Annotated in this window: 57 protein-coding genes (2 of these 57 cut by a window edge); 30 read left to right on the plus strand and 27 right to left on the minus strand. The window is 64.1% G+C overall.

The window, feature by feature from the left end; all coding sequences use genetic code 11:
• On the minus strand, window positions 1-916 hold the 5' portion of the coding sequence (locus ACHIRB_RS04185; RefSeq protein ID WP_395123339.1) for an ABC-F family ATP-binding cassette domain-containing protein. Its footprint begins 716 nt before the window's first position; 916 of the gene's 1632 nt are visible here — the first part of the coding sequence; its start codon is at window positions 914-916; its stop codon lies off the left edge, out of view.
• Window positions 917-1162: 246 nt separating this feature from the next.
• Here ACHIRB_RS04185 and ACHIRB_RS04190 point away from each other — a divergent pair, with 246 nt between their 5' ends.
• The 3 genes from ACHIRB_RS04190 to ku are packed head-to-tail and all read left to right on the plus strand — an operon-like array spanning window position 1163 to window position 3944.
• On the plus strand, window positions 1163-1867 hold the full coding sequence (locus ACHIRB_RS04190) for a DUF2071 domain-containing protein (RefSeq protein WP_395123338.1): 705 nt from the start codon (window positions 1163-1165) through the stop codon (window positions 1865-1867).
• A 5-nt stretch (window positions 1868-1872) separates the two neighbouring features.
• Window positions 1873-3054: a lycopene cyclase family protein gene (locus ACHIRB_RS04195; protein WP_395123337.1), complete on the plus strand. Its 1182-nt coding sequence runs from the start codon at window positions 1873-1875 to the stop codon at window positions 3052-3054.
• Window positions 3051-3944 (plus strand): non-homologous end joining protein Ku, encoded by an 894-nt coding sequence (ku, locus tag ACHIRB_RS04200; RefSeq protein WP_395123336.1) that lies wholly within the window; start codon window positions 3051-3053, stop codon window positions 3942-3944. The genes ACHIRB_RS04195 and ku overlap by 4 nt, the downstream gene beginning before the upstream one ends.
• Before the next feature lie 4 nt (window positions 3945-3948).
• Here the strand turns inward: ku and ACHIRB_RS04205 are convergent, their stop codons facing one another.
• The 3 genes from ACHIRB_RS04205 to ACHIRB_RS04215 all read right to left on the minus strand — a co-directional run bounded on the left by ACHIRB_RS04205 (window position 3949) and on the right by ACHIRB_RS04215 (window position 5560).
• The gene (locus tag ACHIRB_RS04205) at window positions 3949-4197 is read right to left on the minus strand and encodes an anti-sigma factor family protein (RefSeq protein WP_395123335.1); all 249 of its coding nucleotides are present in this window, start codon (window positions 4195-4197) and stop codon (window positions 3949-3951) included.
• On the minus strand, window positions 4194-4865 hold the full coding sequence (locus tag ACHIRB_RS04210) for an RNA polymerase sigma factor (protein ID WP_395123334.1): 672 nt from the start codon (window positions 4863-4865) through the stop codon (window positions 4194-4196). The genes ACHIRB_RS04205 and ACHIRB_RS04210 overlap by 4 nt, the downstream gene beginning before the upstream one ends.
• Before the next feature lie 80 nt (window positions 4866-4945).
• Complete coding sequence (locus ACHIRB_RS04215; protein ID WP_395123333.1) at window positions 4946-5560, minus strand: hypothetical protein; 615 nt, start codon at window positions 5558-5560, stop codon at window positions 4946-4948.
• A 201-nt stretch (window positions 5561-5761) separates the two neighbouring features.
• Between ACHIRB_RS04215 and ACHIRB_RS04220 the strand changes: the two genes are divergently transcribed.
• Genes ACHIRB_RS04220 through ACHIRB_RS04255 form a run of 8 tightly spaced genes read left to right on the plus strand, consistent with a single transcriptional unit; the run spans window position 5762 to window position 16626 of the window.
• Complete coding sequence (locus tag ACHIRB_RS04220; RefSeq protein ID WP_395123332.1) at window positions 5762-8482, plus strand: phosphoenolpyruvate synthase; 2721 nt, start codon at window positions 5762-5764, stop codon at window positions 8480-8482.
• Entirely contained in the window at window positions 8479-11838 is a 3360-nt protein-coding gene (locus ACHIRB_RS04225) for an AMP-binding protein (RefSeq protein ID WP_395115907.1), read from the plus strand. Before ACHIRB_RS04220 ends, ACHIRB_RS04225 begins: the two co-directional genes overlap by 4 nt.
• The gene (locus ACHIRB_RS04230; protein WP_395115906.1) at window positions 11835-12083 is read left to right on the plus strand and encodes an acyl carrier protein; all 249 of its coding nucleotides are present in this window, start codon (window positions 11835-11837) and stop codon (window positions 12081-12083) included. Before ACHIRB_RS04225 ends, ACHIRB_RS04230 begins: the two co-directional genes overlap by 4 nt.
• Window positions 12080-13168 (plus strand): SDR family oxidoreductase, encoded by a 1089-nt coding sequence (locus ACHIRB_RS04235; protein WP_395115905.1) that lies wholly within the window; start codon window positions 12080-12082, stop codon window positions 13166-13168. The genes ACHIRB_RS04230 and ACHIRB_RS04235 overlap by 4 nt, the downstream gene beginning before the upstream one ends.
• A gap of 44 nt (window positions 13169-13212) precedes the next feature.
• A complete protein-coding gene (locus tag ACHIRB_RS04240) occupies window positions 13213-14127 on the plus strand; it encodes a nucleoside-diphosphate kinase (protein WP_395123331.1) in 915 nt (304 codons plus the stop codon).
• Entirely contained in the window at window positions 14124-15104 is a 981-nt protein-coding gene (locus ACHIRB_RS04245) for a ScbA/BarX family gamma-butyrolactone biosynthesis protein (protein WP_395123330.1), read from the plus strand. Before ACHIRB_RS04240 ends, ACHIRB_RS04245 begins: the two co-directional genes overlap by 4 nt.
• 26 nt (window positions 15105-15130) lie before the next feature.
• A complete protein-coding gene (locus ACHIRB_RS04250) occupies window positions 15131-15724 on the plus strand; it encodes a nitroreductase family protein (RefSeq protein WP_395123329.1) in 594 nt (197 codons plus the stop codon).
• Window positions 15721-16626, plus strand: a complete 906-nt coding sequence (locus tag ACHIRB_RS04255) for a UbiA prenyltransferase family protein (protein ID WP_395123328.1) — start codon at window positions 15721-15723, stop codon at window positions 16624-16626. Before ACHIRB_RS04250 ends, ACHIRB_RS04255 begins: the two co-directional genes overlap by 4 nt.
• Here the strand turns inward: ACHIRB_RS04255 and ACHIRB_RS04260 are convergent.
• The 3 genes from ACHIRB_RS04260 to ACHIRB_RS04270 are packed head-to-tail and all read right to left on the minus strand — an operon-like array spanning window position 16616 to window position 18710.
• Window positions 16616-17863, minus strand: coding sequence for a glycosyltransferase 87 family protein (locus ACHIRB_RS04260; RefSeq protein WP_395123327.1), 1248 nt, complete (start codon window positions 17861-17863; stop codon window positions 16616-16618). The two genes, ACHIRB_RS04255 and ACHIRB_RS04260, sit on opposite strands and share 11 nt — an antisense overlap.
• A gap of 25 nt (window positions 17864-17888) precedes the next feature.
• Window positions 17889-18194 (minus strand): hypothetical protein, encoded by a 306-nt coding sequence (locus ACHIRB_RS04265; RefSeq protein ID WP_199701198.1) that lies wholly within the window; start codon window positions 18192-18194, stop codon window positions 17889-17891.
• Window positions 18195-18233: 39 nt separating this feature from the next.
• Complete coding sequence (locus ACHIRB_RS04270; RefSeq protein ID WP_395123326.1) at window positions 18234-18710, minus strand: hypothetical protein; 477 nt, start codon at window positions 18708-18710, stop codon at window positions 18234-18236.
• Window positions 18711-18918: 208 nt separating this feature from the next.
• On the opposite strand from ACHIRB_RS04270, the gene ACHIRB_RS04275 reads away from it, so the two are divergent.
• Window positions 18919-19446 (plus strand): MarR family winged helix-turn-helix transcriptional regulator, encoded by a 528-nt coding sequence (locus tag ACHIRB_RS04275; RefSeq protein WP_395123325.1) that lies wholly within the window; start codon window positions 18919-18921, stop codon window positions 19444-19446.
• A complete protein-coding gene (locus ACHIRB_RS04280; protein WP_395123324.1) occupies window positions 19439-20656 on the plus strand; it encodes an MFS transporter in 1218 nt (405 codons plus the stop codon). The genes ACHIRB_RS04275 and ACHIRB_RS04280 overlap by 8 nt, the downstream gene beginning before the upstream one ends.
• Before the next feature lies 1 nt (window position 20657).
• Here ACHIRB_RS04280 and ACHIRB_RS04285 read toward each other — a convergent pair whose 3' ends face one another.
• The 3 genes from ACHIRB_RS04285 to ACHIRB_RS04295 all read right to left on the minus strand — a co-directional run bounded on the left by ACHIRB_RS04285 (window position 20658) and on the right by ACHIRB_RS04295 (window position 23062).
• Window positions 20658-22088, minus strand: a complete 1431-nt coding sequence (locus ACHIRB_RS04285) for a DUF6297 family protein (protein WP_395123323.1) — start codon at window positions 22086-22088, stop codon at window positions 20658-20660.
• Complete coding sequence (locus ACHIRB_RS04290) at window positions 22079-22717, minus strand: ABC transporter ATP-binding protein (RefSeq protein WP_395123322.1); 639 nt, start codon at window positions 22715-22717, stop codon at window positions 22079-22081. Before ACHIRB_RS04290 ends, ACHIRB_RS04285 begins: the two co-directional genes overlap by 10 nt.
• A gap of 72 nt (window positions 22718-22789) precedes the next feature.
• A complete protein-coding gene (locus tag ACHIRB_RS04295) occupies window positions 22790-23062 on the minus strand; it encodes a DUF6412 domain-containing protein (RefSeq protein ID WP_395123321.1) in 273 nt (90 codons plus the stop codon).
• A gap of 251 nt (window positions 23063-23313) precedes the next feature.
• On the opposite strand from ACHIRB_RS04295, the gene ACHIRB_RS04300 reads away from it, so the two are divergent.
• Window positions 23314-23904 (plus strand): hypothetical protein, encoded by a 591-nt coding sequence (locus ACHIRB_RS04300; protein ID WP_395123320.1) that lies wholly within the window; start codon window positions 23314-23316, stop codon window positions 23902-23904.
• A gap of 71 nt (window positions 23905-23975) precedes the next feature.
• Here ACHIRB_RS04300 and ACHIRB_RS04305 read toward each other — a convergent pair whose 3' ends face one another.
• The 8 genes from ACHIRB_RS04305 to ACHIRB_RS04340 form a co-directional block, all read right to left on the minus strand.
• Window positions 23976-24311, minus strand: a complete 336-nt coding sequence (locus ACHIRB_RS04305) for a transglycosylase family protein (protein ID WP_395123319.1) — start codon at window positions 24309-24311, stop codon at window positions 23976-23978.
• A gap of 439 nt (window positions 24312-24750) precedes the next feature.
• The gene (locus ACHIRB_RS04310; RefSeq protein WP_395115891.1) at window positions 24751-25125 is read right to left on the minus strand and encodes a metal-sulfur cluster assembly factor; all 375 of its coding nucleotides are present in this window, start codon (window positions 25123-25125) and stop codon (window positions 24751-24753) included.
• Entirely contained in the window at window positions 25122-25571 is a 450-nt protein-coding gene (sufU, locus tag ACHIRB_RS04315) for a Fe-S cluster assembly sulfur transfer protein SufU (protein WP_395115890.1), read from the minus strand. The genes ACHIRB_RS04310 and sufU overlap by 4 nt, the downstream gene beginning before the upstream one ends.
• A 3-nt stretch (window positions 25572-25574) precedes the next feature.
• A complete protein-coding gene (locus ACHIRB_RS04320; RefSeq protein ID WP_395115889.1) occupies window positions 25575-26828 on the minus strand; it encodes a cysteine desulfurase in 1254 nt (417 codons plus the stop codon).
• A gap of 4 nt (window positions 26829-26832) precedes the next feature.
• Window positions 26833-27615: a Fe-S cluster assembly ATPase SufC gene (gene sufC, locus ACHIRB_RS04325; protein ID WP_199701173.1), complete on the minus strand. Its 783-nt coding sequence runs from the start codon at window positions 27613-27615 to the stop codon at window positions 26833-26835.
• 28 nt (window positions 27616-27643) lie between these two features.
• Window positions 27644-28873, minus strand: a complete 1230-nt coding sequence (gene sufD / locus ACHIRB_RS04330) for a Fe-S cluster assembly protein SufD (RefSeq protein WP_395115888.1) — start codon at window positions 28871-28873, stop codon at window positions 27644-27646.
• On the minus strand, window positions 28870-30312 hold the full coding sequence (gene sufB / locus ACHIRB_RS04335; protein WP_199701171.1) for a Fe-S cluster assembly protein SufB: 1443 nt from the start codon (window positions 30310-30312) through the stop codon (window positions 28870-28872). Before sufB ends, sufD begins: the two co-directional genes overlap by 4 nt.
• Window positions 30313-30378: 66 nt before the next feature.
• Window positions 30379-31158, minus strand: a complete 780-nt coding sequence (locus tag ACHIRB_RS04340; protein ID WP_395115887.1) for a helix-turn-helix transcriptional regulator — start codon at window positions 31156-31158, stop codon at window positions 30379-30381.
• Window positions 31159-31311: 153 nt separating this feature from the next.
• Here ACHIRB_RS04340 and mptB point away from each other — a divergent pair, with 153 nt between their 5' ends.
• From mptB to ACHIRB_RS04360, 4 genes are read left to right on the plus strand one after another with little or no spacing between them, the layout of a single operon-like run.
• Window positions 31312-33012, plus strand: a complete 1701-nt coding sequence (gene mptB / locus ACHIRB_RS04345) for a polyprenol phosphomannose-dependent alpha 1,6 mannosyltransferase MptB (RefSeq protein WP_395123318.1) — start codon at window positions 31312-31314, stop codon at window positions 33010-33012.
• The gene (locus ACHIRB_RS04350) at window positions 33003-33935 is read left to right on the plus strand and encodes an ABC transporter ATP-binding protein (RefSeq protein ID WP_395116187.1); all 933 of its coding nucleotides are present in this window, start codon (window positions 33003-33005) and stop codon (window positions 33933-33935) included. The genes mptB and ACHIRB_RS04350 overlap by 10 nt, the downstream gene beginning before the upstream one ends.
• The gene (locus ACHIRB_RS04355; RefSeq protein ID WP_395115885.1) at window positions 33932-34705 is read left to right on the plus strand and encodes an ABC transporter permease; all 774 of its coding nucleotides are present in this window, start codon (window positions 33932-33934) and stop codon (window positions 34703-34705) included. The genes ACHIRB_RS04350 and ACHIRB_RS04355 overlap by 4 nt, the downstream gene beginning before the upstream one ends.
• Before the next feature lie 27 nt (window positions 34706-34732).
• Window positions 34733-35716, plus strand: a complete 984-nt coding sequence (locus tag ACHIRB_RS04360) for a COX15/CtaA family protein (RefSeq protein WP_395115884.1) — start codon at window positions 34733-34735, stop codon at window positions 35714-35716.
• On the opposite strand, the gene ACHIRB_RS04365 is transcribed toward ACHIRB_RS04360, so the two are convergent.
• Together ACHIRB_RS04365 and ACHIRB_RS04370 are read right to left on the minus strand one after the other, a co-directional pair.
• Window positions 35669-36616 carry an endonuclease/exonuclease/phosphatase family protein gene (locus ACHIRB_RS04365; RefSeq protein ID WP_395123317.1) on the minus strand — a complete coding sequence of 316 codons (948 nt, stop codon included), beginning with the start codon at window positions 36614-36616 and terminating at the stop codon, window positions 35669-35671. The genes ACHIRB_RS04360 and ACHIRB_RS04365 overlap by 48 nt on opposite strands.
• A 10-nt stretch (window positions 36617-36626) precedes the next feature.
• The gene (locus ACHIRB_RS04370; protein WP_395115882.1) at window positions 36627-36974 is read right to left on the minus strand and encodes a hypothetical protein; all 348 of its coding nucleotides are present in this window, start codon (window positions 36972-36974) and stop codon (window positions 36627-36629) included.
• 46 nt (window positions 36975-37020) lie between these two features.
• Between ACHIRB_RS04370 and ACHIRB_RS04375 the strand changes: the two genes are divergently transcribed.
• Window positions 37021-37986, plus strand: coding sequence for a quinone oxidoreductase family protein (locus ACHIRB_RS04375; protein WP_395123316.1), 966 nt, complete (start codon window positions 37021-37023; stop codon window positions 37984-37986).
• Window positions 37987-38022: 36 nt separating this feature from the next.
• On the opposite strand, the gene ACHIRB_RS04380 is transcribed toward ACHIRB_RS04375, so the two are convergent.
• Window positions 38023-39024: a heme o synthase gene (locus tag ACHIRB_RS04380; RefSeq protein WP_395115880.1), complete on the minus strand. Its 1002-nt coding sequence runs from the start codon at window positions 39022-39024 to the stop codon at window positions 38023-38025.
• Window positions 39025-39354: 330 nt separating this feature from the next.
• Between ACHIRB_RS04380 and tkt the strand changes: the two genes are divergently transcribed.
• The 6 genes from tkt to ACHIRB_RS04410 all read left to right on the plus strand — a co-directional run bounded on the left by tkt (window position 39355) and on the right by ACHIRB_RS04410 (window position 46604).
• Complete coding sequence (gene tkt, locus ACHIRB_RS04385; RefSeq protein ID WP_395123315.1) at window positions 39355-41454, plus strand: transketolase; 2100 nt, start codon at window positions 39355-39357, stop codon at window positions 41452-41454.
• A 4-nt stretch (window positions 41455-41458) separates the two neighbouring features.
• Window positions 41459-42580 carry a transaldolase gene (gene tal, locus ACHIRB_RS04390; protein ID WP_395123314.1) on the plus strand — a complete coding sequence of 374 codons (1122 nt, stop codon included), beginning with the start codon at window positions 41459-41461 and terminating at the stop codon, window positions 42578-42580.
• Window positions 42581-42583: 3 nt separating this feature from the next.
• Entirely contained in the window at window positions 42584-44128 is a 1545-nt protein-coding gene (gene zwf, locus ACHIRB_RS04395) for a glucose-6-phosphate dehydrogenase (RefSeq protein WP_199701155.1), read from the plus strand.
• Complete coding sequence (gene opcA / locus ACHIRB_RS04400) at window positions 44125-45033, plus strand: glucose-6-phosphate dehydrogenase assembly protein OpcA (RefSeq protein ID WP_395127613.1); 909 nt, start codon at window positions 44125-44127, stop codon at window positions 45031-45033. Before zwf ends, opcA begins: the two co-directional genes overlap by 4 nt.
• Complete coding sequence (gene pgl / locus ACHIRB_RS04405) at window positions 45026-45763, plus strand: 6-phosphogluconolactonase (protein WP_395123312.1); 738 nt, start codon at window positions 45026-45028, stop codon at window positions 45761-45763. Before opcA ends, pgl begins: the two co-directional genes overlap by 8 nt.
• Before the next feature lie 358 nt (window positions 45764-46121).
• Window positions 46122-46604 carry an SRPBCC domain-containing protein gene (locus ACHIRB_RS04410; RefSeq protein WP_395123311.1) on the plus strand — a complete coding sequence of 161 codons (483 nt, stop codon included), beginning with the start codon at window positions 46122-46124 and terminating at the stop codon, window positions 46602-46604.
• A 42-nt stretch (window positions 46605-46646) separates the two neighbouring features.
• Here the strand turns inward: ACHIRB_RS04410 and ACHIRB_RS04415 are convergent, their stop codons facing one another.
• A complete protein-coding gene (locus ACHIRB_RS04415) occupies window positions 46647-48266 on the minus strand; it encodes a cutinase family protein (protein ID WP_395123310.1) in 1620 nt (539 codons plus the stop codon).
• A gap of 142 nt (window positions 48267-48408) precedes the next feature.
• Window positions 48409-49119 (minus strand): MerR family transcriptional regulator, encoded by a 711-nt coding sequence (locus tag ACHIRB_RS04420; protein WP_395116185.1) that lies wholly within the window; start codon window positions 49117-49119, stop codon window positions 48409-48411.
• A 51-nt stretch (window positions 49120-49170) separates the two neighbouring features.
• Between ACHIRB_RS04420 and ACHIRB_RS04425 the strand changes: the two genes are divergently transcribed.
• The gene (locus ACHIRB_RS04425; protein WP_395123309.1) at window positions 49171-50412 is read left to right on the plus strand and encodes an erythromycin esterase family protein; all 1242 of its coding nucleotides are present in this window, start codon (window positions 49171-49173) and stop codon (window positions 50410-50412) included.
• 13 nt (window positions 50413-50425) lie between these two features.
• On the opposite strand, the gene ppc is transcribed toward ACHIRB_RS04425, so the two are convergent.
• Together ppc and secG are read right to left on the minus strand one after the other, a co-directional pair.
• Window positions 50426-53185 carry a phosphoenolpyruvate carboxylase gene (ppc, locus tag ACHIRB_RS04430; protein ID WP_395115875.1) on the minus strand — a complete coding sequence of 920 codons (2760 nt, stop codon included), beginning with the start codon at window positions 53183-53185 and terminating at the stop codon, window positions 50426-50428.
• Window positions 53186-53255: 70 nt separating this feature from the next.
• Complete coding sequence (gene secG / locus ACHIRB_RS04435; protein WP_395115874.1) at window positions 53256-53489, minus strand: preprotein translocase subunit SecG; 234 nt, start codon at window positions 53487-53489, stop codon at window positions 53256-53258.
• 149 nt (window positions 53490-53638) lie between these two features.
• On the opposite strand from secG, the gene ACHIRB_RS04440 reads away from it, so the two are divergent.
• The 4 genes from ACHIRB_RS04440 to ACHIRB_RS04455 are packed head-to-tail and all read left to right on the plus strand — an operon-like array spanning window position 53639 to window position 55723.
• Window positions 53639-54145, plus strand: coding sequence for an RNA polymerase sigma factor (locus ACHIRB_RS04440; RefSeq protein WP_395115873.1), 507 nt, complete (start codon window positions 53639-53641; stop codon window positions 54143-54145).
• Window positions 54142-54726, plus strand: a complete 585-nt coding sequence (locus ACHIRB_RS04445) for a hypothetical protein (protein WP_395123308.1) — start codon at window positions 54142-54144, stop codon at window positions 54724-54726. The genes ACHIRB_RS04440 and ACHIRB_RS04445 overlap by 4 nt, the downstream gene beginning before the upstream one ends.
• Window positions 54727-54728: 2 nt before the next feature.
• Window positions 54729-55190: a hypothetical protein gene (locus ACHIRB_RS04450; protein ID WP_395123307.1), complete on the plus strand. Its 462-nt coding sequence runs from the start codon at window positions 54729-54731 to the stop codon at window positions 55188-55190.
• On the plus strand, window positions 55187-55723 hold the full coding sequence (locus ACHIRB_RS04455) for a carboxymuconolactone decarboxylase family protein (protein ID WP_395123306.1): 537 nt from the start codon (window positions 55187-55189) through the stop codon (window positions 55721-55723). Before ACHIRB_RS04450 ends, ACHIRB_RS04455 begins: the two co-directional genes overlap by 4 nt.
• Window positions 55724-55793: 70 nt before the next feature.
• Here the strand turns inward: ACHIRB_RS04455 and tpiA are convergent, their stop codons facing one another.
• Both tpiA and ACHIRB_RS04465 read right to left on the minus strand, forming a co-directional pair.
• The gene (gene tpiA, locus ACHIRB_RS04460; RefSeq protein WP_395123305.1) at window positions 55794-56579 is read right to left on the minus strand and encodes a triose-phosphate isomerase; all 786 of its coding nucleotides are present in this window, start codon (window positions 56577-56579) and stop codon (window positions 55794-55796) included.
• A protein-coding gene (locus ACHIRB_RS04465) for a phosphoglycerate kinase (RefSeq protein WP_395123304.1) crosses the window boundary here: on the minus strand, window positions 56576-56961 show its final stretch. Its footprint extends 832 nt past the window's final position; 386 of the gene's 1218 nt are visible here — the last part of the coding sequence; its start codon lies beyond the right edge, outside the window — the gene reads right to left on this strand; it ends in the stop codon at window positions 56576-56578. Before ACHIRB_RS04465 ends, tpiA begins: the two co-directional genes overlap by 4 nt.

Raw genomic sequence — 56961 nt, forward strand, 5'->3', positions numbered from 1 at the left:
CGGCGCGCTTCGCCATGTTCTGTGCAGCAACAGCTTTGGTTGCCTTTGCACCCATCTTTGCGGCCTGCACCCGAAGCGCACCGGCCTTCTTCTCCGCATTGGCGCGTTCGCGGCGCCTGCGCTGCTCGTCTGTCGCACGCGCGTCGAGGTACTTCTGCCACGTCATGTTGTAGATGTCGGCCTCGCTGCGAACTGCGTCGAGGAACCACACCCGATTGACGACGTCGGCGAGCAGTTCGACATCGTGACTGATCACGATCAGCCCACCGTCGTGGCTCTGCAGGAAACTGCGCAGCCAGGTGATGGAGTCGGCGTCGAGGTGGTTGGTCGGCTCGTCGAGCAGCAGGACCGTGTCCGACCGACCGCCGCTACCGTCGGAGGCAGCGAACAGGATTCGGGCGAGCTCGATACGTCTACGCTGACCACCGGACAGCGTGCGCAGCGACTGTGCAAGCACGCGGTCCGGCAGTCCGAGACTGTTGCAGATGCGAGCTGCTTCGCTCTCGGCGACGTAGCCACCGAGCGAGGAGAACCGCTCTTCCAGTTGCCCGTACTTACGGACCGCGCGGTCGCGTTCGGTCTCGTCGACCACCTCTGCCATCAGCAGTTGCTGCTTCTCGAGGTCGCGAAGGATCTGATCGAGCCCTCGTGCCGAGAGCACTCGGTCCTTCGCAAGAACGTCGAGATCGCCTTCGCGCGGATCCTGCGGCAGATAGCCGACGTCGCCCGAGCGAATCACCGCACCCGCGTACGGCTCGCCTTCGCCGGCGAGAATGCGCAGTGTGGTCGTCTTACCTGCACCGTTACGACCGACGAGGCCGATCCGATCGCCGGACTGAACGCGTAGAGCCGGACCCGGGGCCGAAAGGAGAGTGCGCACACCGGCACGGACCTCAAGGTCGGTGGCGGTAATCACAGGGTTCTCCTTGGGTTGGCTGAGCGTCACGGCTGGGTCGAAGCTGGGTCGATGCCCGGTTCCGAGCACAAGAACCACCCATTTTACCGCTTCCGGACAAGGCCGCCTGCCACCTTCGTGGTGACTCCGCTAACGTTGCCGACCATGACGAGGGACCAGGTTCTGTCGGGCACACGCGCGCGGGTGAGCGGCGGTCTCCTGCCCACCGACAGGCTCTGAGCACACATGGGTTCACGCCTTCCCTCGGTGAGCGCGCGAATGCACGAGCGGTTCATCGTCAATCTCAGGGTGCCACCGCAGGTGTTGCGCGACCGACTGCCCGCCTGCGTCACACCGCAGGTCGTCAACGGCTACGCGGTGGTGTCGTTCTGCATGCTCGACCTCCGCGGAGTGACGTTGGCACCACTCCCCCCGATCGTCGGTCCACGCAGCATCTCCTGCGCTCAGCGGTATGCCATCCTCGCCGAGTCGGGTGAACCGGCCGTATTCGTTCCGGAACGCCAGACGAACTTTGCGGTCGGCGCACGGTTGTCCGCACTCGGGTTCGCGGCACCGCACCGCCTCGTCGACATCGCGATCGAGCGCGAATCGCCCGCAACCGAACTGCGGGTGCAGGACGGCACCGACATCATGTTCGAGGCCGCACTGCGACCGAGCGGCGAATTCTCGTCCGCCGTCTTCGCAACGCTCGACGATTTCGCCGCATTCATGGCGGCAGGGGTTCGCAGCTACGGTCGCTCCCGCCACGAAGGCCGCCTCACAGTGCTCGACCTGCACAAGGACGACGGCTCCTATGAGCCGCTGTTCATCGAGTGGATCGGTGGCACCTTCGTCGACGACTGGCTCGCCGTCGGCGCTCAGGTCGACAGCGCCTTGCGGACGACCGATGCGCACTACGTCTGGAAGTACCACGGCCTGATCGCGGACGCCGTCGGTTCGACCAGGTCCTGAGTCCGATGGCACTTCTGGACACGACGCCGACCGACGTTCTCGTCGTCGGTCTCGGTCCTGCCGGTCTCGCACTGAGCCATCGCTGCGCGGAAGCGGGTTTGTCGGTTCGCGCCGTCGAGACACATCCACATCGAACGTGGACGCCGACCTACGCCATCTGGGACGACGAACTCCCACCCTGGTTGGATCGCTCGGTCATTGCAACTACGACGGACGAGCCGGACGTCTGGACGACGAGGCGGCAGACGATTCCGCGGGCCTACTCGGTGCTGAATTCTCGGCGTCTGCAGGATTCGTTGTCGTTCGACTACAACTTCGTCGTGACAGGAACGGCGATCGACGTCGCCGAGGACTCGGTGACGCTGACCGACGGCACCACCCTGCGTGCGGGGACCGTGATCGACGCGCGCGGGACGACACGCACAACCGCGACAGCCGAGCAGACCGCGTTCGGCGTCGTCGTCGATGGCGAGACGGGGCGGCTAGCGCTGGAAGGCGCCACCGCGTGGTTCATGGACTGGCGACGCGACAACGGCACCTCGCCGACGGATCCGCCGTCGTTCCTCTATGCGGTGCCGCTCGGCAACGACGAAATCCTGCTGGAGGAAACCTGCCTCGTCGGTCGCCCCGGTCTGCATCTGCGCGAGTTGCGCGCCCGCCTCGAGGTTCGTTTGCGCTCGCGAGGGGTGCGCATCGACGGAACCGAACGGTTGGAACGTGTTCGGTTTCCCGTGGAACCAGGACCACGCAGGCTGTTCACGAGCACCGCAACAGCTTTCGGCTCACGCGGCGGATTTATGCACCCGGGAACCGGCTACAGCGTCGCGATGGGACTCGGCCTTGCCGACCCGGTCGCGAAAGCCATCGCCGTCGGCGACGATCTCCGAGAACTGTTGTGGCCGTTGCCTGCTCGCGGGGTCCGCAAGCTGCGGCGCGCGGGCCTCAAGATGTTGCTCGGCATGGACGCGGGGCAGGTGGCGCCGTTCTTCGCCACGTTCTTCGACCTGCCGATCGAACTACAGCGGGCCTATCTTTCCGATCGCAACGACCTTGCGGGGACCGCCGTTGCGATGCGAAAGTTGTTCGCACATTTCCCGCCGGGACTGCGAAGTATCGCTGTGAAGTCGACGATCTTGCCGGGCAATCGCTCGCCTAAACGGTCGGATTCGACCATCATGGACACATGAGGTCGATCTGGAAGGGCTCAATCGCGTTCGGACTCGTGAACGTTCCGGTGAAGGTGTACACCGCTACCGACGATCACGACATCAAGTTTCACCAGGTACATGCCAAGGACGGCGGTCGAATCAAGTACGACCGAGTCTGCTCGGTGTGCGGAAACTCGGTGCAGTACGCCGACATCGACAAGGCGTGGGAATCCCCCGAAGGTGATCGGGTGATCTTGACCGACGTCGAATTCAACAAGTTGCCCGCAGCCGAGAAGCACGAGATTCCGGTGTTGCAGTTCGTACCGTCCGAACAGTTGGATCCGATCCTGCTCGACAAGAGCTACTACCTCGAACCCGACTCGGCGACGCCGAAAGCGTATGTGCTGCTTGCGAAGACGCTCGAGAAGATCGACCAGACCGCGCTCGTGCATTTCACGCTTCGCCAGAAGACCCGTCTTGCAGCACTACGCGTACGCGACGGCGTGCTCGTGTTGCAGACCCTCCTGTGGCCGGATGAGGTTCGTGCAGCGGAGTTTTCGTCGCTGGACGACGTCTCCGAACCGCGCCCGCAGGAATTGAAGATGGCCGAGACGCTTGTCGAGAGCATGTCCGGCGACTTCGATCCGTCGGAGTACACCGACGACTATCAAATCGAACTCCGCAAGATGCTCGAGGACGCCGTCGCGGCAGGAGGCAAGGCTGTCATCCCCGCGGCCGAAGCCGAGGAGGAAACCGAGGACGCCGAGGTCGTCGACCTGGTCGCTGCATTGCAGCGCAGTGTGGACGCGGCAGCCGGCAAGAAGTCGACCACCACACGCGAACCTGCGAAGAAGGCACCGGCCAAGAAGGCTGCCGCGAAGAAGGCACCGGCGAAAGCCACCGCCACAAGGGCGCGAAAAGGCGCCTGAGCGGTTACTTCCAGTCGCGAAATGCGCCGAGGAGTCGCAGCGTGAAGTCGGGGTTCAACTGCTGCGGCTCATCGGTGTTCAGCGAAGCCAGACTGCCGACCGTCGTCTTGAACTGTTCGACGTAGGCGACGCAGGGGTCGCACTCGGCCAGGTGCTCGTCGAATCGCCGCCGCGTCGGCTCGTCCAACGCATCGTCGAGATAGGCGGTGATCAGTTCGACCAGGTCCTGGCAGTCCATCGGCGTAGCGATCACGAGTGGACTCCTAGATAGTCGGCCAGACTCGCTCTGATGCGGGTCCGACCTCGGTGCAGCAGCACCCGTTGGTTCGCGGGCGTCAAGGACAGCAAGGCGCACACCTCCTGCGCGTCGAAGCCGAGGACATCGCGCAGCGCGACCACCTGCCGTTGCTGCTCGGGTAAGCGATCGAGTTCACGCCGGGTGATGTCGCGCATCTCCGCCTCCAGTACCGATCCCTCCGGGGTCGGGAGCCACGACGGCGGCGGCGTCACCCAATGCCGAGGCCACGGATCATTTTCCGTCCGAAACAGAACCGGATCGACCGACGCGTCTCCCGGGTACGGTGCCCGCTCCGCGACAGCGACGTTGTGGTCGCGGACGCCTCTTGTCTTCGCGATGTTGACGAGAACTCGGAACAGCCACGTCCGCAGACTCGACCGCCCTTCGAACTTGTCGACGCCTTTGACCAGCGCGATCCACGTCTCCTGGACAACTTCCTCGGCAGTTTCGTGGCTGGCTACGTAGCCGCGCGCGACGCGCAGCATCATCGGTGTGTGGGCCTCGACAAGTTCGACGAACGCCCGCTCGTCGCCCGCTCGAAGACGTTCGACAAGTAGCCGCTCGCGTCGGACCTGATCGTCGGAGTCGAGGTGAGCTGTCATCGGGGCAAACGCTACCGGCATGGAACCTCCTCACGTCGGATGTCGAAGTCGATGCAACCGGACCCGTTCATACCGCACAGTGCGAAGAGCACCCGTAAGCGTTACACGGCCGCCTCGTGCCGGCCCTGTTCGAAGAACTCCACGATCGATTCCGCGGTCGGCAGCTCCCCGACCGCCCGTTGGGCACCGAAGGACGCATTCCAGAACGGTCCGGTCCGAGGAGTGTGTGGACCGACGTACGCGTAGGGGTCCGGGTGTGCGTCGTCGCCGGGCGAGATGCCGTAGTTGACGTCGTCGACGACGATGCCGAGGTCGAAATGCTCCGGCCACAGCACCGGGTCCTGCGTCGGCGCGAAGGCGCGCAACGCGCTGTCGCCGAGTTTGAACCAGCCGAGCACGAGGCTCATCGCAGCAGGGTCGATCTGCAGTTCCTCGTCGGCAGAGACGCCGGAGGTATCGGCATACAGCCCATCGGGTCCGTCCGGCTCCACTCCGGCGACGGCAGCCAGTGCCCGGTAGCTGCCGGTCAGCGGGTATCGCCCCTGTGGGGTCACGAGCTCGGAGGCCTCGATCGCGATCGGCATCTTCGCACCGGCGATCCCCTGCGGTGTGACGGTGAGGCGGATCGTCTCGTACAGGCGATACTGGGGTCCGGCGATCAGGAGTTCGATGATTCCGTGCAGTGACCTGCGGGTCGCGGCGAGCGTGTCGTTCATCCGATACCTCCTCCAGGCCGGTCGCGACGACCGACAGGTTCCTCCATTGTGCGCGTTGCGCCGACTCGCCGTACGGGTGTCGGTGATGACAATGTTGCGTTTATGCGATTAGCTGCGATATCGAACATAGAAATCGTTCTTTCGGCGCTGTGCCCATAGAAATAGGGGCATCGTCGCCAAAAGCCGCGGGGAGGGTGACTTTTGCAGATTTTGGTGGCCGCATCGAAGGCCGAATTGGTAGGCGAACTCGCTGGAGGCAAGGCCCGTGGCCTGCATACGTTGACCTCCAACGGGTTTCGCGTGCCGAATTGGGCTGTGCTCGGCGTCGACGTGTTCGGCGCGTTCATGACCGCGAACGGCCTGAACGCCGACCTCGAAAATCTATGCACTGCAACCGATGTGGACGAGGCGCAAAAACTCGCAACAGCGCTGCGGCAAAGGATCACGGATGCCGAACTGCCGGAAGCGATCCGCGCGCTTATCGATCGCGCCTACACCGAGGTCGGCGGCGGGGCCGTCGCGGTCCGATCGTCCGGCGCTGCCGAAGACGGCGCAGCGTTGTCGCACGCGGGTCAATTCGATTCTTATTTGAATGTCAACGATTTCGCTGCTGTGCAACGTGGCGTGCAGCGTTGTTGGGCATCGGCTTATTCGAACCGTTCGGTCCGGTATTTGTTCACACACGGCGCCCCGATATCGAATGTCGGTATTGCGGTAATCGTTCAGCAACTCGTATCGGCCAAGGCCAGCGGTGTCGTCTTCACCGCCGATCCGATCTCGGGCGCACGCGACGTGGTCGCAGTCAGTTCGGTCTACGGCCTCGGCGAAGGGCTGGTTTCCGGTGCCGTCGATGCCGACTACGTCCGCGTGGACAGAGCCACGGGCGCGATCCTCGACCGGGTCGTCGGCGACAAGACCGAGCAGTACCTGCCCGCGACGGACGACGGCTGCACCGTGACGCCCGTTCCCGAGCAACTGCGCAACGAGCCGTCGTTGTCGGACGTCGAAATCGCCGAACTGGTCCAGCTGGGTATCGCGATCGAATCGTTCGATACCCGCCCCCTCGACATCGAGTGGGTGAGTGACGGCGCGGCCGTCTGGGTCGTCCAGGCTCGCCCGATCACGACCCTGCACGATGTCGTTTCCCCCGAGTCCGGTGTCGTACGCGGTGCCGCCGAGACAGTGACCGACGACGCGATGCGAATCTGGGACAACTCCAACATCATCGAGAGCTTCAGCGGTATCAGCTCGCCGCTCACCTTCACAACGGCGTCTGATGTCTACGGACGTGTCTATCGCAGCTACGCGCGCTCGCTTCGGGTGTCGCGCAACGAGCTTCGCCAGCTCGACGAGTGGACGCCTGCGATGCTCGGCTACTTCCACGGTCGCGTGTACTACAACCTCCTGCACTGGTATCGGATGGTCGGGATCGCTCCCGGCTATCCGTTGAATCGCCGGGTCCTGGAAGTTGCTCTCGGCGTCGACGAGAACCTCGACAACGACATCGCGAAAACATTGCGGCCGTTCGTGTTCGACTCCGCTGCCCGCCGTGTGGTCGCGCGGACCGTCACCACCGCGACCTACCTCAAGCGGTTCGCAGAGATCGACCGCAAAACCGAGCGGTTCATGACCGAGTTCTACCGCGTATACGACGAGTACGAGGCGATCGACTACAGCACCCTGTCCGGCGACGAGGTCTACGCACGGTACCGGCGCTGTGAGCGCGACCTCGTCGACCGCTGGGGACCGATGATGGTGCTCGACGCGATCTTGCTGACGTCGTCGGGAATGTTGTTCGCGCTCACCAAACTTTTCCTGCGTGACACGCCGGAATGGTTCACCTACGCCGTCGTCAGTCCGGGTTCCGACGTCGAATCCGCCGAACCCGCGCGGGTGATGGCGGAGTTGGCCCGGTTCGTCCGCACGGATCCAACGTTGACGGAGTTCATCAACACAACTCCCCCCGACAACGCGTACGGAGCACTGCAGGAAGCGAAGTCGTCGAGCCAGGTGTGGCAGGACTTCGCAGAACAGGTGGACGACTACATCACCCGCTTCGGCTACCGCAGCCTCGACGAGCTCAAGCTCGAAACACCCGATCTGCGTGAGGATCCGGCGAGCCTGTTCGTGATGCTGCGCAGCGCCATGCCGGATGCGCCACTGAGTCGTCGCAACGATGCCGACACCTATCTCGACGAGCGGCTCGGTGGGGTTCGCCGCCGGATCTACGAGGCACTACGCGGCAAGACAAGCCGTGCGCTTGCCAACCGGGAACGGTTGCGCTTCTGCAGAACTCGCGCCTTCGGCATGGTCAAGCGCATGATCCGCGCGATGGGCCGCGACCTCACCGCTCGCGGTGTCCTCGACGAGTTCTCCGATGTGTTCTACCTCCGGCTCGACGAGTTGCACGGCTGCTACGAGGGAACGACCGACGTGACCGAGCTCGCCGGGCTGGTTGCGGCACGCAAAGCTCAGCGCCTCGTGGACGCCGAACTGGTTGCGCCGTCGCGATTCACGACGTATGGCCCCGCGCTGACCGACGCCGAGCTGACGGCACAGGGCTGGATCCCCGTGCACGACAAAGAATCCGCGAAGACCGGCTCGGTCCTGCGTGGCACACCGTCGGCGGCAGGCGTCGTACGAGGACCCGCGGTGGTCGTCACCGAGCCGCGCGACGTTGCCGGCGGAATCCTGATCGCCTATCGGACCGATCCAGGTTGGGTAGCGGCTCTGCCGTCCGCGTCTGCGCTGGTGATCGAACGCGGCAGTCCGTTGACCCACGTCGCAATCGTTGCACGCGAGCTCGGGATTCCGACCGTCGTTCAGGTCAAGGACGTCACGACCCTCGTTCGAACGGGCATGACGATCGAGATCGACGGCGCCGGTGGCACGGTGCGCATCATCACCGGAGAAGCGGAATGACAGCCGAGACGTCCCGCTCCGAAACGGCGCTGCGCCACTGGCTCACAGCACCTGCGGACGGGCACGGTGTGTACCTCGCCGACGAGTCGGACGGGTGGGAGTTCCATTCCTATGCCGAGCTGGCCGACAGGTCACGCCGAGTGGCGTCGCTGCTGCGGGCGCGTGGTTTCGTTGCAGGTGACAGCGCCTGTGTCGTGCTACCGACGAATGCGCTGTGCATCGCCGCGTTCTACGGAACCTGGTCCGCCGGTGGCGCGTTCACGCCGATCTCGCCGCCGATGTTCGAGGATCTCGAACGCTATTCCGAGCACCTGTCCGGCATCCTGGCGCAGGCGACCCCTCGGGTCGTGGTGACCTGCCCCGATTTCGTCGATCTGGTTGCGGCCGCAATGGCGGCGGCGGGCAGGACCGACGCTGCGCTGGTGCTCGACGCCGCAACGGTCACCGCGGCCGAGCCCGTTGCAGCGATCGCACCGGCGGGCGAGCACTGCCTCGTGCAATTCACCTCCGGCTCGACGGCGACGCCACGTGGCGTGCTGGTCGGGTGGGACAATCTCGACGCCAACATCGACATGATCTGCGACGTGATCGGTTGGCGCGAAGGCGATGCCATCGCATCCTGGCTGCCGCTCTATCACGACATGGGCTTGATCGGCGCACTGCTGACGGCCGTCGCACGGCAGGGCGACCTCTATCTCATGCGACCGGACCAGTTCGTACGCGACCCCGCACGCTGGCTGAAAGCGATGCAATACGCCCAACATTCGCCGTCTCCCGCTTTCGCGCTCGGCTACATCGGACGCAGGGTCGACCCCGAACAGCTGCGTGGCATCGATCTCTCGGGCTGGCGATCGTTGGTCATCGGCTCCGAGCCAGTTCCCGCGGCCGACGCCGTTGCCTTCTCGGCACTGCTCGGCGGCAACGGTTTCCGCCTGTCGACGTTCACGATGGCGTACGGACTCGCGGAGGCGACGTTGCTGGTCACGTCGTCGTCGCGGTCGGCGCCTCTGCAGGCGGTTCGTATCGATTCGTCGACGCTCCGCTTCGGTTCCGCCGTAGACGTTGTCGAACGTCGCGAGTTGTCGGACGGCGACGAGATCGAGGGCAGCGGGTGGACGACCGGCCTCGGCTCCGCCACAGCCGCGTCTACGGTCAGCATCGTCGACGCCGACGGAAAGCCGCTTCCAGATGGCCACCTCGGCGAAGTTGTCGTCGAGGGTGCGTCGGTTGCCCGCGGCTACGCCGGTGCCGCAGCTACCGCGACGACGCGGTTCGTGGACGGTCGACTGCACACCGGAGATGCCGGTTTCCTCTGCGCCGGTGAACTGTTCGTTTTCGGTCGAATGGGTACGAGCACCAAGGTCATGGGGCGGTCGGTGTACATGGAAGACGTGGAGGCTCGCGTCGCCGACAGCCTCGGCATCCCCCGTGGAAACATTGCGGCAGTTGCGATCCCCGACGTAGCCGAGATCGTCGTATTCATCGAACGTCGGTCCGAACATCACGATGCCGAGTTCATCGACCAGGCACGCCACGCTGCGAATGCGGCCAGCGGTGGGAGCAGGGTCAGGGTTGTCACCGGCCGGCGCGGACTGATCCGTCGCACGTCGAGTGGCAAGCCGCGGCGTCGACACATGTGGCAACTGCTCACCGCCGGGGTGCTGGAGACCGACGACAACCTGATCCTGTCGATCGACTACATCCACGAAATGCTAGACCGCGCAGCCGAACTGGTGTCGGTACCGCCGAACTGCACGGTCCTGCTCGAAGGCTCCATCGCCGAAGGCTTCGGCAACGACGGGTCCGACATCGATTTTCTTATCGTCTCCCCCGGCGACGAGCCGATGCCGACCATGCCAACGGTGTTGTTCATCGACGGCAGGCGCGTCGAAATCCGCACTCGGTCACTGGCACAGCTGCGTGGGCAAGTCGTACGCCTGGCAGCGGGGCAACTCGACGAAGACACCCTCAATCGGGTGCAGCGTTTTCACCGTGCCCGAATCGTGCAGGCCACCGACGTCGACATCGACGCTGTCCGGAACATCCTCCCGTACAACGAGTTCACCGCCGCGATCAGCGGCTGGTGGACCGAACGTGCCACACAGGCGCTCCGGTATGCAGTGGCGCTCGATGCACTCGGTGCGCGGGAGGAGGCCGACGACTGGGCTCGTGACGGACTCACTCAACAGCTGAAGGCCTGGGCAGCGACGCGTGGCGAAGGCTATCTGGAATCGAAGTGGCTTCCGCATCAGCTCGACCGAATCGGTGCCGACCCGCTGATCGACGCGTATCGGGACCTGATGTCCGACGGCTCCACCGCCGAGTCCTATCTCGATCGTGTACTCCACGTCGCTGTCGCCGCCGGTGCTCCCGTTGTGCCGAACGACCCGGACTTGGTGCGGCTACGTCGAATTCCGGACGTCACAACCTGGCCGATCGGCTCACGACTGCACGTGGTGCGGGATCGACGTGACGTATTCGGTCTGTCCGACCGGGCGGCTGCCGCGTGGCGATCGGTTGTCTTCGGCCAGTCCCTCGCAGCCGTGATCGCCCGATCGCCCATCGATATTCGAAGCGAACTCGCAGAGTTCCTACGACTCGGTTTCGTCGGGCTACGGTGGCACGGAGCAGGTTCGATCGAACCTGCATTGGCGATGTGCGACCGCGTCGCGCCGTACACACCTCCACCCGGCACGGCTGTCCCCGCACTCGGGATCGCAGGCGCCGCACGGACTCCTGGCGAGCACGCAACGCTTTCGCCACTGCCTGCACAGCGATTCGCAGAAGCGGCGCTCACCCTTATCTGGTCGAACGTCGTAGCCGAGAACGCCCGCGAAGACCTCACGGGAGCGATCAAGAACTCCCAACGGCAGGTCGCAGGTATCGCAGCGCATCGCCTGATCGCCATGTGCACACGGGTTGTGTTGTCCGCGTTCGGTATACATCCGCTGCCCGCCGATGTTGCACCGAGCACAACGATTCGACGGCTGCTTCCGGCCGGTCCGCAACGCGACGAATTGCTCGAACGCCTCGACCGGGCGCAGCGACTGCGCTTTGCACCTGAGTCGACCGCACCGGAGTCGACAGCAGCCGATTCGGCGGGAGCCGACTTCGCAGTCCTCGACGAGTTGCTCGACTCCGTCCGTGAGATCGCTAACGGCAGCGACTTCCCTTCGTCCTTCGCCTCACGTGAGCAATGGCGCGCGACACTCGACATCTGCTACGACTGGCTCCGCCTCGGCGGCTACCTGAACAGCCGTCTGCCGATCGACGAGGCGCGAGACCTGCTGGAGTCCGGCGGCATACAGCCGCACACCGTTTCCGAAAACACCACCGCTGCGAAGGAAAGCCGATGACCGCCGACACCGTACGCAGCCTGGTCGCATCGATGGCACCGAGCCGTCCGACGACCGTCACCGACGATCAGCGCCTCGTCGAAGACCTGGGATACGACTCGCTTCGACTTATGGAGCTGACGGTTGTACTGGAGCGCGCCTTTTCGCTGCCCTCGTTTCGGCCGGAGCAACTTGCCGGGGTGCGTACAGCAGGCGCAGTTGTGACGTTGATCGACAACAACATCGCAAAGGAGGTCGAACAGTGACGCCGGGCAAGGTACTGCTCACGGGCGCAAGCGGTCTGGTCGGCGTCGAGGTCCTTGCTCGCCTCGTCGCTGCGGGCACCGCGGTAACCGCTGCGGTGCACAGCAACACTATGTTCGTCGCAAACGACGGCAGTACCGTCGATTCGAGTCGATTCGACACCGTCGACGCAAACGTCCGCCGACCGTCGTTCGGTTTCTCGGACGACGTTCGCCGTGAACTCGGCGAGTCGACGACCTGCCTCGTGCACTGTGCCGCAACGACCGATTTCGGAGCGCCTACAGCCGAATACGACGAACTCAATGTCGCGGGCACTGCCAACGCAATCGCGCTGGCACTCGAGTGGGACATCCCGCTCGTCTACGTCAGTACCGCGTACGTGTGCGGCCTCCGCAACGGGGCGATCCGCGAGAGCGAGCTCGACACCGGTCAACGCTTCGGCAACGACTACGAGAACAGCAAGTTCCGCGCGGAACTGCTTGTCCACGAGGCGATCACCCAGGGTCTGCGAGCAACCGTCGTCCGCCCGTCGATCGTCACCGGGCTGGCGAGCGACGGCGCGATCCGCGACCACAAGAATCTGTATCCGGTCGTGAAACTGATCGTCGAAGCCAAATTGCGTTCGCTGCCAGGACGTTACGACGCGACGCTGGCGCTTGTCCCGGTCGATCACGTCGCGGACGTGATCGCCGCAGTCGTCCATAACATCGACGACGTCATCGGCACGACATTCCATGCTGTCGGGCGCGATGCGCTCTCGCTTCGGGACGTGTCCGACGTCTTTGCCGAGTACCCGTCGTTCGCGGTCGCGAAATTTGTTCCACCGTCTACTTTTTCGGTCGACGACCTCGGTCGTGACGAGCGCGAGTACTTCACGCGGATCGGTTCGCTGTACACAACGTACTTCGATCGTCGACCGACTTTCGAGTACACCAATACGGCCGACATTCTCGGCATCAAAGCGCCGTCGACGGGTCAGGAGTATCTGCGACTCCTGCTCGACAACTGCCTCGAAACCGGATACCTCGGTGACACGCTGCCCTCGATCGAACAGATCCTCGCCCAACACGGGTTGGGTGAGAAATGACCGTGACCGCCGACCACAGAACAGCCTTGGACACTCTCACGACCATGCCCGAGAAGTCCGCCGCATACGCCCACGACACCTACTACCTCGAGACGGCCGACCAGCTCGCGACGCTGGACGTCGATGCGAACACGTTCGCGCATCGCCACGGTCTGCTGTTCCTCAAACCCGATGCAATCGCGGCCCGCGCCGTCGAGCCGACATTGGAGTGGTTGCAGGCGAACAGTTTTCGTATCGTGAGTGCACGGAAGGTCGTCGCGGACCGACATCTGGTGAGGGCGCTGTGGTACTTCCAGTGGAATATCGCATCACCGGAACGTCGGCGGCTTGCCGAGCTCTTGGTCGGCATTTCGTCCGCGCTGCTGCTCGTGGTCACCGATACTGCTGACGAGGTACCGACGTCGGTCCGGCTGACCGACCGCAAGGGACCGACCGCTCCGTCGAAACGACGTCCCGGCGAGCTACGGCACCTGCTCGGCGGCAGCAGCTACCTGTTGAACATGGTGCACACCGCCGACGAGCCTGCGGATGTTCTGCGGGAGCTCGGGGTCTACCTCACCGAATCCGACCGTGCCGCCGTCATTTCCGAGGCCGTCCGGGGTGCCGACCGTAGCGGCGACGCGCGGCAGCTCGGCTCGGAAATCTACACCGATTGTCCCCCTCGTAGTTTCGATCGCGCCGCGGCCGAAGCGGTGCTTCGTGAACAGCTCCGGATCGCGGATCTGCCCGCAGCGGTCCGGGATTCGGCAGACGGGGTGCAGATCGCCACCACGACGTCGGACGCCGGCTGGGCTGCTGTGATCCTGGCTTGCTGGCAGCACGGTGTTCGGCTCGACCCGTGGGCCACGCTTGTCGTCGGCTCCGCAGTACTTCCGATGCGAACTCCGACCGGGACACAAACCCTCGGACCCGTCGGGCCCGCACAATGGCACACCAACCGATACGGAGGCACCACATGACCACGACGATCTCGCGCCCGTCGGGTGTGCACACCATCCCACGAGAGTTGGTGCACCGTATCGCCATTGCCGAGGTGTTCGTCACCTCGATCGCCGCGCGCAGCGAAGCCGAATTCGTCACGACCGCACAGTTGCCGCGCTCGCACGCCTACTTCGGCGACCACACCGGTGGTCTCGAATTCCGGTACGACCCGATGATGGTGATGGAGGCCGCACGCCAATCCGGTATGGCGGTGGTGCACAGCTACTTCGGCATTCCCTTCGACCGCGCCTTTCTCCTGCGCACCTTCAACGGAACAGCGTCCTCGGGTCCGGTATGGGAAATCGAGGCGCAGCCTGCCGAATTGGAGCTCGTCACCCGCGTCACGCGACTGTACAAAACGGACGACGCACTGACCGGCCTGAGCGTCGAGGTCGACGTAGCGCGACGCGGCGTGCCGATGCTGAGCGTCGACAGCAAGTTCTCCTGGATCGAGCGCAAGCAATGGGACCTGTTGCGACGCAACGTCCGCAAGGCTGCTGGACTGAGCGAGGAGTTCACCGAGGCACTCCCCCTCGGCACCCGCGCAACGCCGGCCGAAGTCGGCCGACAGTTGGCGTCGAACGTCGTCATCTCGTCGCCTCGGACTGTCGGTGACGCGACCATTGCAACACTCGTCTCGGACACGACCCACGCAACGATGTTCGATCATCCCGTCGATCATGTGCCGGGTTCGTTGCAGATCGAAGCGTGCCGACAGCTAGGAGTGTCCGCGCTGAACAGTCGAACCGGTTGCGGAACAGCCGCACTCGACCGCGTACGGAGCAACTTCACGGGCTTCCTCGAACTGGACCGACCGAGTGAGATCACAGCCACGGTCGTCACCGTCGACGACGGCCACGCCACGATAAGTGCCACGATCGATCAGTTCGGCCGCACAGCAGCGCATTTCGAACTCGGCTTCACGCTGCCGTTCGGCGCTCGAAGCGACCGTTGAACGTGGGCGATCTCTCGGTGGCAGACGTGTTGACGACAACACGAACGTTCCGCCGAAAGCTGGACCTCACGCGCCCCGTACCCCGCGAGGTGATCATGGGGTGCCTCGACCTCGCCGTGCATGCGCCGAGCGGATCCAACAGGCAGGGTTGGCGATTCGTCGTCATCGACGAGCCCGACCTTCGCTCGGCGATCGCTCACTACTACAGGCTCGGTTCCGCGGCGAATCTGTCCGGCAGAGTTCCGACGCCGGAGCAACTCGCGGACTTCGAATCAGCCACCTACCTGGCCGATCATCTGCACGAGGTGCCAGCTCTGGTACTTGCGTGCCAGAGCGGCCGACCACCGACGTCGCCTGCGAAGTCGGCGAGCTTCTACGGATCGATCTTTCCTGCGGTCTGGAGTTTTATGCTCGCGTTGCGCTCGCAGGGCTTGGGAACAAGTCTGACGACGGCCCATCTGGCACACGAGCGTGAAGTCGCCGATGTAGTCGGAATTCCGTTCGACTCGGTCACGCAGGTTGCTCTGCTCCCCGTCGCCTATCTACGGGCGGGCAGCGTCTCCCCCGGCGCTCGGATACCTGCGGAGCGGGTGACGTCGTGGAACGGGTGGACAGCATGAACGGTTCGTCCGTCGGGCGGATCGTGGACTTCGTCAGGGTCATGTATCGACCGCACTACGCGCTGTACGGGTTGCTGTGGGTACTCGCTCTGGAGGGCACGGCAGCGCTGGTATCCGGTGCGCCCGGGCGCTGGCATCCCACCTGGGAGACAGCGGTTCGGCTGCTGGTCGTACTCGTTGTTCTGCTGTATCTGCGGATGGTCGACGAGCAGAAGGACCTCGAGTACGACAGGATCAACAATCCGGATCGACCGTTGGTCACCGGCGCGATAAGCGCCACCGAACTGCGCGTGTCGATGGCGTTGATCGGAATTGTCTCCGTCGCAGCAAGTCTCACGTTGTCCATCGCTTCGGCTGTGACGATCACGGCTGCGCTGGCATACGGATTGTTCCTGTGGGCGGCGGAGGAAACCGTGCCTGCGGTGCGGCGCAACATCATGGTCAACCTCGTCATCACCTATCCGGTTCAGCTCCTGGTCACGGCGTACGTCGTCGTGTCGGCGATCGATACCGGCCAGGTAGAGCAGTATTGGCAGGCCTACGCGACAGCGATCATCTTCGCGGGCGCGTTCCTCCAGTTCGAATTCGCGCGCAAGACCACGAAAGTGGTTGCACCGGAGCAGTTGCTGTACTCGAACACGCTCGGCGCGACCGGCAGCGCGGTCACGACAGTGCTGTTCGCCGCGGCTGCAGTGGCTGCGGACCTGCTGCTCGCGCAGCCATGGCAACTCGGTGGCGCGGCAGCGGTCATCGGCTGGATTCCGTTGGTGCTGATCGTGATCCCACTCGTTGGTCTGCGCGAGTTCCTGCGCACACCACGCGAGACGTTTCCACTCGGTCCGCCGGTGGTCTTCATCATCGCCCTGTACGCGACGTTGATCGCACAGGCTGCTACCGCGTGAGTTCGTCCTCGCTCGAGGGCGCCAACGTCGGCAGCCATACGGGCAGCGACACCAAAGCTACGACAGTGACGACCAGGTAGCCCGTCACTGCAAGCACCACCTGCTCGGAGATGGCGAACGAGCGACCCTCCGCCGTCCACTCCTTGGGCACCGCAACCACGAACAGCGGCACGTAGAACCAGACGGCCGTCGCAATTGTCAGCACACGGGCCACCCGCGATCCGCTCTGCCACGAGGCGTAGAAGAGCCAGATCAGCGTCGGAACGATCCAGACGACATGATGCGGCCAGGTCACAGGCGAGACGAGCAGCGCTGTGTAGCCGACGACAATCGTCGCAACAAGGTCGTTGCCTCGCCGGTGCACCGCCGCCGCACCGATCAGACCGGCAACGCCGGCGACTGCGCTCACGAGGAGCCACCAGTGCGACGTCGCGAAGGTCTGTGACGATCGAGCGAGCAGTCCCGGCAGCGATTGGTTTTGCACGTCTGCTAGGTCCGCGACCCGATTCGCTTGCAGGAAAACACCATCGAACCAGTAGGTGCGCGAATCGGTTGGCAGTACAACGAACCCGACCGCGAGTGTCGCGGCGAAGGCGGCAAGCCCGCGCGCAGCGTCCGCTCGTCTGCCGATGCACAGGTTGTAGACGAGAAACAGCAACGGCCACAGCTTGATTCCAGCAGCGACACCCGTCGCTACACCTCGCCAACGCTGCGGTACGACACCTGCTGCGTCCAGCAGTAGCAGCGCGAGCAGGACCATGTTGATCTGCCCGAGCGTCGTACTCGCCAGGACGGGGACCAGTAGCGAACCTGCGATCGTGCCGACCGCCGACCACCGAAGGCGACGACTGCGGTCCGCAATTCCACACCAGCCCAACGTGATCCAGCAGACCAGGCTCAGTGCCAGTACGCAGACGAATACCCACAGCACCTGCGAAAGCCCCTGTGCGAGTATCGACATAGGCGTGAACAGCAACGCAGCGAACGGCGGATACGTGTACTCCATGTCGCCGAACGCCGACGACTCGAAGACGAGGTCGTAGAGGGGAACACCGTCGCGTACGGCTCGTCCGGCAGCGTCGTAGACACCGAAGTCTGCCATCCAGATGCTCGTCGAGCGCAGCAGCACGGCCTGGACCGCCGTCATGACAAGGGCGACCGTCGCGAGCAGGAGGAGAGGTTTGTATCCGGACCGCGACGAGGGGTCGCGCGCAGCATCTTCGGTCGCGGGATTCATCACCCGTCAGGCTAGCGGCTGGGGATCAGCTGCGCGCCGGGAGCAGGACCCAGGCAGGAACCCAGTGCGTCACGTCCTTCTTCTTCGAACCGTAGGCGATTTCGTAGGTCACGAGCCCCCACCAGTCGCCGGATTCGCACAACCCCCAGCACGTGAGTCGACCGTCGACCACCTTGTGCATCTGCAGGCCGCTCGGGTTGTAGCGGCCGCTGCGATGCGGCTGCCGCGGAAACAGCGTCGTCAAGTCGACCAGCACTTTGATCGGTGGATCTACTCGACGGAACGGATCACGGATCGGCTGCCCGTTGTATCCGATCGACTGTAGATCCACTGTTCGATCATACGTTCGATCTGCCCGATGGGAAGTGCCTCACATCATTATCGGGGCGAGGATGTAGCTCGCGTTCATCGCGGGCGCACCCGAGGCGATCGAGGTTTGCACGTCGAAGTTCTGGACGTTGTGACCGGTCACACCCGAGCCGTTGGTGGTCGCGCCCATGTAGTCGTTGGTCGACACGAAGTTCGCGACTGCACCGAGGCTGCCGTATCCATAAGAGACCTCGAGCGGGAAGACGGGGGTGGAGTTGTTCGACTCCGCGGTCACGATCTCCGTCTCGTGCGGCGCGAGGGTCCGATGTGGTCCCGCGATCCAAGAACCGTAGGGGTTGGTCGAACTGGCAAGCCACAGGGTCTGGTTCGTGTCGTTGGTGATTGTCATTGCCGTGGTGGGAGCGTTCGTAGGCAGCGTGCCCGCGGATGCAACTCCTGCCACCCCGACCATCGTTGCGATGGCCGCTGTGGCCGCGAGTGGAGCGAGGATGAGGCGGCGGCGGTTCGTGGTGTTCATTGGACTGGACCTTTCGGGAATCTTGCCTGCGGCGCATCTGCCGTTGCGCTAACTATCCATCGCGGCACATACGCGTGGCATCCACCAAAGAGGTCGTTTAACAGGGGACTTCCGTGTCCCCCAATCGGGGGACAACGTAAGAGGAAGCCGCGCGAAGCCTTCTTGGAAAATAGTTGCCTGCGGCAGTCAGGTAATGCATAGTGGGTACATGAGTCGGCTGGAGAATCTGTTGGGTGCGCAAGCGTTGGCCGTGACCGACCGGCTGCTCACGGCCGACGGAGACGGCGATTCCACCCTGTCGGCATCGGAGCGAGCCGCCCTTGTCACGCTCTACACCTATCCCGATCACCTGGTGTCGTGGTTGGGCGGAGTGCTCGGGCTCACGAGTTCGGGCATCACCCGCTTGGTCGACCGGCTCGAAACCGCAGGGTGGGTGACCAGGACTACCGGGTCGGACGCTCGTTGTCGTCGAGTCGGCCTGACACCTGCCGGGCGCTCACGCGCACACGCTGCCCTACACGCTCGCAACGCCGCGATGGCCGAACTGCTCGGCCCACTGTCCGAGCCCGACCGCCGTGAACTGGAGCGGCTGTTCGAGCTGCTCGTCGGCAATCTCGCCGAGACCCGACTTCCCGCCCTGCAGGTGTGTCGCCTTTGTGACAGGTCCGCGTGTGCGGGCGAGGGTAAGAGGTGTCCGCTGGCCCACACCGACACCGGGGACAACGACGATGACTGACCTCGCCACCAAGCCCGCGGAGCCGACGAGCGCAACGGTCCACACCGTGCTGCCAGGGGCGGCGATGGTCGGCGTGACCTTCGGTCTGGCTCGGTACGGATACGGACTACTTCTGCCCGACATGCAGTCCGACCTCGCTTTGACGCCCGGTGCTGCCGGGCTCATCGCGTCGGGCACGTATCTGTCGTACCTGCTCGCCAACATCGGTGTGGTTTCCGTCGCGCGGCGGGTAGGTCCGCGCGGTGCGATCGGCATCGCCGCACTGTTCGCAACGGTCGGTATGGCAATCGTCGCCGCTGCGAGCAGCGCGCTCATGATGGCCGTCGGCGTTGTCGTGGCCGGCGCGGCGGCGGGTTTCGCCTTCCCGCCGTATGCCGACCTCGTTGCCCGTGAGGTACCACCCCGGCGGCGCGACCTCGCGTGGTCGACGATCAGTTCGGGCACTGGCTGGGGTGTCGCGATTGCCGGACCGATCGCCATCGTCGCCGGTGAGCAGTGGCGGATCGCGTGGATGGTCTTCGTCGCGATTGCCCTGGCAGTGGGTCTCGCCGCAGTTCTGGCTGCGCCGCCGAACAGGGGAAACGACCAACTGCGACGTCCGCAGCTGAGTTGGACCTGGTTCGTGTGCCCGAGGTCGCGGCCCCTGCTCGTGTCCACCGTGTTGATCGGTATCGGTACCGCGGTGTTCTGGGTCTTCAGCGTCGACGCGCTTCGCCATGCCGGTCTCGACTCGACATCGGCTCGAATCGTCTACGCGGTGTGTGGCGTCGCCGGCATCCTCGCCTCTGCCAGCGGCGCCGTCTTCGCCCGATTCGGGCTCCGCACCGGCTACCTCGTGGCCTGCGCGCTGCTCGCAGGCTCCCTTGCGTTGCTTGCAGCGACAGACGGTCGGCTGCTGCCCGCCATGGTCGCGGCGATAATGTTCGGCGTGTTCTTCAACACCGTCATTGCCGCACAGGGCATTTGGAGCTCTCGGGTGTTCGCCGAGCACCCGTCGGCCGGACTCTCCGCCATCAGCACCGCCCTCACCGTCGGGACTCTTGTCGGACCCACGGTCGCAGGTACGGCGATCACCACGTTCGGCTACCCAGCGACACTCACAGGTGCGGCTGTAACAATCCTTGCGGCGCTGGCGTTCTGCCCGCCGAGCGAGCGCCGTCGCCAACTGCTGGCCGAACATATCTGCCACGCAGCCCCGGTACGGAGCTGACTCACCACAGCAGAAGCAAGGCCGCCTGCAGCGCCCCTGCTGCAGCCAAAGCCGCAGGGCCCGTCAGCAATTGGCGGAGCAGGTCCAACGGAACCTGCCTCAGACCGGTTTCGAGGACCAGTCCGCCCAGCTGCGTCGGCGGTCGGCGACGGGCGCGGTACACCGCGGCAAGAGCTCCGACCGGCGCGATCACGAGCACTGCCCACCCGGACGTATACGCAGCTGGTGCGGATGCCAACCACACGCCGAGTATCGCGAGTGCAGGTATCGGCAGATGACAGAGACGTAACCGAATATCGCTACCCCCCAACGCAAATCGCAATGCAGCGGAACCGCATACGTCACGAAGTCCGCCACTGGACGCCATACCAACGACGAAGCAGGCGACGAGTTGGGTGATCGCAACGAGCACAGGCGAACCCACCGCGTGCACTGCATATGGGCAGACCGACGCCGCGCCGACGACGGTCCACGACCCTCGGTCACGTCGGAGACGACGTAGATCGGCGGCGACGAGGGTACCGACACCGGTGCCGGCGAAGCCACGCGATGTCACCGTGGCGACTCGACGCCACCTCCGAGCCTCCAGCGCGCCGGATAGGTAGGACGGATCGAGCGCAGTGCACGCCGCGGAGATGCCTGCCATCAGATCCGCGGACCCGCCGAGGGCAGCACGGTCGATGTGTCCCGACCAGCGCAGCGCGGCGACGAACAGCACGACCGCCATACCCGCAGACAGCACGGCAGTCGGCGAGCCGAGCGACATCGGAAACTCCGCCGCAGGAACAGCATTCGACGCAGCGGCTACCGCAACACCGATTCCAGCTGCCCACAGGCCACCGATCAGGAAAACCAGCACAAGTCGCACCGTCAAGAAGATCTGACCGAGGACCGCGATACTCAGCAACCCCGACCACCCCGCGGCAGCGTAGCCACCCAACACCCGCCAGTCCGACACGGTCGGGAGGACGAACGTAACCGATCTCGCTGTCCCGATACCCATCGCCAGTGCGACTACTGTAAGGCCGCAGATGCGCAGAGTCAGTGCCGCGCGCCTGTCTACTCGACCCGACAGAATCCACGCGAACTCCCCCGCCTCGGCGCTCACCGGGCCGAGCGCACGGAACAGTTGCATCGAAACAGCCGCAAGCATCAGCACGAGCGCCCACGCGTACCACTGACCGACAACAGGGTCGATGCTGACCGAGAACAGTTGGTCGGCAGATGAATTCGCCGCTGCGGTCCCGGATGGCAGCTGAGCTGTCCACCACACGATCCCGGAACAGACATATGCGGGCACACCCCACACCGCGAGGATCGACAGTGCACCTCGCCGTGGCCGACGGGTTTGCTGCCGGAGGAGGACCCACTTACGCAGTGTTCGGGCCGATGGCAGCGTATCCAGCTGTGGCGCAGTCGTGTTCATCGCCATGCGTCGGCGTCGATGCGCTGGTCGGCGACCGCGGCGACGAGAGCCTCGTCGTGCGACGCCAAAACGACGCTCACCCCGGCAGCTTTCTCCGCGACGAGAGTATCGGCAAGCCAGCGGCGACCCTTGGCATCGAGGTGTTGCTCCGGTTCGTCGAGCACCACCATCGACCTCGGCCGCACGAACGCGGACCCGAGTGCAAGCCTCCGCCGCTGACCGCTCGACAACGTGCCCGGCAGTTGATCGGCCGCGCCGGTCAGTCCGATCGCGTCGAGAACGGTCCCCGCGGCGCTGCTCGAATGGTGAACGCCATGGGCGGATGCGATCAATTCGAGGTGTTCTCGCACCGATAGATGTGGAAACACCGCGTGGTCGTCGAGAACCGACGCAACGGCAGCTCGAAACGTCGGCGCTGATTCGTCCACCGGTTCGGCAGCGCAAGGTTCCACACCGAAAGTGATTGTGCCGTCGTCCAATCGGTCAGCACCGACGATGCAGCGCAACAACGTGGACTTACCCGATCCGTTGGACCCGACCAGCGCGCACGCTTCGCCGGGCAGCACGTCGAACCCGACGTCGGAAAATACAGTGAATGCGCCGAAACGTCGGCAAGCATCGGAAACATGCAACATGTGAAGGGCTCCCAGGAATCCTCATGGCAGCGCGCGCCGAGGCTGCGCCGTGGACAGACGAGGATGCGGAGATCAGCGCTGACGCGTCTCCGCTGCACAGCCGGGAGCTCTGGGCAGCGGACGACCTGGAGCATCGGGAGCGCTGTGCCTGAGATACGGGCTACGGATGCGTCGATCGGGTATCGCAAGCCCATGCGTCACAGCCCGATAGCCGATCGCACGACCGTGGCCGACCGAATACAAGACGAGAGCAGCGATGGCGATCGTCGCGACAAGCAACGCGATCTCGGTCAGGTTGTTGCCTGAAGGAGGCAAGGTCACGAGCAGGAACAACAGGACGGCCAAGCCGACGAGGTACCGGGGAAACTTAATTGCGATCCCCTCCCCTGGTCGCTGCTGTACGCCAGCATAAAGCGCAATGGCACCGGTCGCGAAACTCTCTCGATTTTGCGCGACCTCGCATGCCGGTTGCGGACCTCACATGCCTGATCAGGCATGTGAGGTCGGTAATGCGTTGGCGACGTTGCGATAGAACGCGATTCCGCCCGGGCACCCGTTCTCTTTCTGCCGCCAACCTGCGGACGTACAGTGAAAAGGTGGTCGGCCGGCTCATCGTCGCGCTCGCGTTGTTGACTGTCACGACACTCGCATCGGCGTCGTGCGGATACTTCTGGCGCGGTCCGCCGCCGGTTCGCCTGGTCGCTCAGGTTGTCGAGGAAGCCAATTGCGCGATCCCGTCGTCGTTGATCGGACACTCGGCACTGCCGATCGCACGTGCGTACGAGCCCTCACCACTACCCGGCGCAATCCCCGACGGATTCGAGCCTGTCTCAGCGATTACGTGCGACCCGTGGCCAAGCCCCACTATCGGTCCCGACCTGACGGTCACCTTCTACGAACACCGCTGGACCGGGGATTTCACCGAAGCGGTCAGAAATCTGAAGCGCCCGTCCGAGGGGCAACGACTCGACCGGGACACGTGCCCGACCGCAAGCCTTGCCGCGTTGCCGGATCTGTGGTTGATCAACTCGGACGGCCTGGCAATGCGACCGTCCTATCCGGTCGACGAATGCAATTTCGCGTGGATTCGCGGGCTCAGGGATATCGAGCGGCTCGACGAGGTCGCCACGGTCGAACATCGGGTTCAGTTGACACTCGGCGGCCTGGTCGACGTCCTGGGTCGATGAACGGCCAGCACGACAAAACGGCCCCGACCCACATGGGGGCGAGGCCGTTCCGAAGACTCAGCTGGCAGTGATCAGAGCGCGCTGCCGCACACCGGCCACGCACCGGGGCCCTGGCTGGCGAGGGTGTTCTCGGCGACGCGGATCTGTTCTTCCTTCGATGCCGTGTGCGGCGAGCCCGTGCCACCGTTGGCGGTCCAGGTGCTCGGCGAGAACTGCAGTCCGCCGTAGTAGCCGTTGCCCGTGTTGGTGGACCAGTTACCGCCCGACTCGCATGCTGCGACGGCGTCCCACTGCGAGCTCGACGCAGCGCTGGCGGTGCCGCTGCCCAGTGCCAGCGGCGCGACGACGAGTGCGCCTGCAGCGGCAGTCAGGGTGGCGGTGCGCTTGAAGTTCGTGAAGGTGCTCATGCGAATTCGTACCTTTCCGTAGTTGGCGAGATGCAGCGCAAAACAAAGCGCCGCAAGCGTCTTCCGGTGGTGATCGCTTATCGCTCCTGCCCGGGGATTAATTGCTTACTCGACCCGGCGGGCGTATTAAATTACTTCCAACAAATGTTCCTGCCGTATTACCGGCTTTCGAACCGCGAACCACTGTAGCCGTTTCGTTACCGAATGTCGTGGGTGCAAAATAGACGTCGACTTATGCGAATCAATGCATAACATTCGTCTTCTACCCAGGTCAAAGCCACAATATGAGCTCTATAGACCCAACGAAAAATGGGCTGATTGTTAGCCGGATCATATGTCTACCGAGACCCGGGTCACATGCCCAGCCTTTATCAATGCACAAAAAAGCGGCCGCACGAGCATTGCTCGAACGACCGCTCTTCAGGTAGTCGGTACAGAATCAGACGGTGAATCCCAATGCGCGCAATTGTTCGCGGCCATCGTCGGTGATCTTGTCCGGCCCCCACGGCGGAACCCAGACCCAGTTGATTTTCAATTCCGACACCAACCCTGTGCGGACGAGCGCATTACGTGACTGGTCTTCGATGACGTCGGTCAGCGGGCAGGCGGCAGAGGTGAGCGTCATGTCGAGCAGGCAGACATCGTCTTCGTCGACAGCGATGCCGTATACCAAGCCGAGGTCGACGACGTTGATACCGAGCTCGGGATCGACTACGTCGCGCATTGCTTCTTCGAGATCTTCGATTCGCTGTTGATCTTCCGCGCTGAGTTCCACGGGTTCGGCGGGGGCTTGCGCCTCCGAAGTCTCGGTCATGATGCCTGCCTCTCGTTGATACGAACAACGGCGTCCTTGAACGCCATCCACCCCAGCAGTGCGCACTTCACGCGCGCCGGGTATTTCGACACACCTGCAAAAGCGATACCGTCGCCGATCACGTCTTCGTCACCTTCGACGCTACCCCGGCTACTGATCATTTCGTTGAAGGCATCGACAACCCGTAGCGCCTCGACCAGCGGTAGGCCGGTGACCTGATCGGTGAGAACCGAGGTCGACGCCTGGCTGATCGAGCACCCCTGGCCGTCGTAGGAAACATCGGCGACGGTGCCGTCTTCGTCGAGATGTACACGCAGCGTGACTTCGTCACCGCAGGTTGGATTGACGTGGTGTACTTCGGCGCCGAACGGCTCGCGCAACCCACGCCCGTGCGGGTGTTTGTAGTGATCGAGGATCACTTCCTGATACATCTGCTCCATCCGCACGGCTCACACCACCCCGAAGAACTTCTGGGCCTTGCGAACAGCGGTGACCAGCGCATCGACTTCTTCGACGGTGTTGTAGACGGCGAACGACGCACGCGCGGTTGCAGCAATACCGAACCGACGGTGCAGCGGCCACGCGCAATGATGGCCGACCCGAATCGCGACGCCCTCGTCGTCGAGGATCTGGCCGAGGTCGTGAGCATGAATGCCGTCGACGACGAACGCGACAGCTCCCCCACGATCGTCCGTTGTCGTCGGACCGATGATCCGAACCCCGTCGACCGCACCGAGCCCGGCAAGCGCCGCGGACACAAGCACCTGCTCGTGTGCGGCGACAGCGTCCATACCGATTGCTTCGAGATACCGCACGGCCGCGCCCAGGCCGACGACCTGCGACGTCATCGGCACACCAGCTTCGAAACGCTGCGGAGGTGGCGCGTACGTGGTGGCTTCCATCGTGACCGTTTCGATCATCGATCCACCGGTCAAGAACGGTGGCATCGCGTCGAGCAGTTCGCGCTTCGCCCACAGCACACCGACACCCGACGGACCGAGCATCTTGTGACCCGAAAACGCGGCGAAGTCGACGTCGAGTTCACGAAAGTTGACGGGCATGTGCGGAACCGATTGGCACGCATCGAGGACCACGAGCGCACCGACCGCACGCGCACGACGCACCAGTTCGGCAACGGGTGCGACCGCACCCGTCACGTTCGACTGATGGGTGAACGCAACAACTTTCACCGCATCGGTGAGCTCGAGCGAATCGAGATCGATACGACCGTCGTCGGTAACGCCGTACCAACGCAGGGTGGCACCGGTTCGACGCGCAAGTTCTTGCCACGGAACGAGATTCGCGTGATGTTCGAGTTCGGTGATGACGATTTCGTCGCCTGGCCCGAGCACGTACGGGAACCGCTCGTCGGAGAACGAATACGTGACGACGTTGAGGGATTCGGTCGCGTTCTTCGTGAACACGATTTCACCGACGTCGACGCCGACGAAGCGCGCAATGTCCTCGCGCGCTCCTTCGTAGGCGTCGGTTGCCTCTTCGGCCAACTGGTGTGCGCCACGGTGGACGGCCGCGTTGCTCGTCGTGAGGAACTCGCGCTCGGCATCGAGAACCTGCACGGGACGCTGCGACGTCGCACCGGAATCCAAGTACACCAACGGTTTTCCGTCGCGCACGGTCCGGCTCAGGATCGGGAAGTCGTCCCGAACCCGAGTGATGTCGCGTGTCTCGGCTACGACCGTCATGGACCTACGCTCCTGCTGATGCCGTCGATGCCGCGGTGAAGCGGTCGTAGCCGTTGGCGTCGAGCTCGTCGGCCAGTTCGCTTCCGCCCTGCTCGACGATGCGACCGTTGATGAAGACGTGCACGAAGTCCGGCTTGATGTAGCGGAGGATCCGCGTGTAGTGAGTGATCAGCAGGACGCCACCGTTCTCGCGTTCCTTGTAGCGGTTGACGCCTTCGCTCACGATGCGCAGAGCGTCGACGTCGAGGCCGGAATCGGTCTCGTCGAGAATCGCGATCTTCGGCTTGAGCAAGCCGAGCTGCAGAATTTCGTGGCGCTTCTTCTCACCACCGGAGAAGCCTTCGTTGACGTTGCGCTCGCCGAACGAGGGATCGATCTCGAGCTCGCTCATCGCCTGCTTGGCTTCTTTCACCCAGTGCCGCAGCTTGGGCGCTTCGCCGCGAACCGCGGTCGCAGCCGTGCGAAGGAAGTTCGACATCGACACACCGGGCACCTCGACCGGGTACTGCATCGCCAGGAAAAGTCCTGCGCGCGCCCGCTCGTCGACCGACATCTCGAGGACGTCTTCGCCGTCGAGGGTGATGGTCCCCTGTGTCACCGTGTACTTCGGGTGGCCTGCGATCGCGTAGGACAGCGTCGACTTGCCGGAACCGTTCGGGCCCATGATCGCGTGGGTCTCACCCGAGCTGATGGTCAGGTCCACACCTTTGAGAATGTGAATCGGTTCGCCGTTGGCGTCCGGATTCGCAACCTCGACGTGCAGGTCTTTAACTTCAAGCGTTGTCATAAGAAAAGGGTCCTTTACCTGGTAAGTCTCAAGCACCGACAGCGGCGAGTTCGAGCTCGATCGCCGCCTCGAGCCGTTCGCGGATCTCTTCGACCGCGATCTTGTTGATGATTTCGTGGAAGAAGCCTCTGACAACGAGCCTGCGTGCCTGATCCTCGGGGATGCCTCGCGCACGTAGGTAGAACAGCTGCTCGTCGTCGAATCTTCCCGTGGCACTTGCGTGTCCGGCTCCGGCGATCTCACCGGTCTCGATTTCCAAGTTCGGAACCGAGTCGGCACGGGCGCCGTCGGTCAACACGAGGTTGCGGTTCAGCTCGAACGTGTCCGTGCCTTCGCCCGCGACGCGAATCAACACATCGCCGACCCACACGGTGTGCGCATCCGGCTTGCCGGACTTCGGATCACCTTGCAGCGCACCCTTGTACGTGACGCGGGACTTGCACTGCGGTTGCGAGTGATCGACGAGCAGTCGCTGTTCGAAATGCTGGCCTGCATCGGCGAAGTAGAGACCGAGAAGTTCGGCGTCGCCGCCGGGTCCCTTGTAGTTGACGGTCGCGGTGAGGCGAACCAGATCACCGCCGAGGGTGACCGCGGTATGACGAAGCACTGCATCGCGACCGAGCGAGGCGTGATGCGCCGTGAGATGCACGGCGTCGTCGTTCCAGTCCTGCACCACGACGACGGTCAGCTTCGCACTGTCACCGAGGACGAATTCGACGTTTTCGGCATACGTGCCGCTGCCCTGCTGATCGATGACGACGGTCGCCGACGCGAAGTTTGCGAGACGAATCTGGGTGTGCCCGTAGGCGACATTGCCCTCGCCGGGTCCGGTGATCGTGAGAACCACGGGATCGGCAACCTCGACCTCGGCACCGACGCTGACGATAGTCGCAGTTTCGAAAGCCGAGTAAGCCTGTGCAGCAACACGATCCGCAGGAACGCCCGCCTTACCGAGGCGAACGTCGTCGCGACCGACGGTCTCGACCGTGACATCGCTACCGGCACCGGCGATCTCGACAGTTGCCGAGCCGCTGGCTACCGCTGTGCCGTCGTGCAGGCCACGGAGACGACGAATCGGTGTGAACCGCCACGCTTCGTCACGACCGGACGGCACCTCGAACTGTTCGACATCGAACGAGGTGAACACCTCGCCCTTGTTGGTCGCTGCGCCGGCTCCGGGATTCTGTACGGGCTTGACGGGGTTCTCGCCGACGACCGCCGAGATCACGTTGTCCGTAACGGTATTTTCGGAACTCAACCGACCGACCCTTCCATCTGCAGCTCGATCAAGCGGTTCAGCTCGAGTGCGTATTCCATCGGCAGTTCCTTGGCGATCGGCTCGACGAAGCCACGCACGACCATTGCCATCGCCTCGTCCTCGCTCATGCCGCGGCTCATCAGGTAGAACAGTTGGTCGTCGCTGACCTTCGACACCGTCGCCTCGTGACCCATCGTGACGTCGTCCTCACGGATGTCGACGTACGGGTAGGTGTCGCTTCGGCTGATCGTGTCGACGAGCAGTGCGTCGCACTTCACGGTCGACCGCGAGCCGTAGGCGCCCTTGTTGACCTGCACGAGACCGCGGTAGGACGCGCGGCCACCGCCGCGAGCGACCGACTTGCTGACGATCGTCGACGTGGTGTGCGGCGCCAGGTGCAGCATCTTCGCGCCGGTGTCCTGGTGCTGGCCTTCGCCTGCGAACGCAACGGAGAGCACCTCGCCGTGCGCATGCTCACCGGTCATCCAGACGGCCGGGTACTTCATGGTCACCTTGGAGCCGATGTTGCCGTCGATCCACTCCATCGTCGCGCCTGCTTCGGCCTTCGCGCGCTTGGTAACGAGGTTGTAGACGTTGTTCGACCAGTTCTGAATCGTGGTGTACCGGCAGCGGCCACCCTTCTTCACGATGATCTCGACAACCGCGGAGTGCAGCGAGTCGGACTTGTAGATCGGCGCGGTACAACCCTCGACGTAGTGCACGTAGGCACCCTCGTCGACGATGATGAGCGTCCGCTCGAACTGGCCCATGTTCTCGGTGTTGATCCGGAAGTAGGCCTGCAGCGGGATGTCGACGTGCACGCCCGGCGGGACATAGATGAACGAGCCACCCGACCACACCGCGGTGTTCAGCGCCGAGAACTTGTTGTCGCCTGCGGGGATCACCGTTCCGAAGTACTGGCGGAACAGCTCTGGCTGCTCCTTCAGTGCCGTGTCTGTGTCGAGGAAGAGCACGCCCTGCTGCTCGAGATCCTCACGGATCGAGTGGTAGACGACCTCGGACTCGTACTGTGCGGCGACGCCGGAGACCAGGCGCTGCTTCTCCGCCTCGGGGATGCCCAGCTTGTCGTAGGTGTTCTTGATGTCTTCGGGCAGATCGTCCCAGGTCGCGGCCTGCTTCTCACTGGAGCGCACGAAATACTTGATGTTGTCGAAATCGATGCCACTCAGGTCGGAACCCCAATTCGGCATCGGCTTGCGCTCGAACGTGCGCAACGCCTTGAGGCGCGCCTCGAGCATCCACTCGGGCTCGCTCTTCTTTGCCGAGATGTCCGCGACGACAGCCGGGGAGATACCGCGCTTGGCGCTGGCGCCTGCAACGTCTGAATCCGCCCAGCCGTAGCCGTAATTGCCCAGCGACGCGATGGTCTCCGCCTGAGTCAACGGTTCCGTCGGCGTCACCTGGTCTGTGACAGTCATTCGAGCTCCTTCCGGAGTCTTGTGCGTGCCGATGCAGGGCTGGGCATCGGCTTTGGAGCTGTGGAGCTATCCCGACGCCGTCTTCGCAGACACCGGCGGGGTGAGTGGTACGTGGGTCGTACATGCGCAGTCGCCGTTGGCGATCGTCGCGAGACGCTGAACGTGGGTGCCGAGCAAATTCCTGAAGGCGTGCAATTCGGCATCGCACAGTTCGGGAAATTCCTCGGCGACATGCGACACCGGGCAATGATGCTGGCAGATCTGCACACCGTTGCCGACCTTGCGGGTCGTTGCCGCGAAGCCTGCCGAGGTGAACACGTCGGCAATCTCTTCGGCCTTGTCGGTCAGCGCTTCGGTGTCACGGTCGGCAGCCGGATCGACGCCTGCGACGATGGCGGCCACTCGCTTGCGCGCGAACTCCTCGATGGCGGACTGCCCACCGATTTCTCGCAACTGCCGCATCGCGGCGCCTGCCAGATCGTCGTATGCATGACCGAGCTTGCCGCGTCCGGCGGGAGTCAGCTGGTATTGCTTCGCAGGCCTGCCACGGCCACGTTGCTGCCAACTGGCAGACGTCGCGGCGCGTGCCTCGCCTGCTTCGATGAGAGCATCGAGGTGTCGACGGACCCCCGCTGCTGTCAGCTCCAACTTCGTACCGATAGCAGTTGCCGTGATCGGGCCCTCTTCGAGCAGCAGCCGAACGATCGCCGCACGGGTGTGGCCGTCGTGTGACACTGCGACACTGACCGAGACACCACCGGCGTGCGCGACGGGCTCGACCGAAGCGGACATGGCGTTGCTGCCTGCCCCTTCGTCGACATTCGTCGGCGTGCCGATAGTTTTCACAACACCAGTGTGACGGAATTAGCCTGACCGGTCTAGCAAGGGTGCCCTGACAAACCTGCCCGGTCCGGTGAGAGCCGTGCCACACAGCACCGAAACTGCGTCCGACCAGGGTCCTGACCCGACTTCGGCCGTCCAATAGCTACGCTTCCATTCGTGACGCCAGATCGAAAGAGCGCGAACCACTCGGTGGTGAGGCGATCCATCGATCTCGGACGACGCGCTCTCGGTCTCGACTCGCCGACACCCGACCACTCCGTCGCGGTATTGCACGGTGACGAAGCCGAAGCGCCGGGGCTCAACGCCGCCGAAACGCGACAACTGCGCTACGTCCGGCTCATGGGAACGACCGGCGCTGTGCTGATGGCGATCGGTGCGCTCGGCTTCGGCGCCCAGCCGGTCCACCAGAACCCCACTCAGGGTCTACGAATTCTCGGTCTGCCCGCCCGCCTCGGGGCGGCAGGCCTGACGCTGACCATGACCGGAACCGTCACAGTCGTACTGGCGTGGCTCTTGCTCGGTCGGTTCGCGATCGGACGAGCTCGCGATGGTGGTGTCGCGCGTCGGCTGAGCCGGTCGCAACTCGATCGCACCTTGCTCCTGTGGATTCTTCCGCTGTCCGTGGCGCCACCGATGTTCAGCCAGGACGTGTACTCCTACCTCGCCCAGAGCGAGATCGCCCACCGTGGGCTCGATCCGTACGAACTCGGACCACGGCCCGCCCTCGGGCTCGACCATGTGCTGACGAACAGCGTGCCGAATATCTGGCAGTCGACGCCCGCGCCCTACGGTCCGCTGTTTCTGTGGATGGGACGCGGCATCTCGTCGATCGCTGGCGACAACATCGTCGCGGGAGTGTGGCTGCATCGCGTGCTCGCACTCGGCGGCGTCGCCCTCATCGTCTGGGCGCTGCCTCGACTCGCACGCCGCTGCGGCGTGGCCAGCGTGAGCGCACTCTGGCTGGGCGCAGCGAACCCGCTGCTGCTGTTTCACCTGGTCGCCGGTGTACACAACGAGGCTCTGATGCTCGGGCTTATGCTCGCCGGTCTCGAACTCGCGATGCGCGCGATCGAGAACACCGACCCCTTACGAGGCTGGAACCTTGCGCTGCTCGTTGCGGGCTGCGCGGTGATCACCATGTCTTCGACGATCAAGATCCCGTCGTTGATCGCGCTCGGGTTCGTCTGGATGGCCCTCACCAGACGCTGGGGCGGCACGTTCCGGGCCCTCGTCAAAGCCACAGCCCTGACCGGAGTCGTCGCGCTGACGGTCACGCTGATCGTCGCGTTCGCGAGCGGACTCGGATTCGGCTGGGTGAATACCCTCGGCACGGCCAATGCGGTCCGCAGTTGGATGTCGCTGCCGACGACGCTCGGCATCTTCACCGGGTTCGGCGGCGTGCTGCTCGGACTCGGCGACCACACGACCGCCGTGCTGTCGATCACCCGACCGATCGCGGCGCTCACGGCGGCATTCATCGCCGTTCGCATGCTGATCGCGGTCTATACAGGTCGATTGCATCCGATGGGTGCGCTGGGCGTCGCACTCGGCGCGATAGTGCTGCTCTTCCCCGTCGTGCAGCCGTGGTACCTGCTGTGGGCGGTGACACCTCTTGCCGCATGGGCGACACGACCGGCGTTCCGCATACCGACGATCGCGTTCTCGTGTGTTGTCAGCGTGATTCTTATGCCGACCGGCGCAAAGGTCGAGCCGTTCCAAATCGTCGAAGCGGCAATCGCGACAATCCTGGTCTGCGGCACTGTGATTCTGGTTACGCGGAAGATCCTGCCGTGGCGCGCGGAGGCGGGGGCACCGACGGCACCGGCCGATCGCGACGCTTACGCTGAATCCTCGTGACCAACCAGCCAGCGGTGCGCCTCGACGGCGTCGTCAAGGCATTCGGCTCGGTAGCCGCCGTCGACGGCCTCGATCTTGTCGTCCAACGCTCGCAGGTTCTCGCCCTGCTCGGTCCGAACGGCGCGGGCAAGACGACGACGGTCGAAATGTGCGAAGGGTTCGTCACACCTGACGCCGGTTCGGTGCGCGTCCTCGGCTTCGACCCGATCCGGGAGTCCGCATCGGTGCGATCTCGAATCGGCGTGATGCTGCAGGGCGGCGGCGCCTATCCAGGTTCGCGCGCGGGGGAAATGTTGGCACTCGTCGCGTCCTACTCGGCGAATCCGCTCGATCCCGACTGGCTGCTGCGAACGCTTGGTCTGCAGGACACGACGAAGACCCCGTACCGACGATTGTCCGGCGGCCAGCAGCAGCGGCTCGCGCTTGCGTGCGCCCTCGTCGGTCGACCCGAGTTGGTGTTTCTCGACGAACCGACCGCCGGCCTCGACGCGCAAGCGCGGTTGATGGTCTGGGAGTTGATCGATTCGCTACGGCGAGACGGTGTTTCGGTTCTGTTGACCACACACATGATGGACGAAGCCGAGCAACTCGCCGACGAGCTGGTGATCATCGATCACGGCAAGATCGTGGCATCCGGCACCCCTTCGGAACTCACGAAGCGTGGCGCCGAGGGCCAGTTGCGGTTCACCGCACCAGCCAATCTCGACCTTTCATTGCTGGTAACCGCTCTGCCGGAAGGCTTTTCGCCGCGAGAGACGTCACCGGGTTCCTACCTCCTCGAAGGCGAGATCGATCCTCAGGTTTTGGCGACGGTCACCGCGTGGTGCGCCCGAATCGGTGTCCTTGCCACCGACCTGCGAGTCGATCAGCGTCGGCTCGAAGACGTCTTCCTCGAATTGACCGGACGGGAGTTGCGCGGGTGACGAATCGCTTCACGCCGGGAACTTTCACCCCCGACCCGCGCCCGAACGCGCCGCTGCGGATGCTCGTCGCGCAAACCAGGCTCGAGCTGATCCTGTTGTTGCGCAACGGCGAACAACTTCTGTTGACGATGTTCATACCGATCACACTGCTGATCGGGCTGTGCCTACTCCCGGTCGGCGACCTCGGCGAACATCGCGTCGACTCGGTCGTGCCGGCGGTGATGATGGTTGCGGTCATGTCGACCGCGTTCACCGGGCAGGCGATTGCGGTCGGCTTCGATCGGCGCTACGGCGCGCTCAAGAGACTCGGCGCGACCGCGTTGCCCAAGTGGGGAATCATCGCAGGCAAGAGTGCTGCCGTGGTGATCGTGGTCGCCCTGCAAGCGGTGCTGATCGGGGCGATCGGCTTCGGTCTCGGCTGGCGACCCGGCATCGGCGGACTTGCACTCGGTGCGGTGATCATCGCGCTCGGAACGGTCACGTTCGCCGCGATGGGACTCCTGCTCGGCGGCACGCTCAAGGCCGAGATCGTCCTCGCGCTCGCAAACATCCTGTGGTTCATCATGCTCGGTATCGGCAGCGTCGTCTTCGCGTCCGACGACCTGCCCGAAGTACTTCGTCTCATAGCGAGACTCATCCCGTCCGGCGCCCTCGCCGAGACGCTCAAAGCAGCGCTGGTCGGGTCCGTCGATTGGTTCGGCGTAGCCGTCCTCGCTGTCTGGGCCGCTGTGTGCGGCTATCTGGCGACCAAAACCTTCAAGTTCACCTAGAGGCCGCTCCGCGGCTACCATCGAGGCGTGCTCTATCGCGGCTATCTCGGCCTTGTCGATCGTCTACCGCTCCCCTCGCTTCGGGTGCAGCGCGCGATCGCGCTCGGCGTCATCCTGACCCAGGCAGGCATCGCCGTCACCGGCGCTGTCGTCCGTGTGACCGCATCGGGACTCGGTTGCCCCACCTGGCCACAGTGTTTCCCCGGCAGCTTCACCCCCATCGGGGTTTCCGAGGTCGCGGTGCTGCACCAAGCCGTCGAGTTCGGCAACCGCATGCTGACCTTCGTCGTCGTCCTCGCCGCCGCAGCGGTTGTCCTCGCGGTGACGCGGGCCCGACGCCGACGCGAAGTGATCGTGTTCGCGTGGTTGATGCCGGGCGGAACTGTGGTTCAGGCGATCATCGGCGGCATCACGGTTCGCACCGGGCTGCTCTGGTGGACCGTTGCCGTGCACCTGATCGCGTCGATGGCCATGGTGTGGCTTGCGGTGCTGCTCTACGCCAAGATCACCGAAGACGACGACGCCGAACCCGTCGCGGTCGTCCCCGCTCCCCTGCGTTGGCTCACCGCGCTGTCCGGCGTCGCGCTCGCAGGCACGCTCGTCGCGGGCACGTTGGTCACCGGTGCGGGTCCGCATGCGGGCGACAAGAGCCTCGAACGCACGGTGCCACGGCTCGAGATCGAGATCGTGACGCTCGTCCACCTACACGCGCAGTTGGTGATCGGCTATCTGGCCCTTGTGATCGGGCTTGCCTTCGGGCTGTACGCCGTGCGCGCACCGAAAGCGGTGCTGACCCGAGTCAAGGTCGTCATTGCCGTCGTAGTCGCGCAGGGGGCGGTCGGCGTCGTCCAGTACTTCACGGACGTACCCGCCGCACTGGTCGCCGTTCACGTCGGCGGTGCCGGCGCGTGCACGGCAGCGACGGCAGCGCTATGGGCAAGTGGGCGTAGCCGTAGGGCGGCGTCAACCGACCACCAGGTCAGCGATGACCGCGCGGTGTTGTCCGCCTGACACGTCGACGGTCCACACCTCGGTCGAGACTATCGATGGACCCGCCGTCAGCACCTGATCCAGCCGCACTCCGAGCCAAGCAGGTACCGAGGTCGGCCAACTCCCGGTGAGCCTGCTGAGAGTTCCCCCACTTGCCCTGCACCCGGATCCGATCAGTTCCCGGAACCGCGAGTGGGTGAAGGTGGCATTCAAATCGCCCGCGATAACCGTCGGACTGTCGCTCCGGCATGGCGAGACCAACGCGGCCAGGTCTGCGTCCCAGGTCGCCTCGGACCCCAGATTCGGCGAATTCGGATGTACCGCATGCACATTCACCGCCTGACCCGCTACGGTGACGGTCGCGGTGACCGTCCCGAGACTGAGCGGCAACCGTGCCACGGGCACTGCCGGTCGCAGCGACGAGCGGATCAACAACGACGTCGCGCCCGCCGTAGCAACCGAACGCGTGCCGATCGTGTCGTCGAAGACATCGAAGCCAGGGCCGACAAGACGCGCGATTTCACGTGCGTACGCCGCAGACGCTTCGGGCATGGCGATCACGTCCGGTTGGAACTGCGCGATCAGGTCGACAAGCGGCTCGACGTGCGCCGCATCGGCGCCGACGTTGACAGTCAGCACCCGCAGGTTTGCTACACCTGTTCCAATCGGGCCCGTGGACTGAGGGAATACCGTCGCGACGGATATCGATCCGACAACGCCGAGCAACACCGCTAACCAGGGGCGAACGAACACGATAACGACGGCCGCGGCAACCGCAAGCACCGCAATATGAACGCGGAAGGCGGTCAGCTGCGCGACGACAGGTAGCCGATCGAGCGGTAACCCCACACCCGCCGGCAACCACGTGAGCACCACGCAGATCGCAACGAGTAGCACACCTGCTGCGACCGCGGTTCGCACCGTGGGTCGATCAGACCTCGTTGCGCGCCTTGGGGAATCGCGTCTGATTCGCGACCCAACCCGCCATCTTCTTCCAGTGTCCGACCCGAGGCGTGACGATCGAGGTCAGTTCGCGGTCCCACTCCGAGACCGTGATGGCGTCGAAGCTCTCGACCACAGCCTTGGCGGTCGGCAGGTCGGCGACCATCTGGTCGCCGAGGATCCCGTCGGCACCGACGAGGGTGATTCGCACGCCGACGCGCCCGACCGGCTGCAGGACGGCACTCGCGGCGTCACCGTGATCGGTCAGGAACTTCTCGATCGACTTCCGGACGTGGGCAGGAACCTTGACGTCGGTCTGAGCGGCATCGGTCGTCATACGTCGAACAATACTGGCGAGCTGTGCAGGTGTAGAAATGAGGGCCATGCGCGCTATACAGGTGAACCAGCACGGTGGACCCGAAGTACTCCAGCTGACCGACGTCCCGGATCCCGAGATCACCCCAGGTCAGCTCCTCGTGCGGACCGAAGCGGTCGGCGTGAACTTCATCGACACCTACTTCAGAACGGGCGCATACCCGCGTCCGGTGCCGTACGTCCCCGGCGCTGAGGGCACCGGTGTCGTCGAGCAGGTCGGCGATCAGGTCAGCGGATTTGCTGTCGGCGATCATGTCGCATGGGCGTCAGCCGAGGGCAGCTACGCCGAGAAGGTTGCGGTGGACGCCGAACGCGCTGTGCCGGTACCCGCGGGCGTCGAGGCACCCGAAGCCGCATCCGCGCTGCTGCAGGGCATGACCGCCCACTACCTACTGAATTCGGTCTACAACGCGCAGCCCGCGGACTGGGTGCTCGTGCATGCCGGCGCAGGCGGTGTCGGTCTGATCCTCACCCAGCTCGCGGCAGCCCGCGGTGTGCGTGTGATCACCTCGGTGTCGACCGACGACAAAGAAGCGCTGTCGCGTGCTGCGGGCGCTGCCGAGGTGGTCCGCTACGGCGACGAGCTCGCCGCACAGGTGCGTGACATCACCGACGGTGAGGGTGTTGCGGCCGTGTACGACGGTGTCGGCGCCGCAACGTTCGAGTCGAGCCTGGCGGCACTGCGAATTCGCGGGACTCTGGCGCTGTTCGGTGCCGCGAGCGGACCCGTCCCACCGTTCGACCCGCAGCGGCTCAATCCGGCGGGGTCGGTGTATCTGACCAGGCCGACCTTGGTTCACTTCACCCGCGACCGCGAGGAACTGCTGTGGCGAAGTGGCGAAGTCTTCGCTGCGATCGCCGACGGATCGCTGCAGATCACCATCGGTGCAACCTATACGCTTGCGGACGCCGCGACCGCACACCGTGATCTGGAAGGTCGCAAGACCACCGGGTCGATCGTCCTGCTCCCCTAGTCGGCGAGCAGGTCGCGCATCATCCGAGGATGCGCATCACCCGAGGATGCTGCCGACCGTCGTCCAACCGAGGACGGAATCGACGGCAAGGCCGCAGAAGACGATCGCAAGGTAGTTGTTGGACTGCAGGAAGAGTTTGAGCGGCTTGACCGACTCGCCGCGCCGGACACCCGCGTAGAGCTGGTGCGCCATAAGCAGGAACCAGGCACCGGCCGCGACGGCGACGGCTGCGTAGACGACTCCGGTCGCAGGTATCAGGGCGATCGTTGCGAACACCGTCAGCCAGGTGTAGACGACGATCTGCTTGGTGACCTTCTCTTCGGTCGCGACTACCGGCAGCATCGGCACACCCGCTGCTTTGTAGTCCTCCTTGTAGCGCATCGCGAGAGCCCATGTGTGCGGTGGCGTCCAGAAGAAGATGACTGCGAACAAGACGAGGGACTGCCAGCCGATCGTGCCGGTGACCGCAGACCAGCCGACGAGCACCGGCATACATCCGGCAGCGCCGCCCCAGACCACGTTCTGCGAGGTCCGGCGCTTGAGACCGAGGGTGTAGACGAAGACGTAGAAGAGGATCGTTCCGACGACGAGCAGACCGCTGAGCAGGTTTGCCGCCCACCACAGCCACGCGAACGACCCGAGTCCGAGGACGACACCGAAAACGAATGCATGCGACGTCGGCACCGCCGCGCGGGCCAGCGGCCTGCGTTCGGTGCGCTTCATCAGCTTGTCGATGTCGGCATCGGCGACGCAGTTGAGTGTGTTGGCGCTTGCCGCGCCCATCCAGCCGCCGAAGAGTGTGCTGAGGATCAGCGTGATGTCGACGGTCCCACGCTGCGCGAGCAGCATCGTGGGAATCGTCGCGACCAGCAACAACTCGATCACACGGGGCTTCGTCAACGCGATATAAGCCATCGGCTTCGCGAAAATGGGCTTGGTGAGGATCGACGATCGCGGCGCGACGCCCTCGGCGGGGACCGGTTCGGTGGGAGCCGGGCCGCCGAGGCCATGTCCGCTCGGCTGTTGCCCTATCCGCACTATCGCTCCTCGCACCACACGCATTCGCATGAAAATCGGCCATGTCGACGCAGCGCGCGGACCTTCGCACGACGCAGCTACTACGCAAGATGGTAGACGCCGGGAGAGGTGGTCCATCGCCGAACCCCCAACGTGACCGTTTCGTCGGGTGCTGCCGCAGGTCGGAGTCGACCGATCGAGCCGCACGGATTGCATAGATGAGCGGACGTTAGGGTCGGATCGAACTAAGGTTGTGTCAATCCGGCAGTCCCACACTTCGAGTACCAGTCACGTCGCTCACAACACCTTTCGCCACACCTTTCGCAATCGAATGTCAGGAGACTTCTGCTCGTGTCGATCACAGACGACATCCGTGTTCTCACCCAGCCGAATCACCCCTCGGACTGGACCGACTTGGATACCAGGGCCGTCGACACCGCGAGGGTTCTTGCCGCGGACGCCGTGCAGAAGGTCGGCAACGGTCATCCTGGTACCGCAATGAGCCTTGCGCCGTTGGCCTACACGCTCTTTCAGCGTGTGATGCGCCACGACCCGACCGACACACACTGGATCGGTCGCGACCGATTCGTGCTGTCGTGTGGTCACTCGAGCCTCACCCTCTACATCCAGCTCTACCTCGGCGGTTTCGGGCTCGAGCTGGCCGACATCGAAGCACTGCGGACCTGGAAGTCGAAGACACCGGGCCATCCCGAGTTCCGCCACACCCAGGGCGTCGAGATCACGACCGGTCCGCTGGGGCAGGGTCTGGCATCCGCGGTCGGCATGGCGATGGCGTCGCGCCGCGAGCGTGGCCTCTTCGATCCCGAACCCGCGTGGGGCGAGAGCCCGTTCGACCACTACATCTACGTGATCGCATCCGACGGCGACATCGAGGAGGGCATCACCTCGGAGGCGTCCTCGCTCGCCGGCGTACAGGAACTCGGCAACCTGATCCTGTTCTACGACGACAACAAGATTTCGATCGAGCACGACACCACCATCGCGCTCGGCGAAGACACCGCGAAGCGCTACGAGGCCTACGGCTGGCACGTCCAGGTCGTGGAGGGTGGCGAGAACGTGACCGCGATCGAAGAGGCGACGGAAGCCGCCAAAGCCGTTCTCGATAAACCGTCGATCATCATCGTCCGCACGATCATCGGTTTCCCAGCGCCGACCAAGCAGAACACCGGCGGTGTGCACGGCTCGGCGCTCGGCGCGGACGAGGTCGCTGCAACCAAGAAGATTCTCGGCTTCGATCCGGAGAAGAACTTCGAGGTGACCGACGAGGTCATCGAGCACACCCGCGGCTTGCAGGAACGCGGCCGCAAGGCGCACGAGGCCTGGGACGTCGACTTCGATGCGTGGGCGGCACGTGAGCCCGAGCGTAAGAAGCTCCTCGACCGGCTGACCAGCGACGACCTGCCACAGGGCTGGGCCGATGGTCTGCCGTCGTGGGAGGTCGGCGGCAAGGACGTCGCGACCCGCTCCGCATCGGGCGAGACGCTCAACGCACTCGGACCGGTACTGCCCGAACTGTGGGGCGGCTCGGCCGACCTCGCAGGCAGCAACAACACGACGATCAAGGGTGCCGACTCGTTCGGGCCGGTATCGATCGCGACGAAGGACTGGAACGCGACGCCGTACGGCCGCACCCTGCATTTCGGTATTCGCGAGCACGCCATGGGCGCGATCCTGAGCGGCATCGTGATGCACGGCCCGACCCGCGCATACGGTGGCACGTTCCTGCAGTTCAGCGACTACATGCGGCCGGCAGTCCGGCTCGCGTCGCTGATGGACATCGATCCGATCTACGTGTGGACCCACGACTCCATCGGGCTCGGCGAAGACGGTCCGACCCACCAGCCGATCGAGCACCTCGCGGCATTGCGTGCGATCCCGAACCTCAGTGTGGTTCGCCCCGGCGACGCCAACGAGACCGCGTTCGCCTGGAAAGCCGTGATCGCCAAGAGCAGTAGCTCGGGCCCGGTCGGTCTGATCCTCACCCGCCAGAACATTCCGATTCTCGAGGGCACGAGTGCCGAAGGTGTCGCCAAGGGCGGTTACGTCCTCGTCGATGCGTCGACGGCAGCTCCCGAGGTCATCATCGTCGCGACCGGTTCTGAACTGCAGCTTGCGGTTGCCGCGCGCGAGACGCTCGAAGCTCAGGGCATCGGCACCCGTGTCGTATCGATGCCATGCGTCGAGTGGTTCGAGAGCCAGGACCAGAACTACAAAGATCAAATTTTGCCCCCCACGGTGAAGGCTCGAGTTTCGGTCGAAGCGGGTATAGCAATGCCGTGGCACAAGATTGTCGGAGGCTACGGCGAGACCGTCTCGCTGGAGCACTTCGGCGAATCCGCCGACTACAAGGTTCTGTTCCGCGAGTACGGGTTCACCCCCGAAGCCGTCGTCGCGGCAGCACAGCGCTCGCTCACCTCCGTGAAGGGATAGCACAGTGACTCAGAATGCCAACCTCGAAAAGCTTTCCGCCGCAGGCGTTTCCGTCTGGCTCGACGACCTCTCGCGCACTCGCATCCAGTCCGGCAACCTTGTCGAACTGATCAACACGCGCAGCGTGGTCGGCGTGACGACCAACCCCAGCATCTTCCAGGCCGCGCTCAGCAAGGGCGAGGCCTACCAGGACCAGGTCAACGAGCTCGCTGCTCGTGGTGCAGACGTCGACGCGACGATTCGCACCATCACCACCGACGATGTGCGCGACGCGTGCGACATCTTCCTTCCGGTCTACGAATCGAGTGGCGGCGTCGACGGCCGGGTGTCGATCGAGGTCGATCCGTACCTCGCGTTCGAGACCGACCAGACGGCGGCCCAGGCCATCGAGTTGTGGAAGATCGTGGATCGGCCCAACCTGCTGATCAAGATCCCGGCAACGGAGGCAGGCCTGCCCGCCATCGCGAAGACGATCGGCGAGGGCATCAGTGTCAACGTCACGCTGATCTTCTCCGTCGAGCGGTACCGACTCGTCATGGACGCCTACCTCGAAGGCCTCGAAATTGCCAAGGAGGCGGGACGCGACCTGACCAAGATCCACTCGGTCGCATCGTTCTTCGTCTCGCGCGTCGACTCCGAAATCGATGCGCGCCTGGACAAGGACGGCTCCGACGAAGCACTTGCGCTTCGTGGCAAAGCCGGCGTTGCCAATGCCGTATTGGCGTACGACGCCTACCAGAACGTGTTCGAGACCGGTGACCGCTTCACCGAGCTCCAGGCAGTCGGAGCCAACCGGCAGCGCCCCCTGTGGGCATCGACGGGTGTCAAGAACCCGGACTACTCCGACGTCATGTACGTCACCGACCTCGTTGCCCCGAACACGGTCAACACCATGCCGGAGAAGACCCTCGAAGCCGTCGCCGACCACGCGAACATCACGGGCGACACGGTCAGCAACAAGGCAGGCAAGGCCCAGAAGGTGTTCGACCAGCTTTCTGCAGCAGGCATCGACCTTCCCGACGTGTTCCGCGTCCTCGAGACCGAGGGCGTCGACAAGTTCACGAAGTCGTGGAAGGAACTACTCGACGCCACCGAGGAACAGTTGCAAGCAGCGAACAAAAGCTGAGCTGTGACCGACTCGGCGAGCGGTGCCGACTGGGTGAATCCCCTTCGGGACGAACGAGACAAACGCGTTCCGCACATCGCAGGTCCGTGCAGCGTCGTCATTTTCGGCGTCACTGGCGATCTCGCGACCAAGAAGTTGATGCCGGCGATCTACGACCTCGGGAACCGGGGGCTGCTACCCCCCGGCTTCGCGTTGATCGGTTTCGCTCGCCGGGACTGGGAGCACGAGGACTTCGCAGCGATCGTGCTCGAGGCCGTGAAGAAGCACGCTCGCACACCGTTCCGGCAGGAGGTGTGGGACCGACTTTCCGAAGGAATTCGGTTCGTGCAGGGCACGTTCGAGGACGACGCCGGCTTCGAGAACCTGGCGACGACGCTCGCAACACTCGACGAAGAGCGCGGCACGGGTGGTAACCATGCGTTCTACCTCTCGATCCCGCCTGGCGCGTTTCCTGTTGTGCTCGAACAACTGTCGAAGTCAGGTCTGGCCAAGCCTGCCGACGGGCAGTGGCGCCGGGTCGTCATCGAGAAGCCGTTCGGTCACGACCTTGCCAGCGCGAAAGAACTCAACAAGGTCGTCAACCGAGTCTTCCCCGAGCACACCGTATTTCGCATCGATCACTACCTCGGCAAAGAGACGGTTCAGAACATCTTGGCGTTGCGTTTCGCCAACCAGTTGTTCGACCCGATCTGGAACGCGCACTACGTCGACCACGTCCAGATCACCATGGCCGAGGACATCGGTCTCGGCGGTCGCGGTGGCTACTACGACGGCATCGGTGCCGCTCGCGACGTGATTCAGAATCATCTGCTGCAATTGCTCGCGTTCACCGCGATGGAAGAGCCGATCAGCTTCAACCCGGCAGAGTTGCAGACCGAGAAGATCAAGGTCCTCTCGGCAACCAAAGTCGTCGAGCCACTCGACGAGACGACGGCGCGCGGCCAGTACGCGGCCGGTTGGCAGGGTAGCGAGCCCGTCGTCGGGTTGCTGCAAGAGGAGGGCTTCTCCAAGGAGTCGACGACGGAGACCTACGCGGCGATCACCCTCGAAGTTGATACCCGCCGCTGGGCAGGTGTGCCGTTTTATCTCCGCACCGGAAAGCGGTTGGGCCGCAGGGTCACCGAGATCGCCGTCGTGTTCAAACGCGCTCCGCATCTGCCGTTCGACCAGACGATGACAGAGGAACTCGGCCAGAACGCACTTGTCATCCGAGTCCAGCCGGACGAAGGTGTGACGCTGCGGTTCGGCTCCAAGGTCCCTGGTTCGGGCATGGAGGTCCGCGACGTCAACATGGACTTCAGCTACGGCGAAGCGTTCACCGAGTCCTCTCCCGAGGCGTACGAGCGGCTGATTCTCGACGTCCTGCTCGGCGTGCCGTCGCTGTTCCCCGTCAATGCCGAGGTCGAGTTGTCTTGGCGCATACTGGATCCCGTGCTGGAGCACTGGGCTGCGGGCGGTAGTCCCGAGCAGTACGAGTCGGGTGGCTGGGGTCCGGATTCGGCGACGGAGATGCTTGCCCGCACCGGAAGGGAGTGGAGGCGACCATGATTGTCGACATTGCCGATACCGATACGGGTGCGATCAACAAAAAGCTCATCCGATTGCGCGAGGACAGCGGATCCGTCACGCTCGGCCGCGTGCTGACACTCGTGGTCTGCACGTTGGACACCGCGGAGGCCGAAGAGGCGATCGAGGCCGCCAACGACGCGAGCAAGGAGCATCCCTGCCGCGTCATCGTCCTCGCCAGGGGCGATCGCGACGCCGACAACCGACTGGACGCGCAGATTCGGCTCGGCGGCGACGCAGGCGCGTCCGAGGTGCTGATCCTACGGATGCGCGGTGAGCTGTCGCAGCACGAAGCCAGCGTCGTCACGCCGTTCCTGCTCCCCGATACTCCTGTCGTGGCGTGGTGGCCTCGTGGTGCGCCAGTCGAACCGTCCCGAGATCCGGTGGGACAGTTGGCAACCCACCGCATTACGGACGCGACGTTCGCCGACGACCCGATGGCGACGATCAAGGCTCGGCGCGAGTCGTCCGTAGCCGGTGATGCCGATCTGGCCTGGGCGCGTATCACCTACTGGCGTGCGCTGCTCACAGCGGCGCTCGACGAAGCACCGTTCGTCGCTGTCGAATCGGTGACCGTGTCCGGACTGCGCGAAGAACCGGCGCTGGACGTTCTTGCAGGCTGGCTCGCAATTCGGTTGCAGTGCCCGGTGAATCGGCTTGTCGGCGACCTCGACGTCGAACTGCAACGCGGCGACACCGCGATCACCCTGTCGCGACCGCAGACCGGCCGCACCGCGACACTCGGCAGGACCGGGCAACCGGACAAGCGACTTGCGTTGCCGCGCAGGGAAACCTCCGAATGCCTCGCCGAAGAACTGCGCAGGCTGGACACCGACGAGATCTACCAATCGGCACTCGAAGGCTTGGAGTTGGTGACCTATGAGTGAGATCGTGGTCGAGCGGTATGCCGACACCGATGCTCTGGTTGCGGCCGCTGCACGCAGATTCATCGCTGCGGTGGAGCAAGCGCAGGCCGAACGAGGTTCGGCGTCGGTTGTGCTGACCGGCGGCGGCACCGGTATCGGACTGCTGAAGGCGCTGCGCGAGGACTCTGGATCTATCGATTGGCACCAGGTCGACATCTATTGGGGTGACGAGCGTTTCGTCCCTGCTGCCGATCCCGAGCGCAACGACCTGCAAGCTCGCGAGGCACTGCTCGACCACATCGGTATCGATCCGTCCCGCGTCCACCCGATGGCGGCGTCGGACGGCGACTTCGGAGACGACCCGGAGGCGGCCGCCAGAAACTACGTCGACGTCCTCGCGGCGAATTCGACGGACGGCCAGCTCCCGGCGTTCGACATCCACCTGCTAGGCATGGGCGGTGAAGGGCATATCAATTCACTGTTTCCCGACACCGACGCGGTTCGCGAGACGGCGAAGCTCGTCGTCGCCGTGACGGACTCCCCCAAGCCACCACCGACCCGAATCACGTTGACGCTGCCCGCAGTTCGTCGATCGAAGCAGGTGTGGTTGATCGTGTCCGGCGCAGCGAAAGCCGACGCGGTAGCAGCAGCGATCGGCGGCGCGGATCCCGTCGATATTCCGTCGGCGGGCGCGACAGGTGTCGAGAAAACGGTCTGGCTGCTCGACGAAGCCGCAGCCTCAGCACTGTAAAGCTCACCAAGGTCGGCACCTACAGCGCATCGTCGTCTTCCTTGGGCCGCACACGCGGCAGTGACCTGTCGTTTTCGACGCCGTCGACGCTGGCACACACACTTCGGATCGCTGGACGGTTCCGCGAACGTGCTTTCATGCCGCGCCGCCACGAGGTACCGCATCCCGACGGACTGTTTCCCGAATGAATGTCCACTGTCGCCAACCTTCTCACTGCAGCTGCTGGGAAGCTCAGGGCTGCTTACCCGTTCGAATGGTTGGACGTTGCGTCTGCGCGATCGGTTCCATGTGGACCGCGCTCGATGTTGAATGGACGCACGGCAGAGTTGCCCATTCCAAGTGACGGAGGTAGTCCGACGTGGTCACCACATCGACAATCGGCGAGGTCCGGCCCGAGCACGATCGCGAAGCAGGCAGCGATCTGGTGTTGCTGCATTTCGTCCGCGGGTTCGCGCTACCGATCGTCGAACTGTGGGCCTACCTGACCGAGCCCGATCGACTCGAGGCTTGGTTCGGCACCATGACAGGCGATCCGTTCTCCGGCGATGTTCGGATCACCGCGAACGACGACTGTCGGACCGAGACGGTGGACGTCCACGTCGATGCCTGCACGTCACCGCATCAGCTGAACGTCACCTTCGACGGTGCGATCCTCGAACTGCACCTGCATCAGGTCGGCGTCGTCACGACGTTGGAAGTTGTCCGCAGGCATCTGCATCCCAACGAGGTCGCCGAGATCGGACCGCGTTGGCAGTACTACCTCGACAGACTCGAAACGACGATCGCGCGTGTGCCGCTGCCCTCCTGGAACGACTATCGCGAGCTGGCTTCGGAGTATTGATCCGAGGCCGGCCCGCGACAGGCGTGCTTGAAAAGGTCCAGCTCAGCTGACCGGAGTCGGCGTCGCCGTCGTTGTGGTCGGCGTCGCTGTCGGAGCCTCGGTTGTAGTGGTCGGCTCCGTCGTGGCCGGCTCGGTGGTGGTAGCCGGCGCGGTGGTGGACTCCGTGGTCGTCGGTGCCTCGGTTGTGGTCGGGGCAGTTGTCGACGGGGTTGTGGTTCCCGGCGTTGTGGTGGCCGGCGTCGTTGTTGTCGTTGTGGTCGAAGTGGTTGTCTCGGCCTCCGGCGACAGTGCGGCGGCGAGCGATGCTTGCGACGGCTTGACGGACTTGTCGACCGGCTCCCCGTTCTGTGCCTGCTTCGCAAGTTCGGTCAACCATGCCGCGGCGTATTCTGCCGAGGTCAGCGGCTTTCCGGTCTCCGGGTTGGCGTCACGCCAGTAGTCGAAGTGATGACCGGAGTGGTTCGGGCCGAGTGTGGTGTTGTACGGATCGCTCATGACGACAGGAATCGTGTTCTGATTCGTCACGACGAGCCCGATGATCTCCTTGAAGATCTTCTGCGGCAGGTAGGCCAGCGGCGACATCGCGTCGGCCGAGATCGAGCTTGCGTCGGTCGCTGGCGGCGGCGTCGCACCCGGCTTGTAGGCCGGATCGGACACCTTCAGCAGCACGTCGAGGAATGTTTCGTCGCTTTGCATCCAGTTCGGGTTGTTAGCGATGTCGGCGAACGCAGCGAACGCGATCTTGCCCATCGTGACAGCGACGTCCTGACCGGTTGCCGGAGTGAGTCCGTCACGTTCGAGGGCGTCGACGTTGATCTGCCTGCCGACGTTCACAGCAAGCTGCAGCAGCGAGATGTTCTCCGGCGCTGCACACGTGAGGTCGCCGTCCGAGCAGAAAGATGCGATCTTGCCGTTCAAGGCGCCGAAATCACCGCTGGTGCCTGGCAGCGCGCCCTTGCCCGAGGTCGGGTTCTTGCCGTTCTGGTATTTCTGATCGAAGCCGTCCGGATTGGCGAACGGGTCTTCCGCACCGATGAACGGTCCGTCGCCAGCGCTGCGGCCGGCGTCGGCGAAGATGACAACGCCGACAACGTTGTCCGGATCGACAACGCCGTAGTTGCCGTTCGCATCGGCCTCGTCGTGGCCGACCTTCGTCGCAACGCGACGGACTACGTCCGCGCCTTCGCTGTAGCCGACGATGGAGAATTTGGTGTCCGGGCACGCGACTGCGATCTCGCGCATGACCGATTCGGTATTGGCGACGCCGGCGTTGACGGCGTCTTCGTAGCTCGCCATGTTCGCGGGGTACGCGATGTAGACGGCGGCGTATGAGTCGGGGTCGACCGCGTTGTCGGGTGCATTCACAACCGGATCGACCCAGTTGCTGCTGTAGTCCCCGGACATCGCCGCTGGCAGCGGGTTGCCGTTCGCGTCGAGCAGCATCTTCGTTTCGCCCTCGCGAGGCGTGTCACCGCGGCCTGCGACGGAGATGGTGACCATGTCGTGGCACTCGGTGACCGACGAGGTCATCTCGGTGTCGATGGTCGTAGGTCCTGGTGATGCCGCCCAGGTGACGGCCACAATCGCCGCGACGCCGAGAATGGCAGGTGCTGCCGCAGTCGAGGCGATACGGTGCCGCCCGACAAATTCACGAATTCCCATGTGTATCTCCCGATCTCGTATTCGATCCAACAGCGATCGAATCTCGAATCCCTATGCGTGAATCGCGCGAAACAACCCCCGGGCCGCGCTTGATGTCACACGTCTCGTCGTCGCACGGAGCACATGCGTTACAGATAGCTGGTCAGGCGTACAACTTGTCGAGGTAGGTCTGCAGCGCTGCGGCGCCGAGCAGCATCGACCGACCACGCGTGTTCACCCGTTCTCGCCACTCCCCGATCAGCTGCGCCAACGCCTCGATGCTGCCTGCCGAGCGCACCTGAGCGACGATCGGCGCAATCTGATTCAGCAGGTACCCGCCGCGGCGGAGTTGATGCACAAGATGCGCGTCACGGATGTCCGCGGGCCCGTACGCACGGTATCCGGTCGCCGGATCCCGAGCGGGCGCCAAACCGGCGTCCTCCCAGCTCCGCAGCGTCGTCGGTTCGACGCCGATGCGCCGCGCAACCTCCCGGACCGAAAGAAACTGTCGCGCAATGTCCTCGGTGGGAACAGCCTGTGCAACCGCCCGCTCGACGGAATCCAAGGTCAGCCGATCGGTGCGCAATTCGGAATGGCTGTCGTCGATGAGTGCGAGCGCCTCGTCGACGGCTCCTCGATTGACCGCTGCAAGCACGGCGGTCGCGACACCATGACCGTGGCCTGGGACGAGGGCGAGGAACGTGCGCAACGCGGCCGCATGGACGAGGGTGTAGACGCGATATCCCGACGCCGATCTGTCTGCTGCAGGCAGTATTCCGGCGGCTTCGTAGTTGCGAACGGCTTGGGTCGAGAGCCCGTGTTCGCGGGCGAGATCGACGGGTCGGTACTTTGAGGGTTTTGGTGCACTAGTCATTGTATTTCGTCCAAACTATCAACCGTTGGGGTAATGATAGCGTCGAAGCACATGACACTCGGTACAGCACAGCACGGCACACCGTTCTCATCGGACGGCGGTCCCGATCTAGCAGCCGCTCTCACAGAATTGTTGCGACACCTGCCGGTTGCTCCACGTCTCCTCGGTTTCGGCGAGCCGCTGCACGGCGAGCAACGGTTCCTGCGACTGCGCAACCAGATGTTCCACCACCTCGTCGAACACGCGGGCTATCGCTCTATCGCGATCGAAAGCAGTTGCCTCGGTGGGCTTCTCGTAGACGCCCTGGTCGATGGTGGCGACGGGTCGGTCGACGAGGTCATGACCACCGGATTCAGCCATACCTTCGGCGAGTACGCGGCCAACCGCGACCTCGTGGAATGGCTGGTCACCTACAACCGCGGACGGTCACCACAGGATCGGGTCCGGTTCTACGGTTTCGATGCACCGATGGAGACGATGGGAGCCGAAAGTCCGCGACGCAGCCTGTACGCGCTGGATACGTACCTGTCGACAACCCTCGATCCAGACGACCTGCCCTGCACAATCGCCGAACTCGACGCACTGCTCGGTGACGACGCCCGCTGGAGCAATCCGGCAGGAGCGATGGATCCGACGCAATCGATCGGCGCGAGCGCGGACGCGATCCGGCTGCGACGCCTGACCGACGACCTGGTGCTGCTGCTGCGGATGGAGGCGCCTCGACTGCACGCGGCGAACTCTCCAGATCAGCGCTGGCTAGCCGAACTCCATGCCCGCACCGCTGTCGGCCTGCTCGACTATCACGCGGTGATGGCTACCGACAACGCTCGCCGAATACCGCGATTGCTCGGCGTCCGCGATCTCATGATGGCCGACAACCTGTGCGCGATCGTCGAGCGCGAAGCCGACCGTGGACCGACCTTCGCCTTCGCTCACAACGGCCACCTGCAGAAAGGTGAGTCGCAGTGGACCATGGGCGAACACCAGCTGCACTGGTGGTGTGCGGGCGGTCACCTCGACGGCCGACTCGGCGACGCCTACCGCGTGATCGGTTCGGCGATCGGCACGGCTCACCACCACACCATCGCCGAACCCGAACCGGCCTCGCTCGAAGGCGAGCTGTACGCGGCGACGACGGGGAATGTGCTCATAGCCACCGATGCCCTACCGAACGGGCCACGCGAGCGCCGCACATCGGCCAACTACGCCTATATCCCGCTGGAAACGACAAGCCTTACCGAACTCGATGCCATCGTTTTCGTGCGCGACATCGAGCCGGTGCAGGCGGATTAACCGCTGTTGCCCTCTAACCGCTATTGCGCAGTGCCGTTGCCAAACCGTTCATGGTGAGCAGGATGCCGCGCTTCACGAGTTCACGGTCGTCTCCGGCACGGAACTGCCGCAGCAGTTCGACCTGCAGATGATTCAGCGGTTCCAGATACGGGAACCGGTTGAACACCGAGCTCGCCACGGCCGGGTTGTCGGCGAGCAGGTCGTCGGCGCCGGTGATCGCCTTGTACATGCGGATGGTCTTGGCATGCTCGTCGCTGATCATGCCGAAGACCTTCTCGCGCAGTTCGACGTCCGGAACCAGTTCGGCATAGCGGGCGGCCAGACCGAGGTCGGACTTCGCGATCACCATCGCCATGTTGGACAGCACGGTTCGGAAGAACGGCCAGCGTTCGTTCAGGTCGGTGAGCTGAGCCAGCTTGTCGGCGTCGCCGTCGACCCATTCCTCGAACGCCGTTCCGACGCCGTACCAACCGGGCAGCATCACGCGCGACTGACTCCAGGACATCACCCACGGAATCGCACGAAGGTCGTACACCGAACTTGTCGGCTTTCGCGATGCCGGGCGGCTACCGATGTTCAGCTCACCGATTTCCGCAACGGGTGTGGACATCCGGAAGTATTCGACGAAACCCGGTGTCTTGTGGACGAGTTCGCCGTAAGCGCGTCGGGCCCGTTCCGCAAGGTCGTCCAGAATCGCGTACGCGGGTTCGGCGGCAGCGCCGAGGCCCTCGACATCGAGCAGCGTCGACTCCAACGTCGCGGCAAGCAACGACTCCAGATTTCGTCGTGCGATCCTCGGCTCGGCGTACTTCGCGGCGATGACCTCGCCTTGCTCGGTGATCCGAAGCGAACCCGTCACCGCTCCGACCGGTTGCGCGAGAATAGCCTCGTAGCTCGGGCCGCCGCCACGCCCGACCGCGCCACCGCGACCGTGGAAGAGCCGCAACCGAATTCCGCTCTTGCGTGCCGCATCGACCAGGTCCAACTCGGCGCGATAGAGCGCCCAGTTCGCGGCGAGATAGCCGCCGTCCTTGTTCGAATCGGAATACCCGAGCATCACTTCCTGGTTGTCACCGCGCGAGCTGACAAGCGCACGGTAGACCGGAACATCCAGCGCAGCCAGCAACGTTGCCGCACCCTGCTGCAGGTCCTCGATCGTCTCGAAGAGCGGCACCACACCGACCGACGAGGTCGGCGTGCCCGACCCTGGATCGAGGATGCCCGCTTCCTTCAGAAGTACCGCTGCTTCGAGCAGGTCGCTCACGGACGTGCACATGCTGATGATGTAGTTCGGCACCGAGCGGGGCCCGAGCGTACGCACGGCATGTGCGGCCGCGCGGGTGATCGCGAGCTCTTTGGTCGTCAGTTCGCTGAATTCCGCATCTGGACTCGACAGCGGTCGCCGTGTAGCCAACTCCTGTGCAAGCAACTCGACTCGCTCGTCTTCGGGCAGGCTGCGATAGTCGGGGTGCACACCCGCCCAGGCGAACAACTCCGCGACGACCTCTTCGTGTATTTCGGAGTTCTGCCGCAGATCCAGACTCGACAGATGGAAACCGAACGTCTCGATGGACCACCGCAGCGCAGCGAGCCTGTCGTCGGCGAGGATGGCGTCGCCGTGCCCGCGCAGCGAGGTGTCGATCGCGTCGAGGTCGTTCAAAGCCTGCTGCGGCGTCTCGTACGGTTCCAAACCGAGCGAGACCGCATCCGCGGGAAGCTTGTCGAGGATCTGCTCCGCGGTCGCCGTCAGTCGGCCGCGAACACACCGCACAGCTTGGCGGTAGGGCTCGTCGTCGCGGTTGGACCCGCTGTCCCCCGATGCTTCCGCCAACTCCTGCACTGCGTAGCTGATCGTGACGAGGCGAGCCGACATCGACAATTCCTGCTCGAGTTTCGACAACTCGGCCAAGTGATGCTCGATCGCGACGAACGCCGCGCGATGCGTCGCGTTGTGCACTACCTCGGCGGTGACGAACGGGTTCCCGTCACGGTCGCCACCGATCCACGACCCGGGCCGCAAGATCGGTTGTTCGAGGAGGTCCACGTCCGGCCACCGACGCCGGAGCTCGTCTCGGACCTGGGCGTTGATCCGCGGAATCACCTCGAGCAACGACAGGTGGAAGTAACGCAGCCCGACCTCGATCTCGTCCTGAATCCGCAAGCGTGACAGCCGAATCAGCGCGGTCTGCCATAGTGTGATGATCTGGCGGCGCAGTTGCCGATCGACCTCGGCGGTCTCGTCGTCGTCGAGTTCGGTGCGCTCCCGAAATCGCATCAGTTCGGTGATGCGGGATTGCACCTCGAAGATCGTGCGGCGCCTGGTTTCGGTCGGATGCGCGGTGATGACGGGCGCGACGAGGGCATCGGTTAGCAGGTCGGCGACCCTGGACGAATCGAGTTGGGCCGCATCGAGTTTCGCGTACGTTGCCGCGAGCGAGCTGTCCTGCGGTGGCTCACCGGCGCGGATGTGAATCGATCGACGTCGATCGCGATGAATGTCTTCGGCGAGATTGGCGAGCAACGAGAAGTGACTGAAAGCGCGGATGACGGGAATCGCCTTGCCGATCTCGATGCCGTCGAACAGAGTCGCTAGTTCGGCACGGTCGATCTCCGAGCGTCTGACCCGAAACGATTCGACGCGCGCCTTTTCGACAAGCGCAAAGACGTCTTCGCCTTCTTGATCGTGAACTATCTGGCCGAGGATTCCGCCGAGGAGTCGGATGTCTTCACGAAGCGGTTCGGTTGCCGCACGGCCTGGATCGGTCGATGTCATGGCAACAGTAAATACTGTCGCGGTTACGCGGTTATGACGTCACCCGAAATGCTGTCGGCCGAACTTCGATCTAGCTGTATTTGATTTCGAGGCCGATGCCGAGGATGGCAATCAGCCATACGACACCAGTGAAAACAGTGAGGCGATCGAGGTTCTTCTCGACAACCGTCGACCCGGACAGGCTGGACTGGACGCCACCACCGAAAAGACTGGAGAGGCCGCCACCTTTGGCACGGTGCAGTAGCACCAGCAGCAACAGCAGCAGGCTTGTGGCCACCAGCAAGATATCCAGGAACAGATCCATGTTCGCCCTCAAAGTCGACTACGCGCGCAATTCGGGATCAACAATACAGGGCCGCTCGAGGCCGTTCGCGCACCCTGACCCGGTCGGCGGTCCCTGTTCGTCGATGTGGAACGTTACGGACGACCTCTTCCGCGCGAAGGAAAGACGACGTGGCTACCGAGTTCGCCGAGATGTACCGCGAACACGTAGCGCCGACCTGGCGCTACGTGCGGGCGCGGCTGCCATCGGATGCCGATGCGGAGGATGTGACCAGCGAGGTGTTCACCCAGGCGATGCGCTCGTGGGATACCTACGACGCCCAACTCGGTCGGGTCGGCGGCTGGTTGATCGGCATCGCCCGGCATGTTCTTGCCGACTGGTGGCGCAAGCGCGGCAGAGAAGTACCGGTCGAGGTCGTCGCTTCCGACGGCGCGGGCTCGGACGGTGTCGACGCGCAGGACGGTCCCGAAAGTTGGGCACTGCGCCTCGATGGCGTCGATGATCTACGACGCCACCTCGGCGTGTTGACCATCCGGGAGCGAGAAGCAGTTGCCTTGCGCTTCGGCAGCGACCTGTCGTCCGAGCAGATCGGGGCAGCCATGGGAATCTCGGCCACCGCGGCACGAATGCTCGTCTATCGCGCCGTCGGCAAGTTGCGGGAGGTGATGAAGGCATGACAAGCGAAGAAGACTTCGATCCCGAAGAATTGGCAGCAGCGCAGCGCCTCGACGACGACATCACCCGCACACTCGCCGGCACACCTGCGCGGGCGACCGACCCCACTGTGCTGTGGTTGGCGACGTCCCTACAGACCCGTCCTCCACGATCGCTGTACAAGCGGATCGCCGCGCAGAAGACTGCACGTGAGCAGCGAGAGTGGCGGATCGTGCAATTCGTAGCCGCGGCTCTCGCGCTGCTGATCGCGTCACACGGGATCAGCATTTTCACCAGTGGTGAGTGGATCGCGCGCAATATCGGCGAGCCCTACGCACCACATGCCGCGTTCGAAAGTGCTTTCGCATATCTCGCCGTTGCCGGCACGATCGCGGCCGGTGCGATCAGGAAGAGCTGGACACCCGTCGCCGTCGTGGCGGGCCTACCCCTCGGGCTTGTGCTCGCGGTCCATGGCGCCTCAGAGGTGACCCACTTCGCCTACGGTGCCGCTCTACACCTGTCGGAGGGTGTGTTCGCTGTGGCGCTTGTCATAGTCTGGTGGCGATTCGGGCGTTACAGGACAGGGAGCAAACGCCAAGAGTAGGTGTGAGCAAGCCTGATCGACCGGCGGTCCTGTGGACCCGTGTACTCCTGGCCGCATTGGCGGTGCCGCAACTCTTCACCGGCCTGTGGGCCGTGACGGCCACCGAGAGTTGGTATCGCTCGTTTCCAGGATTCGGACCGATGCTCGTCGCCGCGGAACCGCCGTACAACGCCCATCTGGCGAGTGACGCCGGGTCGGGGTTCGTCGCGACGGGGGTGTTTCTGCTGGCTGCGGCGTGGTGGGGTGATCGCCGGGTGGTGCTGATCGCAGGGGTTTCGCTGCTGCCGTTCGCTCTGCCTCACGTCATCTATCACTCAACCCATCCGTCGCCGGGGCTCAGTGACGCCGAAAACGTCGTCAACTCACTTGTTCTCACGATCGCTGCACTGCTGCCTCTGGCTGTAATCGTCGCAACCGCACGCGAAGGTAAATCCACCACAACGAAGGAGAACACACGCCGATGAGAGCGCTTCGAAGGATCTGGCACTTCACGAAGGTCATGGCCAGCGCGAAACGTAATCGCACCGATCTTTGGGGCTGGCTCATCAGGCGACCGATGCTGCTGCTGGCCACGGTGTTCTACGAGTTCGCTCTGATCTTCAGCAATCGTTTGGACCCGAAGTACAAGGAACTCGCCGAGCTGAAAGCAGCGGGGTTGATCAACTGCGAGTATTGCCTCGACATCGGGTCGGCGCTCGCGCATCACGGCGGGCTCACGGAACAGCAGATCCGGGACCTGCCGAAGTACAAAACCAGCGACGCGTACACCGATCTCGAAAAGCTCGTGATCGGATTCGCCGAGGCCATGACTGTCACACCCGCGGTGGACCTCGAGGAATTACGTACTGCCTTGTCCGAGCACTTCACGCGAGGACAGGTTGCCGAGTTGGCCGGGGCCGTTGCCTGGGAAAACCAACGGGCGCGAATAAATCAAGCGCTGGGAGTGCGTCCGACCGGCATCGCAGACGGAATGGTCTGCGCGATTCCCGAGAGATAGGCCGCAAGCGGCTCGTGAGTCTTTTCGGTGGGCGGGCCCACCGAAAAGACTCACGAGCGGCGTAGCCGCATCAGGGCAGCGGGCCACCAGCGGCGATTGCACACAGGGTCGCGAACTCTTCACCCTTGAGTGACGCACCGCCGACGAGTGCACCGTCGACATCGGGTTCGGCAACGATCTCGCCGACGTTCTTGGAACTGACCGAACCGCCGTAGAGCACCCGAACACCGGCAGCGACCTCGTCGGATGCCAGCTTCGCCAGCTCGACGCGAATCGCACCGCACACTTCCTGCGCGTCGGACGGTGTCGCGACGCGACCGGTGCCGATAGCCCACACCGGCTCGTAGGCAACGACGACCTTCGCGATGTCGGCCGCCGACAAACCTTGCAGCGAACCGCGCAACTGCTCGAGGTTGTACTCGACCTGATTGCCTGCCTCGCGAATGTCGAGACCTTCACCGATGCAGACGATCGGCGTCAGACCGTGCTTCAGCGCAGCCTTCGCCTTCGCCAGCACGGTCGCGTCGTCCTCGCCGTGCAGCGTGCGACGCTCGGAGTGCCCGACGACCGCGTAGGTCGCGCCGAGCTTCGCCAGCATCGAACCGCTGATCTCGCCGGTGTACGCACCCGAATCGTGTTGCGACACATCCTGTGCGCCGTAGGTGAGCAGGAGCTTGTCCCCCTCGACCACGGTCTGGACGCTGCGGAGATCGGTGAACGGCGGGATGACCGTCACGTCCACCTTGTCGAAGTACTTCGCAGGCAAAGCGAAGGCGATCTTCTGCACCAGGCCGATGGCCTCGAGGTGGTTCAGATTCATCTTCCAGTTGCCCGCGATCAGCGGCTTGCGGCTCATGCTGTGCCCTCTAATGCCGTGATTCCTGGCAGCTCTTTGCCTTCCAGGTATTCCAGCGACGCACCGCCGCCGGTCGAGATGTGCGAGAAACCGTCGTCGGGCAGCCCGAGCGAGCGGACAGCAGCAGCCGAATCGCCGCCACCGACAACGCTGAAGGCTCCCTTGGCGGTCGCTCCGGCGATTGCCTCGGCCACTCCCCTGGTTCCGTCGGCGAACTTCTCGAATTCGAACACACCCATCGGGCCGTTCCAGAAGATCGTCTTGGCCGCACCGAGCACCGCGCTGAAACGCTTGGTGGACTCGGGTCCGATGTCCAGACCCATCCAGCCGTCCGGAATCTGATGCGACGCAACAACCTTCGCTTCGGCATCAGCGGAGAAGC

Source organism: Antrihabitans spumae, from assembly GCF_043944905.1.
Taxonomy (GTDB): domain Bacteria; phylum Actinomycetota; class Actinomycetes; order Mycobacteriales; family Mycobacteriaceae; genus Antrihabitans; species Antrihabitans spumae.

Excerpts from the sequence above, each read along its gene's own strand:
- ACHIRB_RS04210 (WP_395123334.1), bottom strand. The coding sequence starts at position 4,865 with ATGCCGGTAGCGTTTGCCCCGATGACAGCTCACCTCGACTCCGACGAT.
- ACHIRB_RS04195 (WP_395123337.1), top strand. The coding sequence starts at position 1,873 with ATGGCACTTCTGGACACGACGCCGACCGACGTTCTCGTCGTCGGTCTC.
- tpiA (WP_395123305.1), bottom strand. The coding sequence starts at position 56,579 with ATGAGCCGCAAGCCGCTGATCGCGGGCAACTGGAAGATGAATCTGAAC.
- ACHIRB_RS04415 (WP_395123310.1), bottom strand. The coding sequence starts at position 48,266 with ATGGGAATTCGTGAATTTGTCGGGCGGCACCGTATCGCCTCGACTGCG.
- ACHIRB_RS04425 (WP_395123309.1), top strand. The coding sequence starts at position 49,171 with ATGACACTCGGTACAGCACAGCACGGCACACCGTTCTCATCGGACGGC.
- opcA (WP_395127613.1), top strand. The coding sequence starts at position 44,125 with ATGATTGTCGACATTGCCGATACCGATACGGGTGCGATCAACAAAAAG.
- ppc (WP_395115875.1), bottom strand. The coding sequence starts at position 53,185 with ATGACATCGACCGATCCAGGCCGTGCGGCAACCGAACCGCTTCGTGAA.
- ACHIRB_RS04320 (WP_395115889.1), bottom strand. The coding sequence starts at position 26,828 with ATGACGGTCGTAGCCGAGACACGCGACATCACTCGGGTTCGGGACGAC.
- ACHIRB_RS04230 (WP_395115906.1), top strand. The coding sequence starts at position 11,835 with ATGACCGCCGACACCGTACGCAGCCTGGTCGCATCGATGGCACCGAGC.
- ACHIRB_RS04255 (WP_395123328.1), top strand. The coding sequence starts at position 15,721 with ATGAACGGTTCGTCCGTCGGGCGGATCGTGGACTTCGTCAGGGTCATG.
- ACHIRB_RS04375 (WP_395123316.1), top strand. The coding sequence starts at position 37,021 with ATGCGCGCTATACAGGTGAACCAGCACGGTGGACCCGAAGTACTCCAG.
- ACHIRB_RS04455 (WP_395123306.1), top strand. The coding sequence starts at position 55,187 with ATGAGAGCGCTTCGAAGGATCTGGCACTTCACGAAGGTCATGGCCAGC.
- ACHIRB_RS04240 (WP_395123331.1), top strand. The coding sequence starts at position 13,213 with ATGCCCGAGAAGTCCGCCGCATACGCCCACGACACCTACTACCTCGAG.
- ACHIRB_RS04215 (WP_395123333.1), bottom strand. The coding sequence starts at position 5,560 with ATGAACGACACGCTCGCCGCGACCCGCAGGTCACTGCACGGAATCATC.
- ACHIRB_RS04305 (WP_395123319.1), bottom strand. The coding sequence starts at position 24,311 with ATGAGCACCTTCACGAACTTCAAGCGCACCGCCACCCTGACTGCCGCT.
- ACHIRB_RS04260 (WP_395123327.1), bottom strand. The coding sequence starts at position 17,863 with ATGAATCCCGCGACCGAAGATGCTGCGCGCGACCCCTCGTCGCGGTCC.
- ACHIRB_RS04370 (WP_395115882.1), bottom strand. The coding sequence starts at position 36,974 with ATGACGACCGATGCCGCTCAGACCGACGTCAAGGTTCCTGCCCACGTC.
- ACHIRB_RS04310 (WP_395115891.1), bottom strand. The coding sequence starts at position 25,125 with ATGACCGAGACTTCGGAGGCGCAAGCCCCCGCCGAACCCGTGGAACTC.
- secG (WP_395115874.1), bottom strand. The coding sequence starts at position 53,489 with ATGGATCTGTTCCTGGATATCTTGCTGGTGGCCACAAGCCTGCTGCTG.
- sufC (WP_199701173.1), bottom strand. The coding sequence starts at position 27,615 with ATGACAACGCTTGAAGTTAAAGACCTGCACGTCGAGGTTGCGAATCCG.
- ACHIRB_RS04275 (WP_395123325.1), top strand. The coding sequence starts at position 18,919 with ATGAGTCGGCTGGAGAATCTGTTGGGTGCGCAAGCGTTGGCCGTGACC.
- ACHIRB_RS04445 (WP_395123308.1), top strand. The coding sequence starts at position 54,142 with ATGACAAGCGAAGAAGACTTCGATCCCGAAGAATTGGCAGCAGCGCAG.
- ku (WP_395123336.1), top strand. The coding sequence starts at position 3,051 with ATGAGGTCGATCTGGAAGGGCTCAATCGCGTTCGGACTCGTGAACGTT.
- ACHIRB_RS04225 (WP_395115907.1), top strand. The coding sequence starts at position 8,479 with ATGACAGCCGAGACGTCCCGCTCCGAAACGGCGCTGCGCCACTGGCTC.
- ACHIRB_RS04245 (WP_395123330.1), top strand. The coding sequence starts at position 14,124 with ATGACCACGACGATCTCGCGCCCGTCGGGTGTGCACACCATCCCACGA.
- ACHIRB_RS04280 (WP_395123324.1), top strand. The coding sequence starts at position 19,439 with ATGACTGACCTCGCCACCAAGCCCGCGGAGCCGACGAGCGCAACGGTC.
- ACHIRB_RS04290 (WP_395123322.1), bottom strand. The coding sequence starts at position 22,717 with ATGTTGCATGTTTCCGATGCTTGCCGACGTTTCGGCGCATTCACTGTA.
- ACHIRB_RS04420 (WP_395116185.1), bottom strand. The coding sequence starts at position 49,119 with ATGACTAGTGCACCAAAACCCTCAAAGTACCGACCCGTCGATCTCGCC.
- ACHIRB_RS04285 (WP_395123323.1), bottom strand. The coding sequence starts at position 22,088 with ATGGCGATGAACACGACTGCGCCACAGCTGGATACGCTGCCATCGGCC.
- sufB (WP_199701171.1), bottom strand. The coding sequence starts at position 30,312 with ATGACTGTCACAGACCAGGTGACGCCGACGGAACCGTTGACTCAGGCG.
- ACHIRB_RS04270 (WP_395123326.1), bottom strand. The coding sequence starts at position 18,710 with ATGAACACCACGAACCGCCGCCGCCTCATCCTCGCTCCACTCGCGGCC.
- pgl (WP_395123312.1), top strand. The coding sequence starts at position 45,026 with ATGAGTGAGATCGTGGTCGAGCGGTATGCCGACACCGATGCTCTGGTT.